Annotated in this window: 43 protein-coding genes and 3 pseudogenes; 11 read left to right on the forward strand and 35 right to left on the reverse strand. The window is 52.6% G+C overall.

Going from position 1 to position 42,054, the window contains the following annotated elements:
• Positions 1-94: 94 nt before the first annotated feature.
• From J3353_RS11015 to J3353_RS11050, 9 genes are all read left to right on the forward strand, one after another.
• The gene (locus tag J3353_RS11015; RefSeq protein WP_005921747.1) at positions 95-817 is read left to right on the forward strand and encodes an AAA family ATPase; all 723 of its coding nucleotides are present in this window, start codon (positions 95-97) and stop codon (positions 815-817) included.
• 21 nt (positions 818-838) lie between these two features.
• On the forward strand, positions 839-1,774 hold the full coding sequence (locus J3353_RS11020; protein ID WP_207684851.1) for a hypothetical protein: 936 nt from the start codon (positions 839-841) through the stop codon (positions 1,772-1,774).
• Positions 1,775-1,835: 61 nt separating this feature from the next.
• The gene (locus J3353_RS11025; protein ID WP_112121586.1) at positions 1,836-2,165 is read left to right on the forward strand and encodes a hypothetical protein; all 330 of its coding nucleotides are present in this window, start codon (positions 1,836-1,838) and stop codon (positions 2,163-2,165) included.
• Positions 2,166-2,247: 82 nt separating this feature from the next.
• Positions 2,248-2,409 carry a hypothetical protein gene (locus J3353_RS11030; RefSeq protein WP_170126684.1) on the forward strand — a complete coding sequence of 54 codons (162 nt, stop codon included), beginning with the start codon at positions 2,248-2,250 and terminating at the stop codon, positions 2,407-2,409.
• A gap of 853 nt (positions 2,410-3,262) precedes the next feature.
• Positions 3,263-3,619 (forward strand): TnpV protein, encoded by a 357-nt coding sequence (locus tag J3353_RS16340; RefSeq protein WP_242700930.1) that lies wholly within the window; start codon positions 3,263-3,265, stop codon positions 3,617-3,619.
• A 161-nt stretch (positions 3,620-3,780) separates the two neighbouring features.
• Positions 3,781-9,519, forward strand: coding sequence for an SNF2-related protein (locus tag J3353_RS11035; protein ID WP_370569198.1), 5,739 nt, complete (start codon positions 3,781-3,783; stop codon positions 9,517-9,519).
• Positions 9,516-9,848, forward strand: a complete 333-nt coding sequence (gene mobC / locus J3353_RS11040; RefSeq protein WP_158388456.1) for a plasmid mobilization relaxosome protein MobC — start codon at positions 9,516-9,518, stop codon at positions 9,846-9,848. Before J3353_RS11035 ends, mobC begins: the two co-directional genes overlap by 4 nt.
• 110 nt (positions 9,849-9,958) lie before the next feature.
• Positions 9,959-10,237: a hypothetical protein gene (locus J3353_RS11045; RefSeq protein WP_120021073.1), complete on the forward strand. Its 279-nt coding sequence runs from the start codon at positions 9,959-9,961 to the stop codon at positions 10,235-10,237.
• A gap of 54 nt (positions 10,238-10,291) precedes the next feature.
• Positions 10,292-11,674: a relaxase/mobilization nuclease domain-containing protein gene (locus tag J3353_RS11050; protein ID WP_207684860.1), complete on the forward strand. Its 1,383-nt coding sequence runs from the start codon at positions 10,292-10,294 to the stop codon at positions 11,672-11,674.
• Positions 11,675-11,737: 63 nt separating this feature from the next.
• On the opposite strand, the gene J3353_RS11055 is transcribed toward J3353_RS11050, so the two are convergent.
• The 35 genes and pseudogenes from J3353_RS11055 to J3353_RS11230 form a co-directional block, all read right to left on the reverse strand.
• A complete protein-coding gene (locus J3353_RS11055) occupies positions 11,738-13,630 on the reverse strand; it encodes a hypothetical protein (protein WP_207684853.1) in 1,893 nt (630 codons plus the stop codon).
• Between the two features lie 412 nt (positions 13,631-14,042).
• Positions 14,043-14,648: a DUF3885 domain-containing protein gene (locus J3353_RS11060; RefSeq protein ID WP_015565836.1), complete on the reverse strand. Its 606-nt coding sequence runs from the start codon at positions 14,646-14,648 to the stop codon at positions 14,043-14,045.
• A gap of 15 nt (positions 14,649-14,663) precedes the next feature.
• Positions 14,664-15,023, reverse strand: a complete 360-nt coding sequence (locus tag J3353_RS11065; RefSeq protein WP_015565835.1) for a hypothetical protein — start codon at positions 15,021-15,023, stop codon at positions 14,664-14,666.
• A gap of 11 nt (positions 15,024-15,034) precedes the next feature.
• A complete protein-coding gene (locus tag J3353_RS11070; RefSeq protein WP_006059612.1) occupies positions 15,035-15,571 on the reverse strand; it encodes a hypothetical protein in 537 nt (178 codons plus the stop codon).
• A gap of 26 nt (positions 15,572-15,597) precedes the next feature.
• Positions 15,598-16,149: a DUF4304 domain-containing protein gene (locus tag J3353_RS11075; RefSeq protein WP_006059611.1), complete on the reverse strand. Its 552-nt coding sequence runs from the start codon at positions 16,147-16,149 to the stop codon at positions 15,598-15,600.
• A 9-nt stretch (positions 16,150-16,158) separates the two neighbouring features.
• Positions 16,159-17,022 (reverse strand): CbrC family protein, encoded by an 864-nt coding sequence (locus J3353_RS11080; RefSeq protein WP_207684854.1) that lies wholly within the window; start codon positions 17,020-17,022, stop codon positions 16,159-16,161.
• Between the two features lie 15 nt (positions 17,023-17,037).
• Complete coding sequence (locus J3353_RS11085) at positions 17,038-23,739, reverse strand: DUF2185 domain-containing protein (protein WP_207684855.1); 6,702 nt, start codon at positions 23,737-23,739, stop codon at positions 17,038-17,040.
• A gap of 42 nt (positions 23,740-23,781) precedes the next feature.
• The gene (locus J3353_RS11090; protein ID WP_207684856.1) at positions 23,782-24,756 is read right to left on the reverse strand and encodes a hypothetical protein; all 975 of its coding nucleotides are present in this window, start codon (positions 24,754-24,756) and stop codon (positions 23,782-23,784) included.
• A gap of 11 nt (positions 24,757-24,767) precedes the next feature.
• Complete coding sequence (locus tag J3353_RS11095) at positions 24,768-25,178, reverse strand: hypothetical protein (RefSeq protein ID WP_002588992.1); 411 nt, start codon at positions 25,176-25,178, stop codon at positions 24,768-24,770.
• The gene (locus tag J3353_RS11100; protein WP_006773008.1) at positions 25,175-26,125 is read right to left on the reverse strand and encodes a hypothetical protein; all 951 of its coding nucleotides are present in this window, start codon (positions 26,123-26,125) and stop codon (positions 25,175-25,177) included. Before J3353_RS11100 ends, J3353_RS11095 begins: the two co-directional genes overlap by 4 nt.
• A gap of 15 nt (positions 26,126-26,140) precedes the next feature.
• Positions 26,141-26,440, reverse strand: a complete 300-nt coding sequence (locus J3353_RS11105; protein WP_006059605.1) for a hypothetical protein — start codon at positions 26,438-26,440, stop codon at positions 26,141-26,143.
• A 10-nt stretch (positions 26,441-26,450) separates the two neighbouring features.
• Positions 26,451-26,714: a hypothetical protein gene (locus tag J3353_RS11110; RefSeq protein ID WP_006059604.1), complete on the reverse strand. Its 264-nt coding sequence runs from the start codon at positions 26,712-26,714 to the stop codon at positions 26,451-26,453.
• Entirely contained in the window at positions 26,711-27,151 is a 441-nt protein-coding gene (locus J3353_RS11115) for an immunity 51 family protein (protein ID WP_020225636.1), read from the reverse strand. Before J3353_RS11115 ends, J3353_RS11110 begins: the two co-directional genes overlap by 4 nt.
• A 10-nt stretch (positions 27,152-27,161) precedes the next feature.
• Positions 27,162-27,407, reverse strand: a complete 246-nt coding sequence (locus tag J3353_RS11120; RefSeq protein ID WP_020225637.1) for a hypothetical protein — start codon at positions 27,405-27,407, stop codon at positions 27,162-27,164.
• A gap of 2 nt (positions 27,408-27,409) precedes the next feature.
• Positions 27,410-28,009, reverse strand: coding sequence for a hypothetical protein (locus tag J3353_RS11125; RefSeq protein ID WP_117528091.1), 600 nt, complete (start codon positions 28,007-28,009; stop codon positions 27,410-27,412).
• Positions 28,010-28,038: 29 nt separating this feature from the next.
• On the reverse strand, positions 28,039-28,638 hold the full coding sequence (locus J3353_RS11130; RefSeq protein ID WP_154265947.1) for a hypothetical protein: 600 nt from the start codon (positions 28,636-28,638) through the stop codon (positions 28,039-28,041).
• 13 nt (positions 28,639-28,651) lie between these two features.
• Positions 28,652-30,133 (reverse strand): hypothetical protein, encoded by a 1,482-nt coding sequence (locus tag J3353_RS11135; protein ID WP_207684857.1) that lies wholly within the window; start codon positions 30,131-30,133, stop codon positions 28,652-28,654.
• Positions 30,134-30,160: 27 nt separating this feature from the next.
• Positions 30,161-31,107: pseudogene (locus J3353_RS11140) on the reverse strand (DUF4241 domain-containing protein).
• A gap of 5 nt (positions 31,108-31,112) precedes the next feature.
• Positions 31,113-31,439, reverse strand: coding sequence for a DUF5713 family protein (locus J3353_RS11150; protein WP_002588986.1), 327 nt, complete (start codon positions 31,437-31,439; stop codon positions 31,113-31,115).
• Positions 31,440-31,475: 36 nt separating this feature from the next.
• Entirely contained in the window at positions 31,476-31,979 is a 504-nt protein-coding gene (locus tag J3353_RS11155) for a DUF2004 domain-containing protein (protein ID WP_097838499.1), read from the reverse strand.
• A gap of 13 nt (positions 31,980-31,992) precedes the next feature.
• Positions 31,993-32,832, reverse strand: a complete 840-nt coding sequence (locus tag J3353_RS11160) for a DUF2262 domain-containing protein (protein ID WP_097838498.1) — start codon at positions 32,830-32,832, stop codon at positions 31,993-31,995.
• A gap of 12 nt (positions 32,833-32,844) precedes the next feature.
• Entirely contained in the window at positions 32,845-33,465 is a 621-nt protein-coding gene (locus tag J3353_RS11165; protein ID WP_097838497.1) for a hypothetical protein, read from the reverse strand.
• Between the two features lie 11 nt (positions 33,466-33,476).
• On the reverse strand, positions 33,477-34,556 hold the full coding sequence (locus J3353_RS11170) for an ankyrin repeat domain-containing protein (RefSeq protein ID WP_097791864.1): 1,080 nt from the start codon (positions 34,554-34,556) through the stop codon (positions 33,477-33,479).
• Positions 34,492-34,905 (reverse strand): hypothetical protein, encoded by a 414-nt coding sequence (locus J3353_RS11175; protein ID WP_227622993.1) that lies wholly within the window; start codon positions 34,903-34,905, stop codon positions 34,492-34,494. Before J3353_RS11175 ends, J3353_RS11170 begins: the two co-directional genes overlap by 65 nt.
• A 41-nt stretch (positions 34,906-34,946) precedes the next feature.
• Positions 34,947-35,489: a hypothetical protein gene (locus J3353_RS11180; RefSeq protein WP_006773020.1), complete on the reverse strand. Its 543-nt coding sequence runs from the start codon at positions 35,487-35,489 to the stop codon at positions 34,947-34,949.
• A gap of 13 nt (positions 35,490-35,502) precedes the next feature.
• Complete coding sequence (locus J3353_RS11185; protein ID WP_015563522.1) at positions 35,503-35,736, reverse strand: immunity 17 family protein; 234 nt, start codon at positions 35,734-35,736, stop codon at positions 35,503-35,505.
• Entirely contained in the window at positions 35,733-36,245 is a 513-nt protein-coding gene (locus J3353_RS11190) for a hypothetical protein (protein ID WP_242700931.1), read from the reverse strand. Before J3353_RS11190 ends, J3353_RS11185 begins: the two co-directional genes overlap by 4 nt.
• 1 nt (position 36,246) lies before the next feature.
• Entirely contained in the window at positions 36,247-36,546 is a 300-nt protein-coding gene (locus J3353_RS11195) for a hypothetical protein (protein WP_154256570.1), read from the reverse strand.
• Positions 36,547-36,607: 61 nt separating this feature from the next.
• A complete protein-coding gene (locus J3353_RS11200; protein ID WP_207684858.1) occupies positions 36,608-37,723 on the reverse strand; it encodes a hypothetical protein in 1,116 nt (371 codons plus the stop codon).
• Positions 37,724-37,738: 15 nt separating this feature from the next.
• A complete protein-coding gene (locus J3353_RS11205; protein ID WP_008723379.1) occupies positions 37,739-37,909 on the reverse strand; it encodes a hypothetical protein in 171 nt (56 codons plus the stop codon).
• Between the two features lie 107 nt (positions 37,910-38,016).
• Positions 38,017-38,328, reverse strand: a pseudogene (locus tag J3353_RS11210) (SLOG family protein); the annotation flags it as partial.
• 7 nt (positions 38,329-38,335) lie between these two features.
• Positions 38,336-39,124 (reverse strand): DUF975 family protein, encoded by a 789-nt coding sequence (locus J3353_RS11215; RefSeq protein ID WP_112090684.1) that lies wholly within the window; start codon positions 39,122-39,124, stop codon positions 38,336-38,338.
• 191 nt (positions 39,125-39,315) lie between these two features.
• Positions 39,316-39,651: a hypothetical protein gene (locus tag J3353_RS11220; protein WP_097778743.1), complete on the reverse strand. Its 336-nt coding sequence runs from the start codon at positions 39,649-39,651 to the stop codon at positions 39,316-39,318.
• Between the two features lie 275 nt (positions 39,652-39,926).
• Complete coding sequence (locus tag J3353_RS11225) at positions 39,927-40,130, reverse strand: helix-turn-helix domain-containing protein (RefSeq protein WP_242888864.1); 204 nt, start codon at positions 40,128-40,130, stop codon at positions 39,927-39,929.
• A 19-nt stretch (positions 40,131-40,149) separates the two neighbouring features.
• Entirely contained in the window at positions 40,150-40,977 is an 828-nt protein-coding gene (locus J3353_RS11230; protein WP_112090683.1) for a LexA family transcriptional regulator, read from the reverse strand.
• 449 nt (positions 40,978-41,426) lie between these two features.
• Between J3353_RS11230 and J3353_RS11235 the strand changes: the two genes are divergently transcribed.
• Positions 41,427-41,708, forward strand: coding sequence for a hypothetical protein (locus J3353_RS11235; protein WP_207684859.1), 282 nt, complete (start codon positions 41,427-41,429; stop codon positions 41,706-41,708).
• Positions 41,708-42,054 (forward strand): annotated as a pseudogene (locus tag J3353_RS11240) (Zn peptidase); the annotation flags it as partial. The gene J3353_RS11235 and the pseudogene J3353_RS11240, both read left to right, overlap by 1 nt.

The following is a 42,054-nucleotide window of genomic DNA, read 5'->3' on the forward strand; positions in this document are numbered from 1 at the left end:
GGCGACATCGGAAAGCTGAGTTTTCAGGGCACCCGCTATCTTGGGTTTGAGCGGAACTAAGCGTTCTCCTACATTATATAATAAGGAGTGCTGTATGAACGATCTATTTATCCAAGGGCTGACCATCGACTGGAACAGAGTTCGCCCATACAATTATGTTCGTCAGATTCCTGCCATCAGTGGAATCGACACTTTTACATTCCATAAGCCCATTACGTTCTTTGTTGGCGAAAATGGAAGTGGAAAATCTACGCTTCTGGAAGCAATCGCTGTTGCTTACGGCTTCAACGCAGAGGGTGGAACGAAGAACTATTCATTTTCCACATACAACTCCCATTCGGAACTATGTGAGGCTATGACGATTTCCAAGGGATATCGCAGACCAAAGTTCGGGTATTTTCTCCGAGCAGAGAGTTTCTATAATGTAGCCACCAAGGAAATCGACTATTCCGATGACGATCATCCCTCCAAAGGCTATCACCAAAAATCACACGGTGAAAGTTTCCTCGCCATTGCGCAGGACTACATGGGTGCAGATGGAGTCTATATTTTTGACGAGCCGGAAGCCGCTTTATCCCCGCAGCGGCAGCTCACGTTACTGATCAACATTTATCGGTGTGCCCAAGAAGGGGCGCAATTCATTATCGTATCACATTCACCCATTCTCCTCGGAATGCCTGATGCTGAAATTTTTAGCTTCGACAATGGCACGATTCATCCTTGTCAGTATGAAGATACGGACAGCTACGTTATCACCAAAACATTTGTAAATAATCGGCAGCATTTTTTGAACCAGCTTCTGAACGAAGAAACGTAATGCCGGGAAAGGACATTCCATATGAGTGATTCTACGTTGAAAGAGCTTTGGCAGCAGGTCGCTGAAAAGAAAAGCTGCGAAGCAAAACAGAAAGAACTGACCGCCCAGAGAGATACGCTTGCTGATCGCCTGAAAAAGCTGGAAAAATCCAAGCTGGCAGAGCAGGCTGATGTGGACCGTCTGGAGGGACACAGCCTTGCCGCATTTTTCTATCAGGTGATCGGAAAAATGGATGAAAAGCTGGACAAGGAACGGCAGGAAGCCTATGCAGCCCGTGTCAAGTACGATGCGGCTCTCCATGACCTTTCTTCCGTTGATGCTGATTTAGCACAAATTCAAAATAGGCTGGCACGGCTGTCCGATTGCGAAAGGCAGTATCAAGCTGCTCTTTCCGAAAAAATCAAAAGCCTCAAAGCATCTGCCCACCCTGTCGCACAGCAGGTTGCAGAAAGCGAAAGCCGCATTGCCGCGCTGAAAGTCCAAAAACGGGAACTGCTGGAGGCCATCAACGCAGGAAAGACCGCCCTGCACACGGTCAATGAAGTTCTGGAAACGCTGGATAATGCCGAGGGCTGGAGCACATGGGACGTGATGGGTGGTGGTCTGGGGGTGGATCTCGCCAAGTATGCGGAACTGGACGATGCGCAGGAACAAATCGAACAGCTTCAAGTGGAACTGCGGCGGTTCAAAACTGAACTTGCCGATGTTGAGATCGCCGCCGACCTTCAGGTTACGGTGGACAGCTTTCTAAAATTTGCGGATTTCTTCTTTGACGGGCTCTTTGCAGACTGGGCAGTTCTGGATCACATCAATCAGGCACAGAGCAGAGTAGAGAATACCAAAGGTCAAATCAAGCGAGTCCTTGCACTTCTGAAAAAGATGCGCGAAGATGTTGATGTCCAAATCGCTGACGAAAAAGAGAAGCAGGAGCAGCTTGCGGTGGAAACTGAGCTGTAAGTTTGAAGAGTCCGCTTATGTGATATGATTCGATAAAACCGAATTTACAGGAGGTGTTTCGATGAAAACAAGAAAGTTTGCCTTATGTCTGGCAGCGGTTTTTCTGGTAATGATTTATATCAATATTCAAAGAAACCATACTTTCACCCTTTCAGATGATGAAGGCACTATAAAGACAGAACAAATACAGCCACTTTGGGGAACTGTAAAAGTAAGCGGCGATTGTGATACTGATGTGGTCTTTACCGATGTTGAGACTGGAGAAAAATACAAAATCGGATATATTACACAGGGTGTAACAGAAAGAATCAAACTTGAACGAGGCAAATGGTATAAGGTGGTAGGCAGAGGCAACCTTACACTGAATCCGGTAAACATTCGAGTCGAATAAATGTAAGTTCCTTGCGGGCAGCTATGAAAGCTGAAGCTGAGAAGAGAGTTTTGAATATTCACATAGGAAGGAGTACAGTTCTATGAATTACGGATGGGCAACTGTTTTCACTTTAGCGGCATGGTTTGCAGGGCTTGTGATTGATGTAAATGTGCGGGTCGGCGACCTCGGTTTACGAACCGTGCTTCCCGTCATCGTGATGGGGTGCTGCGTTATGAAGTACATAAAGGGCAATAGCAAATAATCTTATCTCGATACACTTTCCAGCGGGCGGCCACAAAACGGTTGCCCGCTCTTTTTATGCTCAAAAAACGAAGGGAGGAACACTATGCCACGCAAAACCGAAGAATATCTCGCCCTTGCCCAGCGCACGGCGAATGGTCTGACCCGGTACTGGGAAAGCTGGACGGACTATCTGACCACCGCTTCCCGGCTGTACAAGTACAGTTTTGCGGACCAATTGATGATCTACGCCCAGCGCCCGGATGCCACCGCCTGCGCCGACTTTGACATCTGGAACAACCGGATGAACCGTTATGTGCGCCGGGGTGCCAAGGGTATCGCCCTGCTGGACGAATCCAGCGGATTCCCCCGGCTGCACTACGTCTTTGACGTAAGCGACACCGGGGTGCGCCGCAATTCCCGTGACCCGGAGGTGTGGCAGCTCGGTCCCGATTTGGTGCAGCCGGTTTCGGAAATGTTGAGCAAGACCTACGGCATCAGCGGAGAGCGTGTCAGCCAGCAGCTTGCGGATGTTGCGGGGAAACTGGTGGCGGATTACTGGGACAACAACGGCGGGGACATTCGTGCCATCGTTGACGGTTCGCTCTTGATGGATTATGATGAAGCCGGGGTGGAGATGCAGTTCAAGTCTGCCGCCGCCATCAGCGTCACCTACACGCTGCTGGAACGCTGCGGCATTGAGCCTGCCGGGTGGTTCGACAAGGACGATTTTCAGGCAGTCTACAATTTTTCCACCCCGGATAGTGTCTACGCCCTCGGCGCAGCCGTCAGCGACATGAGCCGGGAGGTCTTACGCCAAATTGAGCGCACCGTAAAAACCACCATTCGCCGCCGCAATGCAGAAAGGAGCCAATATGAATTTGAGCAGCAGGAACGTGACCTACTCGACCGTCGGGGACTACCAGCTCCCGAACCTGACCCTGAACCAGCCCCGGAAGCCACTGGGCAAATACGGCAGGCTGCGCCGGACGTACCTGAAAGACCATCGCCCAGTGCTGTACAACACGATGCTCCTGAACGGGAGCCTGTACCCGCACCTGATGGAGGTGGAACAGACGGCAGAGAGCCAGATGCAGCAGACCATGGAGCAGCTTCTGAAACAGACCTCGGCCCCGGACAAGGAGAACCGGCAAATGGAATGGGTGCAGCACATGAACAGCCTGAAAGCGCAGGCCGAGGAACTGGTGCTGACGGAGCTGATCTACAGCTAAGTTTTCTGGATGCGAACATCCCTACGGAAGCCCAGCAAATCGAGAAGATCGACCAAGCGGAGAGCGAAAAAACGCCCTCCGCTTTTGTTTTGTCGCAGGCTGAAATTGAGAACGAGCTGCGGCGGCATGGTTCAGGGTTTGCAGGCGGCAAGCAACGCATTATGGCACTGTACCAGACCCAGCCTGACCGAAAACTCCGTGCCAAGGCGTTGGCAAAGGAGTACGGCATCGGTGGGCACTCCCACGATTTTCTGGACGGAAGCCGGGGTTTTGTGAATCACGACTGGAAGGGACTGGAATTTGACCATTACCCCGACCACCAGAAAATCACCCTGAAATGGGCGCAGGTGGAAAAGTATATCGACCTTATGATTCAGTCCGACCGCTATCTGACAGATGAGGAAAAGGAACAGCGTGCTACCAGACAGGAAGCATCCAACTACAATGTCGGGGATGAAGTTGTGGTAGACCTGCCCACCAGAACGATTGAAGGTACCATCGGCTATGTTGGCGAAACCGATGTGCGCATCGACACCAGTGCGCACGGGCAGTCTTGGGACAATGAGGTTATTAACAAGCAGCAGTTTGAGCAGGGGCTGCGACAGAGTGCGACTGCTCAGCGTGTGGATAAAATGCTGGCGCAGGCAGAAGCCATCGCCAAGGAATCCGAAGTGCCTGAATACGAACGTTTCTCTGTCCGAAAAGTCGTTGACGGTAAAATGCCGCTTTTTGCTATCTGGGATGATCTTTATGATGACTACTATGAAACCAATCACGCCGTTCCACAGTTTTCTGACGAGAAGCAGGCAGAATCTTATCTGGAAAATCTGAAAAAAGAAGTTGCAGACAGAGAAGCCGCCGAGTGGCTCAAAGTCGAACACGCAAAATTTTTAGCAGACAAGGACGAGCCGGAGCCGTCTGACGAAGAACTGGATGAACTGCCGATCTCAACGGTCATTGACGGCGAAGTGCAGACTTTCCCGGATGCCGCAGCTTTGGATAAAGCCGTCAACGCAGAACCTGAGTCTGAACCTGTCGGGAATTTCCACATCACAGATGAACATCTGGGCGAGGGCGGCGCAAAACAGAAATATGCCCGGAACATTGAAGCCATCTGCACCCTGTTCAAGCTGGAACAGGAGCACCGTGGTGCCACCGCCGAGGAGCAGCAGGTGCTTTCCCAGTATGTGGGCTGGGGCGGTCTGTCAGATGCCTTTGACCCCGGCAAAGATAGTTGGGCGAAAGAGTATGCGGAGTTGAAAGGGTTGCTCTCCGAGGATGAGTACGCTGCCGCCCGCAGCTCCGTGCTGAATGCCCACTACACCAGCCCCACCGTTATCCGTGGTATCTACGATGCCGTGGAGCGCATGGGTTTCCGCAGCGGCAACATCTTGGAGCCGTCCATGGGCGTGGGCAACTTCTTCGGAATGCTGCCGGACACCATGGCAGATAGCCGCTTGTACGGCGTGGAGCTGGACAGCATTACCGGGCGCATTGCCAAGATGCTGTATCCGCAGGCTGACATTACCGTGGCTGGCTTTGAGACCACCGACCGCCGTGATTTCTATGATCTGGCGGTGGGCAATGTGCCTTTCGGTCAGTATAAGGTCAACGATAAGGCGTACAACAAGCTGGGATTCTCCATCCACAATTATTTCTTTGCGAAAGCCATCGACCAAGTGCGTCCGGGCGGCGTGGTGGCGTTCGTCACCAGCCGCTACACCATGGACAGCAAGGACAGCACCGCCCGCAAGCACATGGCAGAGCGTGCCGATCTGCTGGGTGCAATCCGTCTGCCAAATAATGCGTTCCGTGCCAACGCAGGCACAGATGTTGTCAGTGACATTATCTTTTTGCAGAAGCGTGACCGTCCTGCGGATATTGAGCCGGACTGGGTGCAGCTTGGCAAGACCGAGGACGGCTTTGCCATCAACCAGTATTTCGTAGACCACCCGGAGATGGTGCTGGGTGAATTGACCGCCGAAAGCACCCAGTACGGACGGGAGGAACTGACCGTTGTGCCCATTGAGGGCGCAGTGCTGGCCGACCAGCTTGCCGAAGCGGTACAGCATATTGAGGGCCAGTATGTTGAAGTCGAGGTGGAAACACCAGATGTTGCGGATGCAGAAGTCGAGCGCAAGACGCTCCCCGCTGACCCGGATGTAAAGAATTTCTCCTATGCCGTGGTGGACGGTGAGGTGTACTACCGAGAAAATTCGATTATGACGCAGGTGGAGTTGTCCGATAATGCCAAAGCCCGTGTCACCGGCATGGTGGAACTGCGGCAGATCGTCAACGACTTGATTGACCAGCAGTTGAACGACTATCCGGACGAGGATATTAAAGCGACACAGGCAAAGCTGAACGCCGCTTACGATGCCTTTACTGCCAAGTACGGTCTGCTGAACGACCGTAAAAACGGGCGGCTGTTTGAGCAGGATTCTTCCTACTATCTGCTCTGCTCTTTGGAAAATCTCGATGAGAATAAACAGCTCAAAAGCAAGGCGGATATGTTCACCAAGCGAACGATTCGCCCGGAGCGCACCGTCACCAGCGTGGACACCCCCAGCGAAGCACTGGCAGTGTCCATTGGAGAACATGGCCGTGTTGATCTGCCCTATATGGCGGAACTTCTCGGCTCTCCCGGCGATTATGAGCGTATTACCACAGAGCTGCAAGGCGTGATTTTCAAAGACCCTTCTGCGGATGCAGATGATCCGGAAGCAGGCTGGCAGACTGCGGACGAGTATCTTTCCGGCAATGTGCGGAATAAACTGCGCATGGCTCAGCTTGCCGCTGAAAGCCACCCGGAGTTCAAGATCAATGTGGAGGCTTTGACCAAAGCGCAGCCGAAGGACCTTGAAGCATCAGAAATCGACATCCGACTGGGTGCCACATGGCTGAATCCCGCCATTGTGCAGCAGTTTATGATGGAGACTTTTCAGCCGCCCTACCGCATCCGCTATAACAACCTGATCCAAGTCCGCTACTCTCCATTTACGTCCGAATGGCGCATCGGCAACAAATCTGCCGCCGGAATGTATGATATCATGTCCACCGAAACCTACGGCACCCATCGGGCCAACGCCTACAAGATTTTGGAGGACACCTTGAATTTGCGGGACTGCCGCATTTATGATACCATTGAGGAGGATGGTAAAGAGCGGCGTGTCCTGAACCAGAAGGAGACGATGCTTGCCCAGCAGAAGCAGCAGGCCATCAAGGATACCTTTGCAGGCTGGGTTTGGCAAGACCCGCAGCGGCGGAATCTGCTGGTGAAGCAGTATAACGAGTTGTTCAATAGTACCCGGCCCCGCGAGTATGACGGAAGCCATATCCATTTTGTCGGTATGAACCCGGAGATCAATCTGCGGGAACATCAGCGCAATGCAGTTGCTCATGTGCTTTATGGTGGGAACACCCTGCTCGCCCACGAGGTGGGTGCCGGCAAAAGTTTTGAGATGGCAGCTTCGGCAATGGAATCTAAGCGTTTGGGCCTGTGTCAGAAAAGCCTGTTCGTGGTGCCCAACCATCTGACCGAGCAGTGGGCCAGCGAGTTCCTGCGGCTATACCCCAATGCAAAGCTGCTCGTTACCAGCAAGAAAGACTTTGAACCCGCCAATCGAAAGCGTTTTTGCGCCCGCATCGCAACCGGCGACTACGATGCCGTCATTATCGGCCACTCGCAGTTTGAGAAAATCCCTCTTTCTGCGGAACGGCAGGCACGGATCATCGAAGATCAGATCGAGGAAATCGAAAATGCCATTGCAGAGGCCAAAGAACAGTCCGGTGAGCATTTTACCGTGAAACAGATGGAAAAGACACGGAAAACACTGGAGGTGAAACTGAAAAAGCTACAGTCCACCGACCGCAAGGATGATGTGGTCACATTTGAACAATTAGGCGTAGATAGGTTATTTGTGGACGAGAGCCAGAACTACAAGAACCTATATCTTTACACCAAGATGCGCAATGTTGCTGGCCTTTCTACCTCCGAAGCACAGAAGTCCAGCGATATGTTCGGCAAGTGTCGTTATCTGGATGAAGTGACTGGCGGGCGCGGCGTGATTTTCGCAACGGGAACGCCCATCAGCAACTCCATGACGGAAATGTACACCCTGATGCGCTATTTGCAGTACAGCACTCTCCAGCAGAAACAACTGACCCACTTTGATGCATGGGCTTCTACGTTTGGCGAGACCACCACGGCCATTGAGCTTGCGCCGGAAGGAACCGGCTACCGTGCGCGCACACGTTTTGCCAAGTTCTTTAACCTGCCGGAGCTGATGAATATGTTCAAGGAGGCAGCGGACATCAAGACTTCCGACCAGTTGCATCTGCCTGTTCCGGAAGCCAAGTTTGAAACTGTCGTGGTCAAACCCTCGGAAATCCAGCAGGACATGGTGAAATCCCTGAGCGAACGTGCTGCTGAGGTGCATAGCGGTGCGGTTGACCCCTCGGTGGACAATATGCTGAAGATCACCTCGGACGGACGTAAAATCGGCCTTGACCAGCGGCTGATGAATCCGCTCACCCCGGATGACCCGGACAGCAAGCTGAATGCCTGCGTCGACAATGTTCTGCGTATCTGGAACGAAACCAAAGAGGATAATCTGACGCAGCTGATTTTCTGCGATATGTCCACGCCCAAGGGAGACGGCTCGTTCAATGTCTACGATGATATTCGCACAAAGCTGCTTGCCGCCGGGGTGCCGGAATCGGAGGTCGAGTTCATCCACAACGCTGATACTGAAGGTAAGAAAGCGGATTTGTTCTCCAAAGTCCGCAGCGGCAAGGTGCGTGTCCTGCTGGGCAGCACTGCAAAGATGGGCGCAGGCACCAATGTCCAGACCCTGCTGGTGGCCGTGCATCATCTGGATGTAGGCTGGCGACCGTCCGATATGACCCAACGCAACGGCCGAATCATCCGTCAGGGCAACAAAAACAAACAAGTTTACGTCTATAATTACGTCACGGAGGGGACATTCGATGCCTACCTCTGGCAAACGCTGGAAAACAAGCAGAAGTTTATTTCGCAGATCATGACGAGCAAATCTCCGATGCGCTCCTGTGATGATGTGGATGAGCAGGCTCTTTCGTATGCCGAGGTCAAGGCCCTATGCGCAGGCGACCCGCGCATCCGGGAAAAGATGGATCTGGATGTGCAGGTAGCAAAGCTCAAGGTGCTGCGCTCGGATTACCAGAACCAGAAATATCGTCTGGAAGATAAGCTGCTCAAGCATTACCCGGAGGAAATTCAGAAAGCGAAGAACCGTATTGCGGCTCTGAAAAACGATGCCCAAATCGCAGACGCACACCCGCAGGATAAGGAGAACTTCTGCGGCATGACGATCAAGGGCATGGTGTTCGATGAGAAAAAAGCAGCTGGTGAGCGGCTGATGCTCGCCTGCAAGGAGATGCCGAATGCGGATATGATGCTGCTGGGCACCTATCGCGGCTTTGAGCTGAACATTCGCTTTGACAGTTTCAAGAATGAGCATCAAATCGTTCTCCGCGGCGAGCTGAGTTATCCGGTACCGCTGGGCGATGACCCTCGCGGCAACATCGTCCGTCTGGACAATGCCATCGGCAATTTTGCCGACCGCATTGCCGATGCTGATGCCGCACTGGATTCTCTGGAACAGCAGAAGCAGGCCGCAGAGGTTGAAATCGCCAAGCCGTTTGCGCAGGAGGAAGAACTGCAAACCAAATCTGCCCGCCTTGCAGAATTGGATGCGCTGTTGAACATGGAGCATCAGTCCAGCCGGACAGAACCCGAAGCGGAAGAAAAGCCGGATGCCCGCCCCTCTGTGCTGGCAGCTCTGGAAGAAAAGGCTGATAAAGTGGAGCCTGTCCGACCATTCAAATCTTACTTGGATAAGGATGGTGATGCCCGGTGACGGAGCACCGTGACCAGCAGATCCATTTTCGTGTCAGCAAAGTCGAACTGGAACGCATTCGTCAGAAGATGGAAAGTTGCGGTATTTTGAGCATTGGCTCTTATCTGCGAAAAATGGCTCTGGATGGTTACTGCCTGAATCTTGATTTACCACAGCTGCGTCGGATGGCGTACCTTCTTCAGAATTGCAGCAACAACCTGAATCAGGTGGCGAAACGGGCCAATGAAAGCGGGCAGCTCTATGCCGCCGATTTAGAGGACTTGCGTAGTCGGTTGGATGAGCTGATAGCTATCGGCAAGCAACTTCTCGCCAAACTTTCGGAACTCTAAAAAAATCCCGCAGCAGGAGGACTGCGGGCTTACATAACGGTTGACATCCTTGCAAGGCAGTAGCCGATACCTTTATAATTGGGGCGGAAAAAGGAAGGATGGTGTTCGATATGAGGTTTCTGTTCAAAATGGTGCTTGCCCCGGTCTCTCTGTTTGTGGCTTTTCTGGCTCTGATGGCAAAGTGGCTGCTCACTCTGTCCAGCTATGTTGTCGCGCCGTTGATGCTGTATATCTTTGGCTGCGGCATCTACACCGTCTACCGCCAGACTTGGGATCAGTTTTTGATTCTGCTGGTTGCTGAATTTCTCTGCTTTGTTCTTTTTGTCAGCGCAACTGCGATGGTGGCGGGCGTTGAACGATTCAGCGGTTGGCTCCGGGACGTGATTTGATTTTGAATCTTTTGCCGCCTTCGGGCGGCTTTTTCATTTAGGGGGTGATTTGCTCTGGCTGCTACTCGTCTGATTGCACTGCATCAGCACAAAGGAAAATCTATCGCCGCCTGCCTGAAAGACCGCACTGATTATGCGCAGAATCCCGACAAGACTGAAAGGGGCGAACTTGTCAGCAGCTATCAATGCAGCCCGCTTACCGTGGATGAGGAGTTCATGCTCACAAAAAAGCTATACGAGCAAGCCACCGGGCGCAGCCAGAAAAGCAATGTCATCGCCTATCAGATACGGCAATCCTTCCGACCCGGCGAAATCACAGCAGAGGAAGCAAATCAAGTTGGCTACGAATTGGCCTCCCGCTTTCTGAAAGGCAAACACGCTTTTATCGTTGCCACTCATACCGACCGGGAGCATATCCACAATCACATTATCTTTAATTCGACCGCTTTGGATGGTACCCGGAAATTTCGGGATTTTTTCTTTTCCGGGCTGGCAGTGCAGCGGTTAAGCGACCTGATTTGTCTGGAGCATCAGCTTTCCGTAATTGAAAAGAAGCCTTATCGGGAGCGGCAGAAGCGTATCACTTACCCGCCAAGGGAAAGCAACCGCGACCGACTGTGCGGTGTCATCGACGAAATTTTGCAGCAGAAGCCCACCGACTACGAAGATTTTCTGCAAAAGCTGGAACAGCAGGGCTATGAAATCAAACGCGGCAAATACACTTCCGTTAAAGGCGCACGGCAGAAACGCTTTATCCGGTTAAAGACACTGGGTGCCGGGTACAGCGAGGATGAAATCAAAGCAGTCATTGCCGGAAAAGCCGAACACCGCCCACATCAGAAGCAACCTCCCAAAGAGCAGCCGTTCCAGTTGCTGGTTGACATTCAAGCAAAACTTGCCGAGGGCAAAGGTGGCGGCTACGAACGCTGGGCGAAGAAGTACAACTTGAAAGAGATGTCCAAAACGCTGATTTTTTTGCAGGAGCAGAAAATCGGCAGTGCGGATGACCTGAAAGAGCGTGCTGATGCTGCACTTTCTCGCTATCACAAACTGGGCGATTCCATCAAGGCCGCCGAGAAGCGTATGGCAGAAATCGCCGTCCTCCGGGCGCACATCGTCAACTATGCCAAGACCCGGCCTGTATACGATGCTTACCGCAAATCCGGGTACAGCTCCAAATTTTTGGAAGCGCACCGGGAAGAAGTCACGCTGCATAAGACGGCGAAAGCCGCTTTCAATGAATCCGGCCTGAAAAAGCTGCCCAAAGTGAAAGACCTGAATGCAGAGTATTCGGCTTTGCTCACCAAGAAAAAAGCACTCTACCCAGAGTACCGAAAGACACGGGATGAGATGCAGGAAATCGTAAAAGCACAGAAGAATGTGGAACTGTTCTTTGCGGAGGAAAAGGACTCCAAGCAAGTCGAGCAGATCCGATAAAACAGTCCCTGAGAACTTTGCCGCTTATCCGGCAGGGTTCTCAGGGTCTTTTTTGCTTATTGCTCAGTCTGTACTTGGAACGGCTTTTCCGGCAGTTTCAATTTGTTTGGCAACCATATTTTCCAATTCCCCCGTAATCGTTGCACAATTTGCAACACGATAATTCCAGAAGTAAGAAACGCCTTCACACTCCTCAACGGACAAATCGCTGTTGACCAAAAGCAGTCGGTCGGAGGTTACTTTCAGCTTTTCGCACAGAGCAGCATATTTTCCATAATCAATGCTTCGGCTGGACGATTTGGCTTCCACCCAGAAGAATTTTCCGTTGATGGAAAACGCAACATCCAGTTCATGCGTGCTCCCTGCGGATGCCGCTTCTGAAAGAATCACATTGGAGCAAAGCGAAACTTCTGCGCCCTGCTCCTCCTGATAGCGATTCAAAATCTGCTGAACCTGATGCTCCACAAAAAGTTCCAGCCACTTCCCGCTCAGGAAATGCCGGACAGTCTCATTTTGCGCAAGCTCATAGACGATATTCTGCGGATAGATCACAATGGATGCAAAAAGTCCCATTTTATCCCACGTCTGAGCGATTTCCGAAAGTGTGGCAAACGAATTCTTGGAAGTACCCTTTGGGATACGAAACGAAAAAGAACCGTCACTCTGCATATGTGTCCGAATAAACTGCAAGAAATCCACCACTACCGGGTCGCAAAGAGCTTCGCCTGTTTTCCATGCCATCCGCTGAACGGCAATCGGCGGAAGTTTTTTCGGTACGACCTGCTGAACGATTCTATACCCACAGCGTTCCAGATGCTCCAATGCGGTCAAAGGCTTCGGAGGGATTTTTTCTTTAACTTCGGACTTTTCTGCACCGGATGTATTCTCAGTCAGATAGTTAAACTTCCATCCGTATTCCCAAGCAGGCGAACGGGTCAACACACCAACTGCATGAAATCCGCTGTCCGGTTCCTCCATCGGAAATGTGATTTTGTTCTTTTGGATATTGATTTGGAGCGTTTTATTTTTCAGCGCTATCTGATAAGCGTCAAGAAGGAATTCCTTTCCCTTATATGTCAGCTCACTGGAACTATTTGCAGATAGGCCAGCATTTTTTGCCAAAGAGAGAAGCAGACAGGTCGCTTTGGGCAGCTCAAGGATATGCTCCATCTGCGCAGCGTCCGGAATCACTTCCGCATTTGCGTTATCGGGCTGCGGCAATTCGTCTGCCGGAGTCTCCTTTGCTGGTGCAGAAACTTCGGGTGTCATTTTTGAAGCAGCCTCAGATTTTCCAGACTTGGGCAAAGGTTTCGGCTCCGTATAGACCTCAGCAATAAATAATTCATAGGAATCGATGCACGAAAGTTTTCCTGCCGCTGCAAGTCCCACATAAATCGCAGCCGCCCGCGAGGAATCGCCATAATACTTTTTAGAATCCGCTGCGGCAGCAATATCAGAAAAAGCATTATATCTGCTCAGCGGCTCCGCCTTTTCCGGGAACTGCTTCAACGCACGGCAGTAGAGCCACTCAAAGAACGAATCCATGTACGGCTCTGTCGGATACTCGTTTCCTTCCAGAGAGTAACGTAGCAGCTCTCCACTGGTTCGCAGCCGAGTGTCCTTATGGACTTTGGGTGGCTCACAGGTCAGAAGGTCAGCGAATGGCCCACCATGTTCAAACACTTTGGTGGCTTCAAAAACCGTGCTGATGGGTACATCCTGCGCAACAGAATCCAGATGCAGCAAAAGCCGCAGAGAAGAAACAGCTTCACCCTCCGGCTGAACGGATGCAGAGCTGACTTCCAGAATCGAAACATCAGGGTCTGTTGTATGGACGGCATCATGGACGGCACGGATATTCTGCCGCTTGCTGCCTTTTATCCATGTGAATGTCACCGGCTGTTCTCTGCAATAGGGATAGCCGGATATGGGAAAACAAATGGTTCGTGTTGCCATGAACACCTCCAACTTTTTAGGACAAACAAGTTTATGTAAATCAAGTATAGCACAATCCCGGATGTGCTGCATAGCACTATTTTCTGCTTCCGGGAATCCATCTGTGCAAAAAGTGCCGATACCACAGGCATCGGCACTCAGATTAAAAAGCATTTTTCAAAAATGTGCAGCCTGCATCCACTGGATGCAGAACACAAGGGGTTTGGGCACAGCCCAACAAGCATTTTGAATTTGATTTTTAGAAATCGGATTCAAAAATTGCAAGTTGGTACCAGCTTGCACTGCTTGCCACAACAATGCGTCCTTTTTGTCCGCAATTTGTAATTTTCAGATTGGAGAAAAACGCCATGGCAAAGACGAAGGCTGAAGAAAAAGCTCTCAACCTTGATTAGATTTTGTTTAACTGCCGGGATTATCTGCGCGCTGCGCGCAACTCCGGCTCGTTCTTTGAAAAGCGTGATAGCAGCTTCTGTGAGCCGCCCAGCACATCCAGCCCACGGTCATCGTACAAATGGTAGAGGAACGGCCCCGGCCCAGCCAGATAGACGCTGGACACAAAGCCGTTCCAGCCGCCGATGTCCCCCAGAATGATTTCCCGAAGAAGCAGCTCTGGTTGAAAGCTGATCTTGCTGAGATCCCAGTAAAACTGCACTTGTGCATGGGTATCCCCATCTTCATCCTGCTCTGTGGCCGAAAGTTGTTCATCGGGAACTGGGAGGCCCACTCGCTGCCGGATAACGGTCAGCAGGGACTCGGCGGGTTCTTCATCGGGATACCCGTCGATCCGCAGAAGGTCCGGCACCGCCGGAAGTGCCCGATAGATCGCGGCGGCTCGGTCCAGCGCCCCCTGAACATAAGCGGGGTTGGTTTTCAGCTTCGCCGCACGCCTATCCAGATAGATTGGTTCCTCCCCGCCGATCTTAAAACGAATGCCCACCGGTGCATGGTAGAACAGAGGGTGTTCCAGCCCAGCCATGCCCAGATCATGTAAAATGTGTTCAAACCGCTTTGCCAGCATGGTATCCCTCCGTTCTCATGTCATTTCATACAGCAGAGCAGCATCGCCCTGCACCAGTTCCAGATGGGAGCGCAGCGTATTAAGCCCGCTTTGCACCGCCTCGGTGGGCAGATCCCAGTCCGGGGCAATTTCAGCGGCCAGCTCCGAGAGATCCTGCTCCCGCAGAGCTGCCAGCAGTTGAGACGCCAGCTCTCCCTCCAGCAGAGCGCAGTCCAGGGTGTCTTCCGTCTGGGGAGCAGGAAAACGGACATCCAGATCCAGTTCGCTCTCACACCAGTCCCAGATGGCCATATAGACCGCGCCGGAGCAGTCACCGTCGGACAACTCCTGCCGCTGGTTATTTTTTATCAGATAAAAGGACGCGATCTGTGACATGGTGGTTCCTCCTAAATGTTATTCGCTTCCATCAGCCCTTCGGCCTGCAACCGGATCACATAGAAAGCCCGCACCCAGTCCAGTTCCTGCTCCATGGAGTCCTCCAAAGCCAGCAGGCGGCGCTTGCCAAGCCTGCGATCCAGAAGGGCAAAGATACGGACAAGGGGATTCTCGCTGACAAGGCTTTTCTCGATGCTCTGGTTGTCAAAGATCCCAAACGCCTCATAGAACACCTTTTGGTCAAAGGTGCCCTGCTCCAGCGCATAGGCATGAGCCTGATTGATGGCCTCTTTTGCGGAGTCGTGATCTTTCAGCGTGGTGGAGCGCAAGTGATGAAATTTCGTCCACACATTTTCAAAATAGGTGTAGTAGTTGCTCCGCAGCACTTCCACGCCGTCCACACGAATGGCGGCCCGGCCCTCATGGTCGGCGCTTTTGCTGTAACTGGTGGCAAAATACTGGATGTGGCCCCGGAGTGCCGGGCACAGGTAGTCATTCTCCAATTTGTTCCGGATTCCACTCCAAGTGGATACTCTACTGTTTGACATAGGTGTTGTTTCCTTTCTGCTGATTCCTACTGCTTTTGGAGATACTCCCGGAAGCATTCGATGAACTCCCGATTCCGCTTAGGGACATCGAACCCCTTCCGATGGGGGAAGAACCCCTCCTGTTCCACATCGTCCAGCAGCTTGGGCAGATTGGAAAACCGGGCAAAGAATGGTAGTGCATAGTCCTGGATCTGCCCGGAAATTTCCTGGATAGAGCGTTCCCGCTCCAGCAGAGTAGATACCTCATAGCGGGGGAAGTCATCATACCGGTGGGTCAGCCGGGCGATGGAGGTACCCACGATACCATCATAGGTTTCCTCCGTCCCTTCCTGCTCACTGCGCCACTGGGCAATCACCGGGGAACTCACATCGAAGAAGGCAGTAAAAGTGGTGGAGCCAAAGCGGATGGAGGGGGAAAAGTAAAAGGAGAACACAAAGATGCCGTCTTTTTTGTAGATGTCATTTTTGCTCTTGCGGTATTTGTAGCCCAGCGGGTTCAAAGGCTCCGCGATCCGCTCACAGGTATAGACGAAGATCTCACGGGGCTTGGTTCCCTTGGGAAAATCCTTCTTCTCCATGTTGCCACCTCAATCAAAATCCATCCAGACCAGGTGTTTTCCGCAGTGGAGGCACTGGAACAGATAGCATTGCAGATGCCCGCCATTGACAGATTCCCGGATCATTTCTTTTTGCTCATCGTCCCACATCGGATCGTCCAGTACCTCCTCCAGCACACCCAGGGCCCGCAGTTCCCTGGCACCCACATGGCCCAGGTAGGCGCAGTAGTCGCCGCAGTGGGCGCGCCAGTATTCCTGCTGCCAGCCGGAGTAGCCCGGGGTGCGGTGGATCGGCTCGTCCAGCTTCTCCGGATCGTCTACACCATCATCCACAGAGAAATCATCTTGAAAACTACCGTCATATTTCCGGGCTGCTTCGCCGTTGGCGATGCACTCTGGGCACAGATATGCAATATCCTCCACGGCGTAAAAGGGGGCTGTATAGAAAATATGGGTCGTCTTGCCACAGCAGTCGCAGACAACGCCGTCTGCGGATTCCTCAAAAGCCCCAGTTTCCAGAGGATTGGGGTGATACCGGAAGGCGGGCAGGCCCAGCTGGGCCTGCCGTTCCTTCTCTTTCTGCTTCTCCTCCGGCGTTTTGGGCCTGGGGAGGGCATAATGATTGCCCCAGTTTTCCGCATAGTCCTTCAGCGTGCCCAGCCGCTTGAGGGTCTTCTTGTCGGAACGATTTCCGATTTGGCAGAGCAGTTCGTAGGCATCCTTCTTGAAGTCCAGCAGATCATACACATCCACCAGCACTTCCTTGGCCTGCTTGTCTTCCGACAGCTCCAGTTTCTCCTTGAAGGTATAGAGAGCACGGACACTGTCCGGATCTCCTTCTGTCTCCCGAAACTGCTTTTGGAGTTCAATATATTGCTTCAGGTATTCGTTCATGGTCACAATCTCCCATCAATCCCACCAGAAATACCAGACGGTGGACTGCCACAGGACATCTGCCAAGGAGCCAATGCTTCCATCCTCATTCTGATCCAGATCTGGGCAGAAACCATATTGCTCCACAGCCACCTCCATAGCTCTTTCCTTGGAGATCGGAGTTGGAAGTTCAAACTCCAATTCATCGTGGCTCATGGCGGCAGGGATGGCACCATGTTGCTCGAACCAATATTTCGCCACTGCCATCAGGTCCGGTGTGTCGGGACACTCATTCCAATTTCCAAAGGGCAGGTAGGCGAAGATCTCCCAGGGGTTCTTTACCGGAATTTTAGCCAGAATGAGCGGATATGTCATTCCGGTATCATCGTTCCAATAGTTTGCGAAGCGGTCGTTGGGTTCTCCGCCCTCCATCTCGCCCAGGACTTCCTCCTCCCAGTCCAGATCATCGTCCTCGGCTTCTTCCTTGCGCTGGCCGGTCAATTCCTCCAAAATCGCCTTTCCGTCCTTAACAGGAGCGGAGAGCATCTTCTTCCGGTACTCCTCTACCGTTTTGAGGTCAAATTCATAGCAGTCCGCATCATGCTCCGGGTCGGCGTTCATTACCAGACATTCCAACAGCGTTTCATCATCCGCCTGGATAAGTACGGGAACAAAGCCCTCCCGTACCCCCAGCCGCTGGGCGTAGCTGTACGCCGACATGATGGGGTCGTCGTCCTTCATGGAGGGAAAGTAGGTACATTCACAGTCCAGATACTCCATAATGGCCCAAGCCACCTTAGAAGGCTCCAGCGTGTTTTCGTCATAGCCCTGACCCTGCCAGTTGACAAAGCGTTCCTCGATGATCTTTGCCATGGCCTGATAGTAGTCCTCGTCAAAGGGGATGAACAGGTAGGCCTCCTGCCGGAACTCGTCGGAGTGATACCGCTCCGGGCCGAAATATTGGAGGGCATAATCGTCGATGTCGCTGGGATAGTAGGGAGCGTCATTTTCCCCATAGTAGTAATGGGCAAAGGCACGACCCTGCTGGTTGAACAGAGCGGAGTACAGGCAGCCGAACAGCTCCGCCCGGATAAATGCCCGCAGGTCTGTGCTGTCGGGGCCGGTTTTGACCTGTTTGACCACTTCGCCATGCTCCGCAAGGAAGTCCTCGCCCATCAGGTCATGTTCCATGCACCAGCGCAGGTAGATGGCCATGTGGTTGTAGGTATTGATGGGGTCAATGTCCAATTCCTTCTCCTCGATACTCTCCAGGTGATAGGAGGCATCGTCCATGCCGATGCTTTCATCCACATCCTCCACATTGCAAAGAGTTCCTCGGGTAATAGCGTCCTGGCGGGTGGGGTTTACGATAAAACTGATACCCGCCATCTTGTCCCGCAGAGCGTCTTCATCATGCGCCAGTTTATAGTCCAATTCATCCTCGTAAAGAGGAATGACTTGATAAAAGTTAATCTCCTCGCCGCTCGGCAGGGTGCAGACCGCGCTGCCTTTCTCTGTATCCTGGGGTTCAATCAGGATAGCAGTACACAGTTCGGTGTTTTCTGCAAAGGGTTCACGGTTCTCCACGGTATGTCCGTGGCCCAGCCAGCTGTCACAGTTGATGGGCAGGCGGGCCAGGGATTTCAACAGACGGATGGGCCAGTACCACTTTTCGTCCTTCATGGATTCCTGATCCAGCTTCCAGTCCGCAGGCAGGGCGATGGCCAGCTCCGCCCGCTCCAGCTTGTATTCGGCCAGTTCCTCCGGCACATTCATCCGGTGGGCGCCCATGCCCATGGTGACCAGGGTGCAGTAGTCCCGCTCCCCAGCGGGCGGCACCATGCAGATGTCCACATGGATGTCGGGGGACACGATCTCATGGAACACATTGTCAAACGCCCCGAAATACTGCTGGATGTGGCCCTCGACGGCCTCCATCTCCTCCTCGGTGTAGACCTCGGGATTACTGAATTCTTCCTCATCCTGCGTGTCCTCATTGTCTGATTGGTCGCAGCTGTCATCCTCCGGATCTCCCTTTATAGGCTCGTAACCGATCTTCAGGGTCATCTGCTCCTCCGGCAGACTGACGCCGGGGCTGTGGGTGATCGTGTGCTTATCGTCCGCAGAAAAGCCGATGGTCTCGCCGTCTTGCAGCGTCACATCACACGCCAGCACATAGGAGGCAAGACTTGCCAAAAAGTCCCGCAGTTCCTCCGGCTCGGCATCGGTGTTCAGCACCTCCATCTCCTCCTTGCCGAACACATCCATGCCGTAGGTGTAGGCGCTCAAGCCGCCCTCGCTCCGGTACAGGCCGAACCAGACCCAGTTGAAGATAGGCAGCTCGTCCTCTTTGAGCATATCGGCAAGGCCCTCATAGAAACGAGGCTCAAATACCACGCCGCTGGTGTAGACACCGGTGGCATATTTCTGCTTGCAGCACACTGCCATCGCCTTGGTGAACAGCTTACCTCGTTCCAGCAGTTTTTCCTCCTCGCCCAACACAGCCACCATGATATGGGCCTTGTGCGCTTTGGCCACTTCTACGGCCTCTGGCCACATATAGTTGTTTTCGGCGTTGATCTCTGCTTCATTGTCCGGGATGTGACCGTGGAATAGTGTCACAATCAGCATCATATTGCCGACCCGCATTACCACAGCGTCATCGCTGTTCTCAACATCTTCGTCGCCCTCATCCGGCTCCTCATCTACGATACCCCATTCTTCCCGCAGATCTCGAATCAACTGCTCCTTGTCCCACTCTGCTTTGGAGAGGAGCACAGATCCGGCAAAGGAACCCTTATGGTCGGTTTCCTCCTCGTCGGCATCATCCTCAAGACCCTCTGCATCTTCATCCGGATCATAGAGGGATTCATGCTCCAGTCCGCGGATAAATTCCTCAAAGCTGTCTGCCAGATGGGTAATTTTATAGTCATTTTCCTGATCCACATGGACTACCGCAGGCTCTCCCTGAGGGCCGCAAGCCCGGTAGTCCAGGAAAATCATATCGTGTCCGGCGCTTGGACAGTCGCAGATGGCCACACCGATGGCAGGATACTCCCACTCATCGATCATAAACTGACTGCCCAGCTCTCCACAGAGGGAGCAGCTCTTTTCCCGTCCGATTCCGAAAATGCCGGTGATGGCCACATGATCATCTGACCAACAGGTAGGCTCATCGCAGGGATAGCAGGTGTTCACCGGAATGCCGCCGTTGTGCTGCTTCATCAGCCAGATGTAAGCGGCAGGCAGCTTGTAGCCCAGTTCCTCCTCCACGCTGGCGATCAGCTCATCGGAAGGCGGATCACTGACATATTCTTTCAGTGCATACCAATTATCATCCCAGAAGTTGGTGAGGTCGAAACCCTCAAATGGGGTATCACCGGGCACGAATTTTGCCTTCTTCTTCCGGCTGCGCTGGCGTTTCCGAATCTCCGCCTTACACTCCCGAATTACCGACGGGGCATTTTCGTCTTCTGGGTCCAGTTCTGCCCAACGCTGGGCGTAGGGAATGGCCTTTTCCTCCTGGCCGTAGAGATACTGATAGCCATAGGCCATCCGCATATTCCACTCCGCCTTGTCCTGGCCTTCCTCCCGGACGGACTCCAGCACCTCGATGGCGCGGCACAGGGCCTTGTCTCCCTTATAGCGAGGGGTGCCCTCGTTATGGTCCCCGATAATGGCGTAGTTTTCCAGCGCCCGTGCCAAGGCGTAGGCGGTGCGATAGTTCCTCCAGTCCTCCGGGATGGCATTCAGTGCCTGGATACAGCGGGTGTACTCGTCTTCGTCGTTCCACTGCTCCAACTGAGCGAAGAATGCTTCGGCGTTCTGTTGGGTATAAGGAATATAGTCCATGCCCGTCAGCGCCTCGTCCAACTCGTCATCCTGATTCTCAGTTTCTGACCCAGCATCTTGTTGCTTTAGGGGTACAGAACCGGCTTCACGGCGGAAGGTGTGGAAGATGGCCCATGGGATGTCCGTGCCTTCAAAGAACTCTTTCGCCATGTTCAGCGCCTCTTGGATGTCCCAGGCGATGAAGTCCACATAGCCACAGTAGAGGCCGGTAGCCCCGCCGGTGAGAGTGAGCACTTCCGAACCATCCCCGCCGGTGAGCACTTCCTCCAGCTTGTCCCGGAAGTCGAAAATTTTCTGACTGCCTTCCTCCTCCCGCAGGGTATCCAGGGGATAGCAGAAGAAGCCCGCCACCGCGCCGTCGGCATGGAGATCGTCCATAAAATCATTGTCGGCATTCAGATAGCCGTTGATGAGCGGCACACAGCAGGTGGAACCGGCCATTACATCCAGCCGCCAATCGGCGTCCGGGTCCTGTTTGGGTTCCATTTTGTAACCAAGGTAGCTCTCCAGATAGGCTTCCGGGTCGGTGGAGAGCTCCAGGCCCTGCTCCCGCAGTTTGTCGGGCAGCTGGGACAGGAGGAAGGACGGCTCTGCCTTGGGTTCCTCCAGCACATCAAAGCTGTCTATGTATCTCATGTGGGGGATCTCGCCCAGCACTTGGTCGGTGAAGGTGGTGAGCATCCACCAGGCCCGGCCTTCCTCATCCCGGAGCATAGGCAGCAGCTTTTCACAGTAGGCGGAGATGGCGAAGCTGTTTTCACCCTGCTCCTCCAGCCAGATCTGCACATCATCCCCGGAGATGTCCAAGCCATTCTCAGTACGCAGACCGATGTTCTGGAGGGGCTGACGGCCCACAAGGATGTTCCAGTGCTCCAGCACCTCCTTGGGGGCGTGCTTCTGGAAGTAAATCAGCTCAAACAGCTTGACCTTGTCGCCCTCCGGGGTGAGGATCAACTCATGCTTTTCGCCATTGAAGCCCATCTCGAAGGAGATTTCGTCAAACGCCTGGTTCAAAGCCCCTTCCATTTGGGCCACGAGTTCTGCGCCGCGGGTGTGATCTTTGTCCTCATCCATCATCTGGCGCAATTCTGCTTCCATCTCGGCAAAGGTTTCCCAACAGTTCTCTGTCCGCTCCCGGAAGCACTCCCAGAACTGCGGCAGAGAAATACCCTTTTTGCACGAGTCAATTAGTTCCTCCATGTCCTGTCGGGTGTTGAGCTTAGGATCATCACCGGGATGCAGTTCCAGAGCTTTTTCAAAATGCCGCAGAGCGCGGCCCTCCTGATCCAGATAATAATAGGCATACCCCATACGGAAATTCCAGGAATAAGTATCTCCCAGTTCCTCCTCATGGGACTGCATCAGTTCCAGTGCCTGGTGAAGCAGCTTCCTTCCCTCCGGCTCGCTGGAGTCCGCCAGATTGTTGTAGGCGCGGGCCAGCTCCATATCCATTTCCGGGGTACGCTCCTCGGCAGAGATTGCCTCCAGTGCGTCAACGATTTTCTGGTGTTTGTCCTCCTCATGCCACTTCTGGCACTGCTTCAAAATATCCATATCAGGGTCCTCCTCGTCCTCATCTGGTTTCCAGTCTTTGATCTGCTGGAACACGCCATTTTCATCCCGCTCAAAGGCGCAGGGAGCGGGGGTGTTCAGCAGAGGAATGATGTCGGGATCGTCATTGCAGATCGTGTTCAGCTTGTAGATCCCGGCGTTGTTAGGGTCGTCCATGTACTCGTCGCTCTCATCACCGGCGGTAAAGCGCCAGCCGCTGTCCCAGCCGCCGTCCGGCTCCTCCCTGTAGCAGTAGCCCACCTTGCAGCCCTCCACTGTGATGCGGTTGGTGGCGATACAGCCATCGGCACCCTTCCAGTCGGGGAGCAGATCTTTTACATCTTCCGCCTTTACATGGTAGTTCCGGTTGCGGCCAGAGGCTTCGTACAGCTCCTTCCGCAGCATCTCCACCTGAGAAGCCATATCCGTGATTTCATCCTCGCCCATCATCTCGCTGATGTCGTATTCCAGCGGGGCATGGACAAAGTCCGCCAGGGCCTTGTCCATGGCGTCGTGCTCCTCTGGCGTGGCGGTGATGCGGATGCGGCGGGAGGAGGTGTTGTACTCATCCAGATCCTGGAGGTTCACACTGCCGCTGACGCTGCACTCCAGCAGGATGGCGGCCAGATCGGTGACCACATCAATGGCGAAGTGGAAGTCCATCTCCACGCCATCGGAGTGTGTAAACTCCAGATACTCCACGGTCTGGTGGAAGTTCCAGTTCTGCTTGTCCAGCCCGATCTTGGCGAAAATCTCGCTGAGGGGGATCTCCTCCTTTTTCTGATCCTCTAAAAATGCCACAAGGTTCAGACTGTCATCGGAACCGCCAATAAAGTTGCCCCAGTATTTTTTGATATACATTTGTCGTGCCTCCTGTTCTGAATCCAGTCGATCAATGAGCTGATTCAAGTGTTCCAACCACGCAGGAGCGATCTCACCGCTGTCCTCGTTCTTCCAAAGATCCACAATCTCACGGATGCCGTCCTCGTCCGGCACCTCGTTTTTGATGTCGGTGAGCTGCCGCAGCAGGAAAGCAAGGGCTTCTTTGGATGCTGTGAAACCGGTGACTTTATCCCATATAGCTTCTTCATGATCGTAGTCCAGCTTGCCATTATCCTTCCATTGGAAATACAGCTCCGCCAGAGCCATCGCAGTATTGTCAAAGAGGAAGTCGATTTGTGAGAAGTCAGCTCCCAGCATGACTTCCTCTTTCATCAGTTCGATCATCTCGCCCAGATCCATTACCGGATGCTCCGGTACATATTCATTTTTGAGGATGTCCAGTACATCCAACCCTTCGTCACGCTCTAATGCTTTTATGCCCCATGCTCCCATGTCGGCACCTCTCTTTCTTTATTTTGTATCAAGCTTCTATTGTCAATCATAGTTCTCCAACCGAATGATAGGCCGATAAAAGTCATAATCTCCGTTTAGTTCATTGTCCTCCTGCACTTCTGGCTTACAGTGGGGCGAACAGGGTAGGAAACCGAGAAATGGGCCCAGCCCACCGCAGATATTGCACCCGCCATCGCCGCCGCAGGTGGTAAGCCTATCAGCCTGCACCACTTCCCGCATATAGGGATCGTAGGCGATGGACAGGCCGAAGAAGTTGGGTTCCTCCATGTCATAGGGCCGGTTCTCATCCTCATCCATGTCCTCAAACCAGCGCAGACGCATGGAGTAGTCTAACCCATCTCCCCACGGGAACAGGGTCCGACACCCGCCGCCACACAGGTAGGCCCACTCGTCCGCCGTGGGCAGGGAGAAGCCCCTGTTTTCCAGCATGGCAAGGAGTTCATCGTAATCAGTGCGGTTATAGATCCAGGTCTGAAATCCATCTTCCGTCCGCTCAATACGGGCCGACTGATGCAAGGTAAGACTGCTGCTGTCACTCCAGGCAAAATCACGGAATTCCTTCAGCCAGTCAGGGTGGGCAGTCAGCCTGGGATCGTCCATTTTGACTGGCTCCCAGTTAATTTCCTCCAGCTCCCGGCCCACCAGCATAGGGCCAATGGCTGCCTGCCGAACGGGAGCCATGTTTTCCTGGATCAGCTCCTCCGGGTCCCGCTCCATTTCCCATTCCCGGAACAGATACTCCAATTCCTCCCGGCTCTCCTGATTCAGTCCCACGGCAAACTGCTCCCAGCCCAGGGTGACGGTATCGCCGGGGACAAAGACGAACTCCCGACCATCTTTTTTGAAGATGCCGGTGGTGCAGCTCTGGCCCCAGCGGTCAAAAGTATGTAGACCGAGAAAGGTCATATTATAACGAGCAGCCAGGCTTTCCATCAGTGCCTGCTTCTCGGTGGTTTCCATTTGATTAAATTGGGGGCGGAATAGTCTTTTGTTCATAACAAGTCCTCCTACAGCCTATCCAGGTTTTCCTGTAAATCGCCCTGCATCAAGTGCTGGGCAATGGCTTGGTTCAGTGCCTTATGGGGGTGATAGGCTGCCTGCTCTACATCGTGGAGGCACTCCTCCATCAATGCCTCCGGAGAAATGCCTTCCCGTTTGCCATAAAGATGGCCGAAGGCATAGCACACGGACTTGAGAAAGTCGAAAATATAGTCGTGATTTCCACGCATACTGGGCAGGTCGTTGAACGAGCCCATACCTCCGTATGCCCGAAGATGGTGGGCAACCTCCCGCCGCTGGTTCCAGTCCTGAATGTCCCGCTCCAACCAGTCGATCCAGTTTTGGAACTCTGGATGGTCTGCCAGAAGGATGGAGCGCAGACAGGTCAGAGCCTCGGTATAAATATCAGACTGTTTCATTGGCCATCGCTCCCCCAAATACCTCCATAGAGTACACCATCTTTTCCAAGGAACAACATCCGGCTGCGAAGCAGGCTGCACTGCTCCACAGCGACCTTGTTTCCGTCACAGGTGGGAATAGCCTCCTGTTTTTTCCCAAGGTGATCACCATGAGCGGTAAGGAAGTAGAATTTATCCCGTTGCTGGTATCCGCCTTGAAACAGGAAGGTATTGCCGGACGGGGCAACAGAAAAAGCTCCGCTTCCTTCGATTGGCAGTTCAAATACAAAGTCCTCTTTGAAGTTCGTCCGCACCAGCCGGAATTCATCGTAATAATAAAACCACAGGTTTTCTTCTTCGTCCAGGCTGATGGCGTAGCAGTCATAGATGGAATAGTTCTCATTCTTCCAGAGAGGAGTTCCCTCCGATGTCCATGCAATCAGGCCGCAAGCACCCAGAGGTTCATCCCAACCGTAATTACCAAATACACCTTCGTCAAAGTAGCTGGTAATGATGGTGCCATCTTTTTTTACCACACAGTCTTGAATGCCATCCCCCAGGCAGAAACGGGACAGCACAGCTCCGTCCCGGCTGACGATCCAGGCGTTCTGGTCGGGGCCGTTTTCCCGATAGGCGCATCTTGCCCCCAGCAGGAGGAAGTGATCACCTGCGGGCCGCAAATAATGAAACTGGAACTTCAAGAGGCCAAGAGGAAACAGCGTCGTTTCCAGCACCCGCTGTTCCGCCCAATCCAGCTGGATTTCCACTGCGGTATAGGTGGAAGGAGTGCTGAGCCAGTCCTTACCCTGTGTTTCGGACGGCTGTTCCATGAGAAGATAGACTTTTCCATCCCTTGCCGTGAAAAAGTCTGTCACTTCTGTGCCCTCCAGATGTTTTTCCCGGCGCAGCTGGTCCAGGTCAATGATGGAGAACAACGGCAGATTTTTGGCTTTTATAGGTTTGTTCATAGTGTCTCCTCCTGGCTACTTTAACGCTCCATCATAGGTGTGAGTTTCCCAGATGGCCTCAAATTCCGCCTTCTCTATGATGCAGGCGTGGAACTCCTCGCCCCAGACATGGGCGTTCAATTCCTCCACGGTGAGGATTGGTGTGATCTCGATGGCGCCGTCGTAAAGGGCAGGGATGTTGCGGGTGCGGCCATCCGCAAAGATGTCAATGGAGCGGAGGGCCAACCGCTCATTTTCGGTATCCACTTCATAGAGGATGACCGATGGTTCACCCTCCGGTGCGCCCTCCCAAAAGAGCTTGATATACTCGATCATTCCATTTCCCTCATTTGAACCAATGCCACCCCGTCATGGTGCCGGTTACCTCATCTATCTGTATTGCAATATCATAATTGCCGCGACAGCCCAGCAAGGCCGCAAGATGATCATTTTCCATAATCAAATCATAAAACTCAACCGCTATACCTTGGAATTCCTCTGGGATCTCCAGCACAGAAAAGAAATCCACTGACTGAGCATTTTGGAAAAATTCAATGGCCGTTTTACTGCATTTTACTACTATCCCTGTTTGAGTAGTTAACTCTCTCATGCTTCCGCTGCCTCGCTCATGTTCAGATACATCCGCATCGTTTTTTCATCGGCACAGGCCGCCCGGATCATTTTGGCCAGCATCATCAGGTCGTCGATGTATTGGGAATAGACGCAGAACACATCCTCGTCGGAGTCAAAGTGAAACAGATCCTCACCACTATTGCTTTCCTCAAACTCCCGGATCACGCCCCGGACCAGCCGTTCCCAGTCTCCGCTGCTGCCGGTCAGTCCCAGCCGGCAGAATTCTTCTGTCCGGAACCCGTCACTGATCTTCAGCAGAAGGGAGATGGCATAGGGGTGGTGGGGAATGAGAAAGAATGGCGCGATCTGCTCCGGCTTCACCCAGATTTTGAAGGGCGGGCGCGGATCAGGTATCCAGGGCAAGATTTCCCATTCGTCCTCCGGCCGGTTTCCGTATTGGCAAAGGTCTTTCATAGTGTTCTCCTCATTCGATGTCGCTTAGTTCTTCTTTCACATCCAGTGGAGCGCCGTCCAGAGATGTGATCTGTGCCAGTTCTGTTTCCGTCAGATTTTTCAGGAAAATGCAGTATTCGTCCGGGTGGCCTCCCACAAACTCCATTTTGGGCATCTCGATCTGCTGTGGGTCGGTGATCCACAGGCAAGGTTCTCCTGTTGCCCAAAACCGAGTCAGAGTAAGAATTTGGCCGTTGTAAATTACTTTCTGTTCCATCCTCATTTCTCCTGCATTTGCCTCAGCAGCTTCACGATCCGCTCCCGGTTCTTTGCGGTTTTCATAAAGGTGGGGAGATGGTCGGCCTGGGTCATTTTCGCTCTTCCCGGCGGCTTTTCCCGCAGTCCGGCGCTGAGATAGCCGATCAGATAGGCAAGATGTTCTCGGTTGAGTGCCCATACAGGTTTTCCCTGAAATGAAGTCAAAAACCATAGTTCCAACCCGAAATAAGGTTCTCGTCCATCTCTGATTTCGCCAATATATGAAAACGCCTCCGCTGTTTTATGAACTTCTCCCGACATGGTTGTTCCGCAATAGGGGCAGGTCACATGGAGGACGGGAAAATGCTGCTTTGCCGTATCTTCAATATCCACTCGGTAGTACCTGCCGCAGTTTTTGCACTGGTTATGGACATCATAACGGTAGATCGTCCGATCCTGCGTCATCCGGTGGCCGCAGCTCAGGCACCGGAAATAGGCGTTGTCATCATCCGCTGTCACCACACCTGCGCCATGGCACTTGGGGCATTTCACCTGAATGCCAGAGGTCAGGGCGTTGTATGCACTGTATGTAAAGTAGGGTTCATCAACAATTCGGCTCATGCGCCCACACTCCTTTCAGGAAATTGCTTTCACAGCCGAAACCGGAACGGTTTCAAATCTTTTGTTTTGATTGTCAGATCCGAAACGCTCTCTTGCAGGACATTTACCTGTTCCAAATACTCCGCAGGTGCGTGGATCTGCTCCAGATAGCCTGCATAGCGGATAATCTGATCCAGCGCCCGTTTCCTGTATTTTGCGATTTCCCCCAAATGGGAATAACTGCGGCCTGACACATAGCTTGGAACATCGATAGACCGAATTGTTTCTATATCAAGCGTCCCATGCTCCTCTTTCTCAGATTTAATGGTGGCCAGCATATCTTCCGCAGAAAAACGGATGCCGCGTTCGCAGAGAAACCGCAGTTCATCAAACAGGTGGTTCGCCACAAAATGTTCAGCCAAGGGCTCAAAAATTACATCATCCTGATACCAGCCTCCGTGGGCGCAGGAAATTAGTTCACGGTAACGCTTTTCTGTGATCCACTGGCGCAGTATCTCTTTGCTCCCGTGCATCCATGCGTCCAGTCGGGCCTTTGTTTCTTCGGGGCTATCGTTGGCTGTCCCATAGCAGGGCAGACCATTGTCTTTCAGCCACTTGGTCACTTCTTTGCTGAATTTTGTGTAGCTCAATGTGACACCCCTTTCAAAAATCCCTCAACTGCTCAAACTTCTCCATCAGGGCATCTTTCTGGAGCGTGCCATCCGGCAGGGCATCCAGGATACCCCGCAGGGCCATGTAGATTTCATCCCGTTTCTCGGTTTCGATGAAGCCCATCTTGTTGAAGGTCTGGGTGTAGGCGGCCACCGCGTCCAGCGCCTGGGCCTGGGCATCCTCGCCCGGTTCGGCGGCCAGCTTCATCAGCAGGGAGCGGGTCTTGCGGTATTGATTGGCTGCCTTTTTCGCGGCGGCGGCAGGGATATGTTCTGCGCCGTCCCAGCCCCGGAAGGGATTGTCCGGATTTTGCGCCAGCCACTCCGGTTTCCGGGGTTTGGTGATCCGCAGATCCATTCCCGGCTTGCTTTTCCAGAGCTGCTTTGCCGCTTTTGCCGCCGTCTCCGGCAGGCTGGTCATCCAGAACCAGCGAAGCTCCGGCATCTGCTCCGGGGTGGGGATGTCATCCGCGCCGAAGCCAAACAGGTCGAAGGTGGATAGGTTCGTCAGTTCCCGGAACCCTCCCACGGCGGAGAAGCTCCCCAGGTTTCCCGGCGCACCCCAGAGCCTCAGTTCCTTCAGGTGGGGATGAACAGCAGCCAGTCCGGTCAAATCAAAGTCCTTCAGCTCGATGCCATGCAGCCCCCGTAGGTTCGGCAGTTCCGTGTGCGGGCGGTATTCCCCGATAAATTGGAGGGTCAAACCGCTGCCATCTTCGGGGGCATGGATGGCACAGGCGTCCGGCCCCTTGTTCTGGAACAGGAGCAGCTCCGTTCCCTCACACAGCCACAGCTCCTCCAGCCCGGTCATGTCCAGCATCAGCTTTCTGATGCTGGTGCCTCGCAGATCAAGTGTCCTCTGACCGTGGTTCAGCAAAGTCACTTCATCAACAAAGGGGGTTTCCCGCAAAAACTCCAGCAGATCCGGGTGCCACCGCTCGCAAATGAGGTCGGAGAGACAGGGCAGCGCCCTTAGTTCCAGCGCCGAGTCGAATGGCTCGTGCTGGTCCATGATCCGATGGCTGCTGACCTTCACCGGGATACCGCCGATTTCCGTCACCCCGTCGCTCTCCGCGGCCTCCTTGAAGGCCCGCCGCCGCTCCTCCGGGATGGCCTGCCACCGGATCTGGAGGTACACATCATAGCCGTCACTCCAGCCTCCATAGGAGCGGCAGGGCTGGTCGGTGAAGGACGGAAGTGTGCCCACCAGCTTATACTGGGGCGGGACCTCCAACGGTACCCGCAGCAGATGGAGGTCGCGGGACCAGTACATGAAGTCCTTGTAGAGTGGGCGGAGATGAGGCAGTTCCTCCGCAGTCAGAGGGGCGTCGCCCACCCAATCCAGAGAGAGGATCACCGCCCAGGGCTGCTTACTCACCGAGTCCGGCGGCGCAATATATGCCACCTGGCAGGCGGTGTAGCGTTTCAGATATTGGTTGTAGACGGTATAGACCTCTCCGGCGGTGGCTTTCATGGCGCTCTCCTTTGTTCTGTCACATTTTTAATCCTGCTCTCGATAACTGGCTTCAATGTCAATGAACCGCACATACACGGCGCAGATTTTGCCCTTGGCGTCATACCCGAAGTAGACAGGATAGTAACCATCCCCCCAGCCGGAGGCAAAGATGGGCAGGTTGCAGTCCGTGCCCGGCACTGTCCAGTTGAGCCAGTCGCCGCAGTCCCCCTGATATTTGGGGTAGGCTTTGGCGTTTTCTTCCAGAAGATCGCAGAACAGGTCGTTGTAGGGGTCGATGTCCGGGTCTTCTTCTAAACGCTTGGCCCAGTATGCCTTGAAGGCCGCCTGGGTCTGGATGTCCGCGACACAACCCATCCCGGCGTCTACGCCAAAGCCAAAATACTCGTCCTCTCCCAGTTCCTCGTCCAGATCCTCGTTGCCCACCATGCCCAGCTCATAGCGGACAGGCTTTTCCTGAGAAACCTCCACCTTGACGCAGGCATAGCGGTCGCCGTATTGTTCGCTGGGCACCACGCAGATTTTTACGGGATAAGTTCCGGCGGGGATCGTTTGAAGGAACGGCAGAGTGTCCTCCAGTTCCACCAGCGGATCACAGGCGAAAATCTGCCCGGTGGGGAAATGGACGGTGCCGATGTCCAGCACATCCACCGCCATGTTCCCAATCACTTTCTCTGTGAAATGGGCCTCCAAGTCATCTTTACAGGTCAATTTATCCTTGATTGCTTCGTATTTGTTCAGCCATTCAGTTGTAGGCATATCAGTTTCCTCCTGTTGATTCTGTTTCTTGATGTACACACTCTTTGAGCCGTCCCAATAGCAGTTCACACACCGGCCATCCTGAAAATGATGGTCACAATTCGGGTAGCCATAGAGAACATGGGCACATTCTGGCACAGCCCCATCATCTGTGAGGAGCCTTTGAAAAACAGGCTTCCGCACTCATCACAAAGGGCCAGTTCTTTTTCTGCCATAGGGTTCACCAGTCCCGTTCCCGGATGGCCTCCTCGGTGTCAATGGGGATGCCAAACCACTCCAGAATGTAGGCCACGGTTGCCGCAATACATTCCCGCGCCACCGTTTCGATCTCGCTGTCGTTCTCGTCAAACTCCTCCTGGAGATCATTGATGCCGCAGACCGCCTCGTCCAGCGTTTCCTGCACCACTTCGGTGTCGGTTTCGCCACTCTCCAGCAGGGCGATGACCTTCTGAAGCTCGTCCTTTACCTTGTCCACCAGAAAAGCAGGATAGTAATCGTCCTGATACATCTCGTCCAGCAGCTTGTAATTGGGGTCAAATGCTTTCATAGGGATTGCTCCTTTCCTCGTGTATGTCAGTCACGCTCAGCTCTCATGTGTGATACAGAAAATCTCCTTGTTCAAATCAAAGTAGATTACCATCAGTTCGTCGGTAATCTCCGGGTTAAAGGACAGATCCAGAATGAAAACTTGCTGGTTCATCTCGCTATCCACCAGACTGCCGAACCGCTTGAGCTTCAAAAAGTCAACCATCTCAGCAAAGGACAGTTTGGCTGGGTCGGTTCCCGGAAAAAGTTCCGCCACAATATCCGGGCCTACATCGTCCCGATGGAACTCCATGAAAAATGTCACAACGCTATGGTAGCGGCTGTCCTCGTCTGCCAGCGCCGCTTTGATGGCGGCTTTGGCCTTCTCCGCCAATTTCTCCGCCTCATCCAGCATTTCTCCCACCGCATCCATGACAGCAGGATCGCCGGTCAGTTCTTCCTCTACATCGAAGATAAAGGGTAGTCCCGATTCCTCGGGAAAGTTGAAGATTTCCTCACCGGGTGTATATGTAAAATCAATGCGTTTACAGCTCAGTTTCATAATGTTATCCTCCTTACCCCTCAATGTTGGCAGTTTTGAGGCCCTTTTTCAAGGAGCCGTAGACCGTCACCGCATGGTCGGTGAACATCTCGTCGCAGTCAAACCAGGCAGTGAAGCTGCCGCCGGAGGTGACGGATAGACTCGTCAGGCTGATTCGCCGGGCAAGTTCGTCCTCTGTGATGGGGTCGGTTTCCGGATTGCGGGGGTTTTCCTCATCTTGGGAGAGCCAGTTGTTGGCCAGCTCGGTCAGGTTCTTGGCTGCAAGCTCCCGCATGGCCTTATCCCAGGTGTCACAGTCGGCCAGCAGCTTTTTGGCGGCGCTACGGGCGCGGGTCCAGGAGGGCTTGCTTTCGGCATTGACCTCCAGAGAAAGGCTCACATCCTTTCCGCACCACTGGATTTCGCCCTCGAAGGTATCATAGTCCTTGTCCAGTGTCAGTTCTCCCAGCACCTGGTCCTGGATCACCACTGGCTTGTGGTACTCGTCCAGAACGGCCTGGAGTTCCGGGCAGTCCTCGTGGGCCTTGACCACCTGGGAGATACACCAGGGCTGCACCACCAGATCCTTTGCCCATTCTTCTTTCATCCGGCGAATCTTCAGGCGGCAGATCTGCTCGTTTTGAAAGCGTCCCCAGCCCTTGTCACTGTGACGCTCCTCGTCGGTGACCGGCCAATCCAGTCGCTCCTCTTTGGTGCTGACCTTGCCGGTGTCACAGGACACTATGCCCAGCGTCACAACGGTCATTTCCCAAAAGTTACCTTTCCAGTTAAATCCGCCCCCAATGCAGCGATTGATCAAAGCGACCACTTCCTGCTCCTCGGACTCGTACATCTCATAAAATTCTTCAAACATAGATCATTCTCCTCATCCCTCTATATGATTGCGGTATTCCTTTTCAAGCTGGGTGTACCACCGTTTCAGCATGGTTTCCAGACTGGTCTTTCCGTTGCGATCTGTAAAAACAAGAAACTTCTGCATCAGTCTGGGGAACAGATATTTGCCCGCTTTTGTCAGATCCTGATTGAGATAGACCATCCGCAGGATACGGCCCTGCCGGTCCAGAGGGTCCTTTTTCAGCAGTTCCTTTTCAAAGCAGAAGCGCAGGAATACCACATTCTCGTCGTAGAAGTCCTCCACCACAGCCGCGCCGATGCTGGTGTAGGTGATGTCGTACACCAAACGGCTCCAATCAAATTTCTCGGCATAGAGAAGTTTCAGCGCCTTCGCCCAATGTTCCTCCGGGATCACCAGCATCCTGTGCTGGGCGGTGCTGGAGTAGCCGTGGTAGACGGGTTCCGGCTGCCCCAGCAGTTCACTCACACTGTCGGCGTAGACGAAGCACAACTCCTCGTCGAACAGACCACCGATAAAGTTACCATTGCAGTACAGCATATAATTCTTGGACTTGGCCGGAGAATAAGAGAGGTTATATTCCTGGGAGTCCAGGCTTTTATGTACCTTGTTCAGAAAGTCTATGGATGTCATGGTCTTGCTCCTTATTCCTCAAACTCACCCTCGATCATCCCGTTCAGATATCGTCCGGGATCTGCGATGAAGTCATCCCATTTGGCCAGAGGGTGGAATTCCTCATGCTCGATGTCCAGATACCACAGTTTTTTGTCCCTGGGGCTCCACAGCAGCAGATAGTCGCTGTAGTTGTCCATCTGCACCATCAGGGAGAGCAGCTTCTTCCGTTTCCAGGTCATCTCCTGCACATCCATGAAGGAGTAGAGCTCCGCCCACTTCACCCATTCCTGATCCGGGAACTCCAGCCGCAGGGGGCCGGTCTTCAAGTATTCCACCAGCTTGGCAGGCAGCTTGTAGGGCATAAGCTGCCGGATCTTTTCCTGCTTGTTGTGCCATTCCTCCGGCTCCAGGGCTTTCAGGTAGTCGGCCATCTCCTGATTCTTGTTCTGCACCGCCACGGTGTAAGGCCGGTCGCCGTATTTGTCAGCAATGGTGATGTCGGCTCCTTGCTCAATGAGCCAGCGCACCATGGGGAGATTCTTATGCCGAGCCGCTTCGGTGACAGCGGTGGGGGCGTTCGGAAACACCATGTCCGGCTTGTGGTAATTGATGTCTGCCCCTTTTTCCAGAAGCAGCCGGGCAAGTTTGGTGTTGCCCTCGGACACAGCGGCCCGGAATGCCTCGCCGCCAAACTTGTCCACTGTGATCCCAGCTTGCTCCAGCACCTGGATATTCTCCGCTCGCTGTCCCCAGCGTACTTCCTGGAAGGCCCGCTCTTTCTGCTTCGAGCTGAGTTTTGCGGCCTGTCCAGCAAAGAGCGCCACCACCTCCGGCCCACAACAGCGGGCGGCGGTGAGCAGCAGGGGCTGTTCCTCTGCCAGACCGGGATCAGCTCCATGCTCCAGCAGGAAGTGGATCATGGGCACATCATTCCGAAAAACCGCGATCTCCAATGGCATCAGCTTGATGTATTCGCTGAGCTGGATGGGAACATCTAAATCCAGACCGCCTTGTAGCAACGCCTCCAACTTGGGAGTGTCATGGTCACAGATGGCAGCAGCCGTTTCCGGAAGGGTCTCCCAGCGGCCAATATATGCAATTTGGTACATAAGGCACCTGCTTTCGTTGTTGTTTCACTTTATAGGGAACGGTTCGGCCCAGCACCCGGCCCTTGCCAACGGCATTGGCTCCCTCATAGATCAAAAATTCCGCATTGTTTTCCAGCGGGGCATAGTCAATGGTATCTGGATATAGGGGTTGGGCATTTCCCAAAGCTGGTGTATCAAATGTACACTCGGTTCCGTCCAGAAAGCATACACCCAAATATTCTGTAGTTCCTGTGACCACAAAATGGGGACAATACTTTCCGCTGACCAGGCTGGGTGGTATTTTTCGTTTGCCGCTCCAGAAGATGACCTCCACATGGAGCACCGCCCGGTTTTCATCTGTCCCGATCACGCTGTCGCCCTCCTTTATCCCGTCATCTGGCTGCGGTATACTCAGGCCAGCTCTGCGTCCAGGATCTGGACTGGTTTTCCTTTCTCGTTCACATAGTAAAGGGCGATATAGTCGATGCCGTCCCGCTTGGCCTGCTCCCACGGCATCCGTTCACCGTTGATCAGTTCCACGGTATCCGCCTCATCCGGTTCAAAGTTCTCTTTTTCGTCCTCATAGTCAATGCTGTACCCCAGCTCCAGCACCAACTTGGAGGCGGGGATCTCATACCGCTTGAGGGGGCGGTGCTCCAGCTCGGATGGATCATGTTCATCGCAGAACATATTGTCGTAGCCATGCCGTCCACCGTCAAAGATGACGAACTCCTCGCCGCTCTCCGGGTCACGGGCTGTCACCAGTCCGGGGGCCTCGTCGCTATCTATGATATAGGATTGGGGTTCTCCTTTCACCGTGAGCAGATCTCCGTAATACCAAACCTCCAGCAGTTCATTGCCGGTGGTGGAACAAAGTATCACGGTGGGCAAACGCTTCTCCGCCCATTCTTTCACATGGCCGATGAGCCAGGTGGGATATTTCTCAGTCATCATAGTCTTTCTCCTCCTATTTCAATTTCAGCACAAATCCCCAGATACTCACCACAATCAGGAGAACACCCAACAGAAAGAACACCACCCGCCGGTATCCTCTGCTGTGGCGGTGGGCATCCCGCGTACCAGTGGGGTCGCAGAGCCAGTTCCAGTTGCGGGTCGCTCCAATTAAAATCACGGCCCCGATGAGCACCGAGGCAATATACCAATGCTCTTGCAAAAATACTGTGATCTGTTCGCTGTTCATTTACATATAACCCCCTTTTCATCATCGGGAGTTTCCCGCCGAATAAATTCCTCCCGTTCTTTCAAATCTATTTCCAAGGCTTTTTCCTCCTCCAGATATTCCTCGCAGTCCCGAACCAGCTTTTGGGCGGCTGGGTCATCCGGGGCCAGGGCCAGCCAGCATTTTGCGTATTCATAGGCGGTGGCTGCGGAGCGGTACGCCATCAGGCAGGAATAGCCCATCCGGGAGTTCCAGTAAGGGTCGTTTTCTCCCTGGGTGCGAACGGACTCCAGCAGTCGGATGGCGTACTGGATGAGATTTCCGTCCACTTCACTGTCGGTTCCGTGCTCTCCATGATCTCCCAGGACCGCCAGATTGCTGTAAGCCCGACTCAGCTTGACGGTCAGCAGATAGCCCCGCTCCTGTTCCAGGATGGCTTCAATGGCCCGGATACACCGGGAATACTCGTCCTTCTTATTCCATTGCTCAAGCTGCTCCAGCAGCTTTGCTTCTTCTGCCTGATTCATCATTTCACCGCCTTTTCCGTGTCATCCTTTGCCTTTCTTTTTTGAAGTGTCCACTGCCTCGCAAGGTGTTGACCACACAGGTGAAGATCTGGCCGCAGTGCTTGCACCTAATCATGTGAGCCATAATTTCGTCCGCCCAGCCATCCTCTGTCTTTACCTTCTCCAGTGGGCAGGTGGATTCCTCTTGCATCAGTTCAAATTCCCCCTCCGACACCAACTGCTGAATGTAAGCAATACAGGCCAGATAGTCCTTTGGGGCGTCAAATTTTCTCCATGTTTGAATGTTTCGGCAGTGCTCGCACATAGTGGACGCCTCCTTACGCAAATACCTGCTGGTATTTCTCTTTTCATACTGTGCGACTTTTTTAGGTCTGCTGGTGCTGCATGGACACGATATGGCAGTCCGGGCAGAATTCCACATAGAGCATGCCCTCCGCACAGTCAAACACCGTATCCCACTGAATCTGGGCCAGATATTTCATAGGTTTCCCGCAGTGGGGGCAGGTCGTATATTCCGCGTCCTGTACCCAGTTGGCAAAGCCACCCACCGTGTTCACATCCTGGCAGGCCGCACCGTAAAACAGGGGCACGGGCGCTTCGCCCAGCACAAAGGGATTTTCCGTGAGGGCCTTGTAGTCCTCGGGACTGACATAGCAATCCGTTTTCTCCGCCCCGTCAAAGAGCTCAGAGGGAAAGACCTCCACGCCGCCATCCAGAGCGAACCGGTTGAAGGCGGGGCCTTTGAGGAATCCCACGCAGCTGGGGCAGCAGGTGGCAGTCAGAATACCATCCAACCCCAGAAATTTCAGCCGCTCATCCCGGCCATCCAGCACCAGCATGTCCACCATGCGTCCGCCACAGTGGGGGCATGTGTCCTCCCGTGCCCGGCCAATGCGGACGGGAGATTTCTCGCTGGTGGTTCCTTTGACCATAGGATAGCAGGTATCGAAGTTGAGCTGGATTTTCTGGCCCTCCTTGTCGAAGGTCCAGCCTCCGATCTGCGCATAGCTGGATGGGTCTACATAGAGGCCCTTGCGCCAGGGCCGGGGATTTCGCTCCAGCTCCAGCAGAGTCTCCATTGCCTTGTCATCTCCTTGCATAGCAAGGCAACTCATCAGGTTGGAGGCCGCGCTGGAATATTCCGCGGACAACAGCGCATGGATCAGACCATCCCGCACATCGGCGGGAGCATGATAATAGATCTCACAGGGCCAGAACACCTCTGCGGCCAGTGCCACTCGCTGAATCTCCGGGGTGATGGCATCATGGTAGCTAAGCAGCTGCCAGAAGTCGGTGAACTCCGGGTCCTCCATATCAGCCAGCCTCTGGATGTTCTGTATCAAGTTTCTTTGTTTTTCGACAATTTGTTCCGGCATCCAGGCCAGAGCAGCTTGCCGTTCTTGCTCGCACTTACATTTCCAACACAATCCCTCATAACCCAATGGGGTTCCACAGCTGGGGCAGGTATATTTCAGACTCATGTTCTCATACTCCTTTCAGGCAATAAAAAAGCCCCACGCCGCACTGTCATAAAGACAGGCTGACGCAGGACATGAAGAAGCCGCGTTGAAGGAGCCGCATCCACCAGCAGATGTAGTTTCTTCAACAACCAAAATATTTTTTTCGTATCTTAAAGCAGCAAATTGCTGTCCAATATATTTGTTCATAGCGGCACCATTTGTTCTGAGCGTAGTTTTATATCTTATTATATCACAGCACCCCTTCAATGAAAATATTTTGTTGGAAATGCTAATGAAAAAATTTTGTGAATTTGTTAAGGCGCAGGGGCTGTTATCTCCATAGTGTCTGGATGGATCAGAGTGATTACCTTTCCCTGATGCAAGGCATAGTTGACTGTCTGTGCTGTACCTGAGCGCAGCTTTTTCTGATTATCAAACACACCGATGATGTACTCTGCATGATCGACCATATAATAATTTCTTTTTTTATAACTGGAAACATCCGCAGAATGTGAAATAACAATAGAATCGTTTGCGTTTTGGATCAGCTTTTTCAATCTATGTTTACTCTGATCCGGCCATTTAGAGTCATAGCCGATGAAGGGAACTACAACGATAATTTTAATATAAAAGTCAATATGCTTCATCCGGTTCGGTAGGTGCTGCGGTAATATCGCGGTAGAAAGTGGCCCATGCAGCTTCCTCATAGGGGCGTACAAAAAAGAAGCCAATGCTCAATGGAATTGTCAGCAGAAGAACAAGAGAAATCGCCATAGCCTCTGAACCGGTGAAATATTTGAGAACCAGAAAACCCCCGGCATACAGTGGCAACGAACAGAGCAACTCCCAGCCAATGAAGCTGAAATCCAGACAGAACAGCCGCCATTTGTTGCCATTCATGATCCGCCGGGATTCTGTGATCGCTTCATTTGCGGTCAGCGAAGGATGTTCGGACATGATGTAAGGTGTCATCGCATAGCTGTATGTTTTCACGATTCCCGGAATCACCAACAGCAGCGACCAGAGGGCGATGTACAGACCCTGCAGGAATTTCATGCAGAAGCCATCCCACAGACGGTCTTTCTGAGAGAACAAGTCCGAGATGGCAGCATCATTTCCATCTACAAGGTTCAGATTAAAATGAGCATATCCCAGTTGAACTGCACCGCCCACGATCAGTTGGAGGATTGCCCACAGACCAATGCCGACAAGCAAAACAGCAAGCAGCCGACCGCCGTTTGGCTGGGCGAACAGGTTAAAATGAATGTCCTTTGCCTGATTGGAATTGGAAACGACACTGTTGGAACTGCTCACAATGGTAGCACCGAGCGCACTGGCGGCAATACCTGTCAGAACAGCAGTTTTCCATTTTCCGCGCAGAGCATCGAGAGCGAGCATACGATAGTCGGCAGATATTTTCATAAAAGCAACCTCCTGTCTGAAAATGGCAAGTATGTGTGAAAAGGAATATGATATGCCACTTTAATTTAGATACGTTTGAAACGCTGAAAAAATTGCAGCATGAATGAAAAAGAGGCTGTTGCACCGGCTTTTATCCGTGTGCAACAGCCCCTTCCTTTACTTCAGCAGCTTGTCCAGTTCATCATATTGCATTACTGGAGCTTTGCAAGGATTTCTTCAGCCGTCATACCGCTGGCAAGCAGCTTCTTCAGCACATCTTCTGCTTCGCCCTTCTTTGCTTCTTCTGCTGCTTTTGCTTCGGCGGCAGCTTTTTTGTTTTCGGCTTTGGCAAGTTCCTTGGTGGCGGCTTTCAATTCTGCTTTCTTGGCTTTCAGCTGCGTTTTCAGATCATCGAGATTTGCAGTCAGCGTAGCAACCTCAGATTCGATTTTTTCCTTTTCAGCGGTCTTTTCTGCAACGACGGCTGCATAATCAACGCTGGCCTTTACAGTACGAGCCTTATTCTTGCTTCCCTTGGGTCTTGCCATAATAATTTCCTCCCATAAAGTGAAATAATTTGATCCTTACAAGTATATTTCCAAATAGTCAGAATTGCAATAGGTAACATGAGCCGTTTTCTACTGCCAATGCAAATCTTATTCGGTATGCCCGAAGATCGTCGCAAATGTATTCCTTCAATGGTAACAATCATGGAGATTAGTGTTTATCTGGAGATTACCAAAGGATAAATAGAAGCAGTATTAAAGCCGTTCACCACGCAGATTTTCCAGCGTGGCGAACGGCTTTTTTGCTGCCCCTATATTTACAGGTAGGAGGAATCGAAGAAGTCTTTTAATGTAATTCCTAAACCCTGACAAATTCTTTCAATCGTCTCTACGCTTAACTGCCCTCCCCGACGGGCGGTGGTTTGAATCGTGGAGTACGATATTCCGCATTTCTTTGCCAACACACACAGATTCATATCACGCGCTTGCATCAAATCCTGAACACGCTTGATCGTATCCACGAAAACTCCTCCCATCTTTTTAGTTCAAAACTTTTCCAACAACCTCGAATCTTTGCTCTGGAGATATAAGGATCGGCGAATATTTGGTGTTAAGAGAAACCAAAACCGGTTGGTTATGCACCACGCCATAGCTGTCGGTAAGGAACTCTGCTTGGGATTTGTCTGGGGTATGTTCATCGTATTTTTTCAGATATCCACAGTCATCATATACGAATATCCCGATATCCCCGCATTTAAGTTCTTCGCAGCGCTTCACCCATACGATTTGTCCGTTATGATAACGTGGCTCCATACTATCACCGCTAACGTATATCCCGAACTCGGCACCAGCCGGAACGCTACTGGCAGGCACTTGTATCTGCTGGAACATTTCACCCTCAAGAAAAGCTCCTAGACCTGCCGATACTGGCAACTCTGATACAGGCATCATTATGTAGTCGATTTCCGCGGGCTCTTCTGCGTCTGGCTGGTAGCGCCGGGATGCAATCAAGTCCATTTCGTACTCAGCGACTTTTTTTTGCCCGATGTCATTTAGAAGGGCGGGTTTCTGAAAGTTCTTTGTAAAGTAGGAAGGACCCTCCTTGATGTTCAATGCGTAGCAGATTGCAACTAGTTGATAGATGCTAGGAGTGGTATAGCCTTTTTCCCATTTGCTGATTCCTTTATCACTGACATCGACGCCATAGTGACGGAGAAGTTCAGAGAAAGCTACAAGTGAATAGCCATTCCTTTTTCGTGTGCCTGCGAGAATCTGACCAACCTCATTGCTATCCCTCGCAGCGACTGCATCATAGCGCACTGTGGATGGGGCTATGTGTATTTTGGTGAGCGTGGTTTTCTTTTTCATAACAAGAATACTCCTTTGTGATCCGGTAGCTCTATTATAGTATAGAAAATACAGGAAATCAATAAGAAATCTCTAAAATAGCGACAAATGCGTAATTGACATCTCCATAAAGTAGGTATATAATCGAATCAAATCCACGAATAACAGCTTTTTGGTGTTGATTCTGGACCGAAATCGTATTTGTTCGGTGTTTTTAAGAGGTGATATTATGAGAAAAGAAAACGTAAGATGCCCGATGTGCGGAACCATGAACTATGATGTAGATCTTGATGCAACCGATGGCTAGACAAAATGCCGTCTGTGCAAAGCAGTAACCTGCTCTATGGATGAGTGGAAAAAGCATACAGTGTCCGTTCCTCTGTTAAACGAAAAACAGTTCGTGGCACGCAGTATGACTCGCAAGTAATGCACGCTGCATTCTGATAAATCTGCAAAAAGGAGGAATTCTGATGTGTGGTGATTACAACCTTCGCCGTGAGAAAAGATACGTCGAAGTGGATGTTCGTTTTACTCCTGACGGCAAGATCCGTCCTCTTGCCATAAACTATGACAAGACTCGCACTTATGGAATTGATCGTGTCTTGGCAGTCAAACATGGGACATCACGCCTAGGCGGAAAAGGTCACTGCTTCACCTGCCTGATCTGCGGTCAGAAGCGGAATCTTTGGCTTGAACGGGGCAAGTGGTTCGTGGAAGCCTACTGCTCCGTGCCGGAAAGCTGTGCTTCGTAATGGCAAGATACTTATCCCGCGCAGATCTTTCGCACATAGCGGGTAAGTATATCGACCAGTACTATACCCGTTTCGGGATCAGTAAAGATGACCCAGAACCCATTGACCCTGAACGGCTCGCAAGTTCTGTTCTTGGGCTGAATGTGAAAATGCTGCCGCTATGCAGCGATGGAAGTATTCTAGGACTGACTGTTTTCCAGAAATGCGGTTTTACCGTAACCTTGGGGGACGGGACAAAGCTTGTGGAGGTGTTCATGCCGAAGGACGTTGTAATCGATTCCGCCCTTGCGTCAGACAGCTGCACCGGATGCCGGAATTTCACGATAGCGCATGAAGCGGCACACCA

This window comes from Faecalibacterium sp. Marseille-Q4137, assembly GCF_017377535.1.
Lineage (GTDB): Bacteria > Bacillota > Clostridia > Oscillospirales > Ruminococcaceae > Faecalibacterium > Faecalibacterium duncaniae.

Excerpts from the sequence above, each read along its gene's own strand:
- J3353_RS11095 (WP_002588992.1), bottom strand. The coding sequence starts at position 25,178 with ATGAAACAGTCTGATATTTATACCGAGGCTCTGACCTGTCTGCGCTCC.
- J3353_RS11185 (WP_015563522.1), bottom strand. The coding sequence starts at position 35,736 with ATGAACAGCGAACAGATCACAGTATTTTTGCAAGAGCATTGGTATATT.
- J3353_RS11020 (WP_207684851.1), top strand. The coding sequence starts at position 839 with ATGAGTGATTCTACGTTGAAAGAGCTTTGGCAGCAGGTCGCTGAAAAG.
- J3353_RS11080 (WP_207684854.1), bottom strand. The coding sequence starts at position 17,022 with ATGAACGAATACCTGAAGCAATATATTGAACTCCAAAAGCAGTTTCGG.
- J3353_RS11055 (WP_207684853.1), bottom strand. The coding sequence starts at position 13,630 with ATGGCAACACGAACCATTTGTTTTCCCATATCCGGCTATCCCTATTGC.
- J3353_RS11230 (WP_112090683.1), bottom strand. The coding sequence starts at position 40,977 with ATGAAAAAGAAAACCACGCTCACCAAAATACACATAGCCCCATCCACA.
- J3353_RS11195 (WP_154256570.1), bottom strand. The coding sequence starts at position 36,546 with ATGTGCGAGCACTGCCGAAACATTCAAACATGGAGAAAATTTGACGCC.
- J3353_RS11115 (WP_020225636.1), bottom strand. The coding sequence starts at position 27,151 with ATGAAAGACCTTTGCCAATACGGAAACCGGCCGGAGGACGAATGGGAA.
- J3353_RS11100 (WP_006773008.1), bottom strand. The coding sequence starts at position 26,125 with ATGAACAAACCTATAAAAGCCAAAAATCTGCCGTTGTTCTCCATCATT.
- J3353_RS11025 (WP_112121586.1), top strand. The coding sequence starts at position 1,836 with ATGAAAACAAGAAAGTTTGCCTTATGTCTGGCAGCGGTTTTTCTGGTA.
- J3353_RS11135 (WP_207684857.1), bottom strand. The coding sequence starts at position 30,133 with ATGAAAGCCACCGCCGGAGAGGTCTATACCGTCTACAACCAATATCTG.
- J3353_RS11120 (WP_020225637.1), bottom strand. The coding sequence starts at position 27,407 with ATGGAACAGAAAGTAATTTACAACGGCCAAATTCTTACTCTGACTCGG.
- J3353_RS11070 (WP_006059612.1), bottom strand. The coding sequence starts at position 15,571 with ATGTCAAACAGTAGAGTATCCACTTGGAGTGGAATCCGGAACAAATTG.
- J3353_RS16340 (WP_242700930.1), top strand. The coding sequence starts at position 3,263 with ATGAATTTGAGCAGCAGGAACGTGACCTACTCGACCGTCGGGGACTAC.
- J3353_RS11165 (WP_097838497.1), bottom strand. The coding sequence starts at position 33,465 with ATGACATCCATAGACTTTCTGAACAAGGTACATAAAAGCCTGGACTCC.
- J3353_RS11075 (WP_006059611.1), bottom strand. The coding sequence starts at position 16,149 with ATGGAGAAGAAGGATTTTCCCAAGGGAACCAAGCCCCGTGAGATCTTC.
- J3353_RS11155 (WP_097838499.1), bottom strand. The coding sequence starts at position 31,979 with ATGAAACTGAGCTGTAAACGCATTGATTTTACATATACACCCGGTGAG.
- J3353_RS11150 (WP_002588986.1), bottom strand. The coding sequence starts at position 31,439 with ATGAAAGCATTTGACCCCAATTACAAGCTGCTGGACGAGATGTATCAG.
- J3353_RS11190 (WP_242700931.1), bottom strand. The coding sequence starts at position 36,245 with ATGATGAATCAGGCAGAAGAAGCAAAGCTGCTGGAGCAGCTTGAGCAA.
- J3353_RS11205 (WP_008723379.1), bottom strand. The coding sequence starts at position 37,909 with ATGAACAAATATATTGGACAGCAATTTGCTGCTTTAAGATACGAAAAA.
- J3353_RS11160 (WP_097838498.1), bottom strand. The coding sequence starts at position 32,832 with ATGTTTGAAGAATTTTATGAGATGTACGAGTCCGAGGAGCAGGAAGTG.
- J3353_RS11015 (WP_005921747.1), top strand. The coding sequence starts at position 95 with ATGAACGATCTATTTATCCAAGGGCTGACCATCGACTGGAACAGAGTT.
- J3353_RS11215 (WP_112090684.1), bottom strand. The coding sequence starts at position 39,124 with ATGAAAATATCTGCCGACTATCGTATGCTCGCTCTCGATGCTCTGCGC.
- J3353_RS11085 (WP_207684855.1), bottom strand. The coding sequence starts at position 23,739 with ATGGGAGCATGGGGCATAAAAGCATTAGAGCGTGACGAAGGGTTGGAT.
- J3353_RS11105 (WP_006059605.1), bottom strand. The coding sequence starts at position 26,440 with ATGATCGAGTATATCAAGCTCTTTTGGGAGGGCGCACCGGAGGGTGAA.
- J3353_RS11220 (WP_097778743.1), bottom strand. The coding sequence starts at position 39,651 with ATGGCAAGACCCAAGGGAAGCAAGAATAAGGCTCGTACTGTAAAGGCC.
- J3353_RS11045 (WP_120021073.1), top strand. The coding sequence starts at position 9,959 with ATGAGGTTTCTGTTCAAAATGGTGCTTGCCCCGGTCTCTCTGTTTGTG.
- J3353_RS11065 (WP_015565835.1), bottom strand. The coding sequence starts at position 15,023 with ATGTCACAGATCGCGTCCTTTTATCTGATAAAAAATAACCAGCGGCAG.
- J3353_RS11200 (WP_207684858.1), bottom strand. The coding sequence starts at position 37,723 with ATGAGTCTGAAATATACCTGCCCCAGCTGTGGAACCCCATTGGGTTAT.
- J3353_RS11180 (WP_006773020.1), bottom strand. The coding sequence starts at position 35,489 with ATGATGACTGAGAAATATCCCACCTGGCTCATCGGCCATGTGAAAGAA.
- J3353_RS11060 (WP_015565836.1), bottom strand. The coding sequence starts at position 14,648 with ATGCTGGCAAAGCGGTTTGAACACATTTTACATGATCTGGGCATGGCT.
- J3353_RS11125 (WP_117528091.1), bottom strand. The coding sequence starts at position 28,009 with ATGAGCCGAATTGTTGATGAACCCTACTTTACATACAGTGCATACAAC.
- J3353_RS11090 (WP_207684856.1), bottom strand. The coding sequence starts at position 24,756 with ATGAACAAAAGACTATTCCGCCCCCAATTTAATCAAATGGAAACCACC.
- J3353_RS11235 (WP_207684859.1), top strand. The coding sequence starts at position 41,427 with ATGTGTGGTGATTACAACCTTCGCCGTGAGAAAAGATACGTCGAAGTG.
- J3353_RS11110 (WP_006059604.1), bottom strand. The coding sequence starts at position 26,714 with ATGAGAGAGTTAACTACTCAAACAGGGATAGTAGTAAAATGCAGTAAA.
- J3353_RS11030 (WP_170126684.1), top strand. The coding sequence starts at position 2,248 with ATGAATTACGGATGGGCAACTGTTTTCACTTTAGCGGCATGGTTTGCA.
- J3353_RS11170 (WP_097791864.1), bottom strand. The coding sequence starts at position 34,556 with ATGTACCAAATTGCATATATTGGCCGCTGGGAGACCCTTCCGGAAACG.
- J3353_RS11035 (WP_370569198.1), top strand. The coding sequence starts at position 3,781 with ATGGCACTGTACCAGACCCAGCCTGACCGAAAACTCCGTGCCAAGGCG.